Annotated in this window: 60 protein-coding genes and 1 tRNA gene (1 of these 61 running past the window's edge); 3 read left to right on the top strand and 58 right to left on the bottom strand. The window is 36.3% G+C overall.

Annotated features, from left to right (window positions below; translation table 11 throughout):
• The 4 genes from GKP30_RS10965 to mce all read right to left on the bottom strand — a co-directional run.
• On the bottom strand, positions 1-1,800 hold the 5' portion of the coding sequence (locus tag GKP30_RS10965; protein ID WP_216829487.1) for a hypothetical protein. Its footprint begins 999 nt before the window's first position; only the first 1,800 of its 2,799 coding nucleotides appear in the window; its start codon is at positions 1,798-1,800; its stop codon lies off the left edge, out of view.
• 212 nt (positions 1,801-2,012) lie between these two features.
• A complete protein-coding gene (locus tag GKP30_RS10960; protein WP_216829486.1) occupies positions 2,013-2,525 on the bottom strand; it encodes a MarR family winged helix-turn-helix transcriptional regulator in 513 nt (170 codons plus the stop codon).
• 125 nt (positions 2,526-2,650) lie between these two features.
• Positions 2,651-3,772 (bottom strand): tripeptidase T, encoded by a 1,122-nt coding sequence (locus GKP30_RS10955; RefSeq protein ID WP_216829485.1) that lies wholly within the window; start codon positions 3,770-3,772, stop codon positions 2,651-2,653.
• 93 nt (positions 3,773-3,865) lie between these two features.
• On the bottom strand, positions 3,866-4,291 hold the full coding sequence (mce, locus tag GKP30_RS10950; RefSeq protein WP_216829484.1) for a methylmalonyl-CoA epimerase: 426 nt from the start codon (positions 4,289-4,291) through the stop codon (positions 3,866-3,868).
• A gap of 215 nt (positions 4,292-4,506) precedes the next feature.
• Here mce and prli42 point away from each other — a divergent pair, with 215 nt between their 5' ends.
• Complete coding sequence (prli42, locus tag GKP30_RS10945; RefSeq protein WP_216829483.1) at positions 4,507-4,599, top strand: stressosome-associated protein Prli42; 93 nt, start codon at positions 4,507-4,509, stop codon at positions 4,597-4,599.
• Positions 4,600-4,658: 59 nt separating this feature from the next.
• On the opposite strand, the gene GKP30_RS10940 is transcribed toward prli42, so the two are convergent.
• The 25 genes from GKP30_RS10940 to GKP30_RS10820 form a co-directional block, all read right to left on the bottom strand.
• Complete coding sequence (locus GKP30_RS10940) at positions 4,659-5,168, bottom strand: L,D-transpeptidase (protein ID WP_216829482.1); 510 nt, start codon at positions 5,166-5,168, stop codon at positions 4,659-4,661.
• Between the two features lie 24 nt (positions 5,169-5,192).
• Positions 5,193-6,191 carry an aromatic acid exporter family protein gene (locus GKP30_RS10935; RefSeq protein WP_216829481.1) on the bottom strand — a complete coding sequence of 333 codons (999 nt, stop codon included), beginning with the start codon at positions 6,189-6,191 and terminating at the stop codon, positions 5,193-5,195.
• Between the two features lie 108 nt (positions 6,192-6,299).
• Positions 6,300-7,022, bottom strand: coding sequence for an amino acid ABC transporter ATP-binding protein (locus GKP30_RS10930; protein ID WP_216829480.1), 723 nt, complete (start codon positions 7,020-7,022; stop codon positions 6,300-6,302).
• Positions 7,015-7,674 carry an amino acid ABC transporter permease gene (locus tag GKP30_RS10925; RefSeq protein ID WP_216829479.1) on the bottom strand — a complete coding sequence of 220 codons (660 nt, stop codon included), beginning with the start codon at positions 7,672-7,674 and terminating at the stop codon, positions 7,015-7,017. The genes GKP30_RS10930 and GKP30_RS10925 overlap by 8 nt, the downstream gene beginning before the upstream one ends.
• 41 nt (positions 7,675-7,715) lie before the next feature.
• Complete coding sequence (locus GKP30_RS10920; protein ID WP_216829478.1) at positions 7,716-8,468, bottom strand: transporter substrate-binding domain-containing protein; 753 nt, start codon at positions 8,466-8,468, stop codon at positions 7,716-7,718.
• A gap of 356 nt (positions 8,469-8,824) precedes the next feature.
• Complete coding sequence (locus GKP30_RS10915; protein ID WP_216829477.1) at positions 8,825-10,471, bottom strand: SLC13 family permease; 1,647 nt, start codon at positions 10,469-10,471, stop codon at positions 8,825-8,827.
• 139 nt (positions 10,472-10,610) lie between these two features.
• The gene (locus GKP30_RS10910; protein WP_216829476.1) at positions 10,611-11,054 is read right to left on the bottom strand and encodes an acyl-CoA thioesterase; all 444 of its coding nucleotides are present in this window, start codon (positions 11,052-11,054) and stop codon (positions 10,611-10,613) included.
• A gap of 203 nt (positions 11,055-11,257) precedes the next feature.
• A complete protein-coding gene (locus tag GKP30_RS10905; RefSeq protein ID WP_216829475.1) occupies positions 11,258-13,225 on the bottom strand; it encodes a TRAP transporter permease in 1,968 nt (655 codons plus the stop codon).
• 196 nt (positions 13,226-13,421) lie between these two features.
• Entirely contained in the window at positions 13,422-14,480 is a 1,059-nt protein-coding gene (locus GKP30_RS10900; protein WP_216829474.1) for a TAXI family TRAP transporter solute-binding subunit, read from the bottom strand.
• A gap of 242 nt (positions 14,481-14,722) precedes the next feature.
• On the bottom strand, positions 14,723-15,778 hold the full coding sequence (locus GKP30_RS10895) for a DctP family TRAP transporter solute-binding subunit (protein ID WP_216829473.1): 1,056 nt from the start codon (positions 15,776-15,778) through the stop codon (positions 14,723-14,725).
• Between the two features lie 9 nt (positions 15,779-15,787).
• Positions 15,788-16,480, bottom strand: a complete 693-nt coding sequence (locus GKP30_RS10890; RefSeq protein WP_216829472.1) for a response regulator — start codon at positions 16,478-16,480, stop codon at positions 15,788-15,790.
• Positions 16,473-18,086 carry an ATP-binding protein gene (locus tag GKP30_RS10885; protein WP_216829471.1) on the bottom strand — a complete coding sequence of 538 codons (1,614 nt, stop codon included), beginning with the start codon at positions 18,084-18,086 and terminating at the stop codon, positions 16,473-16,475. The genes GKP30_RS10890 and GKP30_RS10885 overlap by 8 nt, the downstream gene beginning before the upstream one ends.
• A 164-nt stretch (positions 18,087-18,250) precedes the next feature.
• A tRNA-Arg gene (locus GKP30_RS10880) sits at positions 18,251-18,325 on the bottom strand.
• Positions 18,326-18,490: 165 nt separating this feature from the next.
• Positions 18,491-18,853 (bottom strand): hypothetical protein, encoded by a 363-nt coding sequence (locus GKP30_RS10875; RefSeq protein ID WP_216829470.1) that lies wholly within the window; start codon positions 18,851-18,853, stop codon positions 18,491-18,493.
• Positions 18,854-19,026: 173 nt separating this feature from the next.
• Positions 19,027-19,449, bottom strand: coding sequence for a BrxA/BrxB family bacilliredoxin (locus GKP30_RS10870; protein ID WP_236035029.1), 423 nt, complete (start codon positions 19,447-19,449; stop codon positions 19,027-19,029).
• A gap of 279 nt (positions 19,450-19,728) precedes the next feature.
• Positions 19,729-20,877 carry a metal ABC transporter solute-binding protein, Zn/Mn family gene (locus tag GKP30_RS10865; RefSeq protein ID WP_216829469.1) on the bottom strand — a complete coding sequence of 383 codons (1,149 nt, stop codon included), beginning with the start codon at positions 20,875-20,877 and terminating at the stop codon, positions 19,729-19,731.
• Positions 20,878-21,125: 248 nt separating this feature from the next.
• Positions 21,126-21,605 (bottom strand): hypothetical protein, encoded by a 480-nt coding sequence (locus tag GKP30_RS10860; protein ID WP_216829468.1) that lies wholly within the window; start codon positions 21,603-21,605, stop codon positions 21,126-21,128.
• A gap of 133 nt (positions 21,606-21,738) precedes the next feature.
• Entirely contained in the window at positions 21,739-23,028 is a 1,290-nt protein-coding gene (locus tag GKP30_RS10855) for a dihydrolipoamide acetyltransferase family protein (RefSeq protein WP_216829467.1), read from the bottom strand.
• 16 nt (positions 23,029-23,044) lie between these two features.
• A complete protein-coding gene (locus GKP30_RS10850) occupies positions 23,045-24,028 on the bottom strand; it encodes an alpha-ketoacid dehydrogenase subunit beta (RefSeq protein WP_216829466.1) in 984 nt (327 codons plus the stop codon).
• 12 nt (positions 24,029-24,040) lie between these two features.
• Complete coding sequence (locus GKP30_RS10845; RefSeq protein WP_216829465.1) at positions 24,041-25,033, bottom strand: thiamine pyrophosphate-dependent dehydrogenase E1 component subunit alpha; 993 nt, start codon at positions 25,031-25,033, stop codon at positions 24,041-24,043.
• Between the two features lie 15 nt (positions 25,034-25,048).
• Complete coding sequence (gene lpdA / locus GKP30_RS10840; protein WP_216829464.1) at positions 25,049-26,470, bottom strand: dihydrolipoyl dehydrogenase; 1,422 nt, start codon at positions 26,468-26,470, stop codon at positions 25,049-25,051.
• Positions 26,471-27,589 carry a butyrate kinase gene (gene buk, locus GKP30_RS10835; RefSeq protein ID WP_216829463.1) on the bottom strand — a complete coding sequence of 373 codons (1,119 nt, stop codon included), beginning with the start codon at positions 27,587-27,589 and terminating at the stop codon, positions 26,471-26,473. It lies immediately after the preceding gene.
• Positions 27,590-27,604: 15 nt separating this feature from the next.
• Complete coding sequence (bcd, locus tag GKP30_RS10830) at positions 27,605-28,699, bottom strand: branched-chain amino acid dehydrogenase (protein WP_216829462.1); 1,095 nt, start codon at positions 28,697-28,699, stop codon at positions 27,605-27,607.
• A 12-nt stretch (positions 28,700-28,711) separates the two neighbouring features.
• Complete coding sequence (yqiS, locus tag GKP30_RS10825; RefSeq protein WP_216829461.1) at positions 28,712-29,635, bottom strand: phosphate butyryltransferase; 924 nt, start codon at positions 29,633-29,635, stop codon at positions 28,712-28,714.
• Between the two features lie 133 nt (positions 29,636-29,768).
• Positions 29,769-31,835 (bottom strand): sigma-54 interaction domain-containing protein, encoded by a 2,067-nt coding sequence (locus tag GKP30_RS10820; RefSeq protein WP_216829460.1) that lies wholly within the window; start codon positions 31,833-31,835, stop codon positions 29,769-29,771.
• Between the two features lie 161 nt (positions 31,836-31,996).
• On the opposite strand from GKP30_RS10820, the gene GKP30_RS10815 reads away from it, so the two are divergent.
• Positions 31,997-32,248 (top strand): DUF2627 domain-containing protein, encoded by a 252-nt coding sequence (locus GKP30_RS10815; RefSeq protein WP_216829459.1) that lies wholly within the window; start codon positions 31,997-31,999, stop codon positions 32,246-32,248.
• 98 nt (positions 32,249-32,346) lie between these two features.
• Here the strand turns inward: GKP30_RS10815 and GKP30_RS10810 are convergent, their stop codons facing one another.
• Genes GKP30_RS10810 through steA form a run of 4 tightly spaced genes read right to left on the bottom strand, consistent with a single transcriptional unit; the run spans position 32,347 to position 35,402 of the window.
• Positions 32,347-33,144 (bottom strand): hypothetical protein, encoded by a 798-nt coding sequence (locus GKP30_RS10810; RefSeq protein WP_216829458.1) that lies wholly within the window; start codon positions 33,142-33,144, stop codon positions 32,347-32,349.
• A 1-nt stretch (position 33,145) separates the two neighbouring features.
• Positions 33,146-33,808 (bottom strand): glycosyltransferase family 2 protein, encoded by a 663-nt coding sequence (locus GKP30_RS10805; RefSeq protein WP_216829457.1) that lies wholly within the window; start codon positions 33,806-33,808, stop codon positions 33,146-33,148.
• Positions 33,792-34,265: a hypothetical protein gene (locus tag GKP30_RS10800; RefSeq protein ID WP_216829456.1), complete on the bottom strand. Its 474-nt coding sequence runs from the start codon at positions 34,263-34,265 to the stop codon at positions 33,792-33,794. Before GKP30_RS10800 ends, GKP30_RS10805 begins: the two co-directional genes overlap by 17 nt.
• A gap of 3 nt (positions 34,266-34,268) precedes the next feature.
• Entirely contained in the window at positions 34,269-35,402 is a 1,134-nt protein-coding gene (gene steA / locus GKP30_RS10795; protein WP_216829455.1) for a putative cytokinetic ring protein SteA, read from the bottom strand.
• A 126-nt stretch (positions 35,403-35,528) separates the two neighbouring features.
• Here steA and GKP30_RS10790 point away from each other — a divergent pair, with 126 nt between their 5' ends.
• On the top strand, positions 35,529-35,705 hold the full coding sequence (locus GKP30_RS10790; protein ID WP_216829454.1) for a hypothetical protein: 177 nt from the start codon (positions 35,529-35,531) through the stop codon (positions 35,703-35,705).
• A gap of 42 nt (positions 35,706-35,747) precedes the next feature.
• Here GKP30_RS10790 and spo0A read toward each other — a convergent pair whose 3' ends face one another.
• From spo0A to GKP30_RS10665, 25 genes are all read right to left on the bottom strand, one after another.
• Complete coding sequence (gene spo0A, locus GKP30_RS10785) at positions 35,748-36,542, bottom strand: sporulation transcription factor Spo0A (protein ID WP_216829453.1); 795 nt, start codon at positions 36,540-36,542, stop codon at positions 35,748-35,750.
• Between the two features lie 392 nt (positions 36,543-36,934).
• Entirely contained in the window at positions 36,935-38,254 is a 1,320-nt protein-coding gene (gene spoIVB / locus GKP30_RS10780; RefSeq protein WP_216829452.1) for a SpoIVB peptidase, read from the bottom strand.
• Positions 38,255-38,376: 122 nt separating this feature from the next.
• Complete coding sequence (recN, locus tag GKP30_RS10775) at positions 38,377-40,068, bottom strand: DNA repair protein RecN (protein WP_216829451.1); 1,692 nt, start codon at positions 40,066-40,068, stop codon at positions 38,377-38,379.
• A gap of 13 nt (positions 40,069-40,081) precedes the next feature.
• Positions 40,082-40,531, bottom strand: a complete 450-nt coding sequence (ahrC, locus tag GKP30_RS10770; RefSeq protein WP_216829450.1) for a transcriptional regulator AhrC/ArgR — start codon at positions 40,529-40,531, stop codon at positions 40,082-40,084.
• 291 nt (positions 40,532-40,822) lie between these two features.
• Complete coding sequence (locus tag GKP30_RS10765; RefSeq protein ID WP_216829449.1) at positions 40,823-41,641, bottom strand: TlyA family RNA methyltransferase; 819 nt, start codon at positions 41,639-41,641, stop codon at positions 40,823-40,825.
• A 4-nt stretch (positions 41,642-41,645) separates the two neighbouring features.
• The gene (dxs, locus tag GKP30_RS10760; protein WP_216829448.1) at positions 41,646-43,535 is read right to left on the bottom strand and encodes a 1-deoxy-D-xylulose-5-phosphate synthase; all 1,890 of its coding nucleotides are present in this window, start codon (positions 43,533-43,535) and stop codon (positions 41,646-41,648) included.
• Positions 43,536-43,560: 25 nt separating this feature from the next.
• Positions 43,561-44,166, bottom strand: a complete 606-nt coding sequence (locus tag GKP30_RS10755; protein WP_216829447.1) for a CNNM metal transporter family protein — start codon at positions 44,164-44,166, stop codon at positions 43,561-43,563.
• A 769-nt stretch (positions 44,167-44,935) separates the two neighbouring features.
• Complete coding sequence (locus GKP30_RS10750) at positions 44,936-45,820, bottom strand: polyprenyl synthetase family protein (protein WP_328703144.1); 885 nt, start codon at positions 45,818-45,820, stop codon at positions 44,936-44,938.
• A complete protein-coding gene (locus tag GKP30_RS10745) occupies positions 45,820-46,065 on the bottom strand; it encodes an exodeoxyribonuclease VII small subunit (protein ID WP_216829446.1) in 246 nt (81 codons plus the stop codon). Before GKP30_RS10745 ends, GKP30_RS10750 begins: the two co-directional genes overlap by 1 nt.
• A gap of 3 nt (positions 46,066-46,068) precedes the next feature.
• Positions 46,069-47,430 (bottom strand): exodeoxyribonuclease VII large subunit, encoded by a 1,362-nt coding sequence (gene xseA / locus GKP30_RS10740; protein ID WP_216829445.1) that lies wholly within the window; start codon positions 47,428-47,430, stop codon positions 46,069-46,071.
• 17 nt (positions 47,431-47,447) lie between these two features.
• On the bottom strand, positions 47,448-48,293 hold the full coding sequence (gene folD, locus GKP30_RS10735) for a bifunctional methylenetetrahydrofolate dehydrogenase/methenyltetrahydrofolate cyclohydrolase FolD (RefSeq protein ID WP_216829444.1): 846 nt from the start codon (positions 48,291-48,293) through the stop codon (positions 47,448-47,450).
• A 27-nt stretch (positions 48,294-48,320) separates the two neighbouring features.
• Entirely contained in the window at positions 48,321-48,725 is a 405-nt protein-coding gene (gene nusB, locus GKP30_RS10730) for a transcription antitermination factor NusB (RefSeq protein WP_216829443.1), read from the bottom strand.
• A 236-nt stretch (positions 48,726-48,961) separates the two neighbouring features.
• Positions 48,962-49,366: an Asp23/Gls24 family envelope stress response protein gene (locus tag GKP30_RS10725; protein ID WP_216829442.1), complete on the bottom strand. Its 405-nt coding sequence runs from the start codon at positions 49,364-49,366 to the stop codon at positions 48,962-48,964.
• Between the two features lie 44 nt (positions 49,367-49,410).
• Complete coding sequence (gene accC / locus GKP30_RS10720; protein ID WP_216829441.1) at positions 49,411-50,763, bottom strand: acetyl-CoA carboxylase biotin carboxylase subunit; 1,353 nt, start codon at positions 50,761-50,763, stop codon at positions 49,411-49,413.
• A 12-nt stretch (positions 50,764-50,775) separates the two neighbouring features.
• The gene (gene accB, locus GKP30_RS10715; protein WP_216829440.1) at positions 50,776-51,291 is read right to left on the bottom strand and encodes an acetyl-CoA carboxylase biotin carboxyl carrier protein; all 516 of its coding nucleotides are present in this window, start codon (positions 51,289-51,291) and stop codon (positions 50,776-50,778) included.
• 36 nt (positions 51,292-51,327) lie between these two features.
• Positions 51,328-51,678, bottom strand: a complete 351-nt coding sequence (locus GKP30_RS10710) for a hypothetical protein (protein ID WP_216829439.1) — start codon at positions 51,676-51,678, stop codon at positions 51,328-51,330.
• A 176-nt stretch (positions 51,679-51,854) separates the two neighbouring features.
• Positions 51,855-52,475, bottom strand: coding sequence for a SpoIIIAH-like family protein (locus GKP30_RS10705; protein ID WP_216829438.1), 621 nt, complete (start codon positions 52,473-52,475; stop codon positions 51,855-51,857).
• A gap of 3 nt (positions 52,476-52,478) precedes the next feature.
• Positions 52,479-53,141, bottom strand: coding sequence for a stage III sporulation protein AG (gene spoIIIAG / locus GKP30_RS10700; RefSeq protein WP_216829437.1), 663 nt, complete (start codon positions 53,139-53,141; stop codon positions 52,479-52,481).
• A 1-nt stretch (position 53,142) separates the two neighbouring features.
• Positions 53,143-53,775, bottom strand: a complete 633-nt coding sequence (spoIIIAF, locus tag GKP30_RS10695; RefSeq protein ID WP_216829436.1) for a stage III sporulation protein AF — start codon at positions 53,773-53,775, stop codon at positions 53,143-53,145.
• Positions 53,776-53,787: 12 nt separating this feature from the next.
• The gene (gene spoIIIAE / locus GKP30_RS10690) at positions 53,788-54,957 is read right to left on the bottom strand and encodes a stage III sporulation protein AE (RefSeq protein WP_216829435.1); all 1,170 of its coding nucleotides are present in this window, start codon (positions 54,955-54,957) and stop codon (positions 53,788-53,790) included.
• Between the two features lie 47 nt (positions 54,958-55,004).
• The gene (gene spoIIIAD, locus GKP30_RS10685; RefSeq protein ID WP_216829434.1) at positions 55,005-55,400 is read right to left on the bottom strand and encodes a stage III sporulation protein AD; all 396 of its coding nucleotides are present in this window, start codon (positions 55,398-55,400) and stop codon (positions 55,005-55,007) included.
• A gap of 6 nt (positions 55,401-55,406) precedes the next feature.
• Complete coding sequence (gene spoIIIAC / locus GKP30_RS10680) at positions 55,407-55,613, bottom strand: stage III sporulation protein AC (protein WP_216829433.1); 207 nt, start codon at positions 55,611-55,613, stop codon at positions 55,407-55,409.
• Between the two features lie 37 nt (positions 55,614-55,650).
• Entirely contained in the window at positions 55,651-56,163 is a 513-nt protein-coding gene (spoIIIAB, locus tag GKP30_RS10675; RefSeq protein WP_216829432.1) for a stage III sporulation protein SpoIIIAB, read from the bottom strand.
• Positions 56,160-57,089, bottom strand: a complete 930-nt coding sequence (gene spoIIIAA / locus GKP30_RS10670; protein ID WP_216829431.1) for a stage III sporulation protein AA — start codon at positions 57,087-57,089, stop codon at positions 56,160-56,162. The genes spoIIIAB and spoIIIAA overlap by 4 nt, the downstream gene beginning before the upstream one ends.
• A gap of 141 nt (positions 57,090-57,230) precedes the next feature.
• Positions 57,231-57,512, bottom strand: a complete 282-nt coding sequence (locus tag GKP30_RS10665) for a YqhV family protein (protein ID WP_216829430.1) — start codon at positions 57,510-57,512, stop codon at positions 57,231-57,233.
• Positions 57,513-57,671 lie beyond the last annotated feature (159 nt).

Below are 57,671 nucleotides of genomic sequence, written 5' to 3'. Positions count from 1 at the left end.
ATGCTGTGCTTGACTTTTAAATTGATTAATTAACCGATTAGTAACATCTAAATTTCTAGTTATTTCTCGTTGTAGGTTTTTAAAATCAGCAGCAGCTTTTGCCAATTTTTCCGTAATTGTAGTAACTGCTATATCTTTACTATTTAATTGAACACTCGTCTGAAATTGTTCATTATTTATATATTGATTTGAGTCAACTGGTTGCTTACTAGCATCAGATAGTTGTATTCCTTCTTTTGCTAGTGCTTGCTGTTCTAGTTGAGTTAAAGCTTGCATTAATTGTTGTCTCGCAGCCATTTCTCTTCCTTGGTTCAATAACAGCGTACTTTCATCCGTTGCTTTAATTAACTTATCAATAATTTGCTTATCACTATTTGAATTTTGATTAATTTGCAGCTTCACTTGTTCAACTGCTCTTTCAAAATTCGCTTCTTTTTGTATATATTCTTGCATTTGACGTAACGCTTCACTTAAACGGTGTGAACTAGCCTGCTCTTGAAGAGCTATATTATTTTGGGTTGGATTTAATTGGCTTGCTGCTGACGTATTAACGTTTACTGTAGCTCTTTCAATACTGATTAGGGCTTGTGAGAGACGCTCTTTAGAGACATTTTCTATTTGTTGTGATTGAATAATTATTTTTTCGATCTGCTGTTGTGTATTTCGATCAAACGTCTGATTTAAAAAACTAGTTCGAAGTTGCTCGACACCTCTTTGTATACTTTGATCACGGAGAAGTTGATTTTTTACTTCATGAATTGCCATACGAGCTCGCGAGTTTTCTTCTGATTTTGATTGATTACTTAACTGTCTTTCAACCGTCTGTAAAGATTGAACCATTCTGTCTTGACTAACTTGTAAAAGCTGTCCTGCTTCTCGACTAGCTCTTTCAACAGATAAAACTACATCTCTATCAATTAAAGGATTATTAACCACTTGCTGGCGTACCTGATCTATCACTCGTTGTACATTCGGTTCTCTTTGAATTTGTTCACGAACTTGCCGAATTTGATCACTAAGTTGAGATGGAGCTTGACGTTGATCTATAAATCTTACATTTTCTGTTTGTCGTCGATTATTACTCACTTCTATTCGAGGGTTATATACAGTCCGTCTCACTTCATTTCCTTGCTGATGTTCAAATTTGCGAATAGCTTCTTTTACAATTCTCTCTGTATTTTGATCGATTCGATCACTATCAGGTCCTATTCTAGTTTTAACGTTAACCTCTTGTACTATATTAGATACCACTTGGTTTAATGGACGGCCATGTAATACTTCATGAACAGCTCGAACTTGACTAGTGGTTATTTCTAATCGCTTATTTGCCATGGCTTGAATTGTTTGATGCCGTTGTTCGATTGTCCCTTGATTTGAGTTCATATACCTTTGCAGCTCTTGAACAGCTTCTCTCGTTAACGGAACACCTTTATCTAGTAAGGTTTGAGCCGCTTGACGTAACGCTCGTGTAGGAGATTGACTCGCCCCAAGATTAAGTAGGATGCGATTAATATCTTTTTGATCTGCTTGTTGGGCAGTCGCTCCACTTCGTTCTTCTCCTATAAATCGAACAACTGGCATGCCTTGTTTATTCTCACTAACTTGTATAGTTACTCGTTCCGTTGAAGGTAGATTGCTTTCAAATCTTGTATGAATGTCACGACCTCTTATTTGTAAAATAGCTTCATTGTTTGGTAATCTTTCCTTAATAATTGCCTTATAAACTTCACCTTCACGCAAGGTAAACGTACGATCTGATGTCTGTTGTGTTGTATTAGTAGATTGATTCGTTATTTGCATTACCTTCACTCCCGTACATGATCTCTCTACTGTTAATATCGGTATAACCTACAAAAAGGTTTATGAACAATTTTTGGAGAATTCTTTTGTATTAAAAAACAAAAAAGACCTAGTTTTTCCTAAGAAAATCTAAGTCTTACTCAATTAAAGTGTTCCTTATATAAGAGCTGGTTCCTCGCAGAGAGAAATTTTAAAATATCAACCCTCATTATTTACTTTTCTTTTGAATCTTCATTTATGCTACTTGTTCTATCAACCCATTGAATATAGTCTTGACCGTAAAAATGTTTACTCATATCTTGGACAAAATTTAAAGCGGCTTCTAACCTTTGTTTATGCTCTTCACTTTCATTTGCATATTCATTAATGAAATCACCAAAGCGATACATAATTTTAGATGTTGCCTCTCTTTTCTTTTCTCCTTCTGGTGTTAACATTACATACGATATCCGTAGGTCATTTTCATCTTTAATAGTTTGAACTAACCCTTTTGTTTTCAGACGCTTAATTACTTGCATAACTGTTGATAAATCCCATAATCCCACTTTTGCAATGTGTGACATGGAAACCTTTTTCTCAAAATAAATGATCCAAAGCATATGTTGTTCAGATTGTGTAATTCCAACTTCCTGAGCCGACTTTTGCCAGTCTTCTTCGATTACTTTATATGTTGCCCGAAAGTAGTTTAACATTTGATGAATAGAATGATAGTCCAAATTTCCCAACCCTTTCTCCTAGACCCTTAATAATAAGTATTTATCTATATTTTACTTTTATTCACTAACTTTACCAGTATAGTGTACCAAAAAACGAAAAAGAGCCCAAAATATTTGGACTCTTTTAGTAATTTTTACTTATTTGTAACCGTTTTTACGATCGATACAACAGCTTCTGCAAGCTTAATTAATTCAGAAATTGGCATTCGCTCATTTTTCGTATGTATTTCTTCGTAACCTACTGCAAGGTTAACTGTAGGAATACCGAAGCCAGCGATGATATTCGCATCACTACCTCCACCACTTTTTAGTAAGCGTGGTGTACGATCAATAGAAGTCATTGCTTTTTTAGCCACTTCAACGACTTCATCTCCATCACCAAGTTTGAAGCCTGGGTACATGACATCAACTTCAACATCAGCAGTCGTACCAAAATCCTTTGCGGTTTCCTCAAACGCTGCTTTCATTGTTGCCACTTGCTTTTCCATTTTCTCTGGTAATAGTGAACGCGCTTCAGCTAAAATCGCAACATAATCACAAACAATATTCGTTTGTGTGCCACCTTCAAAACGACCAATATTAGCTGTAGTCTCCTCATCAATACGTCCTAATGGCATTTTTGCAATGGCCTTAGCGGCAACAGTAATTGCTGAAATTCCTTTTTCAGGTGCTACACCAGCATGGGCTGTTTTTCCATGTACTACAACGTTCACCTTTGCTTGTGTTGGCGCCGCAACTATAATATCACCTACAGGACCATCACTGTCTAATGCAAAGCCAAACTTTGCTTTCACTAAAGAAGGATCAAGTGCTTTAGCCCCTACTAAACCCGATTCCTCACCAACTGTAATTATAAATTGGATTGTACCATGGTCTAGTTTTTGCTCTTTTAATACTTTAATTGCTTCAAGCATTACAGCAATTCCCGCTTTATCATCAGCACCTAAAATAGTAGTTCCATCAGTAACTACGTAACCGTCTTTAATAGAAGGTTTTACTCCAACACCAGGTACAACTGTATCCATGTGAGAAGTAAAGTAAATTGGGTCTACTCCATCTTTTGTACCAGGTAAAGTACAGATTAAATTGCCCGCTCCATGCCCTGTTTGTTCCGTCGTATCATCTTCAAATACTTCAACTCCAAGGTCTTCGAACTTTTTCTTTAGAACAGGTGCAATTAATTGTTCATGTTTGGTTTCAGAGTCAATTTGAACAAGCTCTAAGAACTCATCCACTAGACGTTGTTCATTAATCATATATCTGCCTCCATCTATCGAGTTTTTCACTTTAAATGGTACATGATTTCCCCCAATATTTCACCTATTGTAAAGTTCTAGAGAAGAGAAAGATTATTCTGATTTATTTTTTTCACAAAACTCGTAAAGAATACCACCTGAAGATTTTGGATGAATAAATGCAACTTGTGCACCACCAGCACCTTTTACAGGCTCATTGTTAATCATTTGAATACCTTTTTCTTTAATCTCATTTATTCGTTCTTGAATACCTACAACACCTAATGCGATATGGTGAATACCTTCCCCTTTTTTAGCAATAAATTTGGCAATTGGACTTTCTTCGTGTAAAGGCTCAAGTAATTCAATTTTAGATTCGCCAATCTTTAGAAAAGCTACTTTAACCCCTTGAGAAGCAACTTCTTCAATAGCTAGTAATTCGAGATTTAATTGTTCTGTGTAAAAGGGTAGTGCGTTTTCAATCGATTGAACAGCAATTCCAATATGATCAATTTTTTTAGGGGCATTTAAATTTTCCATATACATCCACTCCTAGTTCATGTTTGATATTCTATCTTTATAGTAATACCCAATGTAGAATATTCTCTAAATTTCTTTTTTTTCCTTCTTTTTTGTCATCTTCAAATTTAAAATTAGATGGAAGCTCAATGCGTTTGAGGTATAAAAAAGAACCTTGTTCAATCGCCTATAACAAGGTACAATATTAATAGCATGTCTTTGAGGAGGTCATTTATATGCCGCGTAAATTCCAAAAATTAGTCATTTATGTGATGATTGTAACATTAGTATTAGGTAGTTTACTAACAGGAGCTGCTTTGTGGCTCTAAAATAATATGAAGAGGCACACTCAACCTAAATGAGGTGCCTCTTCTTTTTATTTACATATTTATTCAATCGCACCTGCTTTTCTAGCGAGATCCTCGAAGCTTTCCGCAGTATTTACAATTAAGATTTTTGTTCCTAGTGGGATTTCCTCATATAATTTCTCTACACTTGTATTATCCATTCTTACACAACCTGCTGTTACGTAATTACCTATAGATTGCGGAGCATTTGTCCCGTGGACTCCGTAAATTCTTCCGTCCGTATCAAGTGCGTCAAAACCAATCCATCTCGTTCCCAATGGGTTATCTTTAGCACCACCTTGGATGTCTTTTTTTCGGTAATATGGATTAGGAGCCTTGACTACAATCATAAATTCCCCCTCTGGTGTTAACTCCGTTTCTTTCCCAGTTGCTACAGGGTATACGTTTTGAATAGCACCATCATGAATATAAGCGAGTTGATTATTTTGCTTATTGACAATTAGAAACGGATCTCCAATAAGCGGGTTATCTCCAAGTGGCCAAATAGGAGAAACAACTAACATAATAGATAGTAAAAGTGTTTTCAGCATACGTTCGCCTCCGTATATGCTCTTTTACTTATCTTTACTATCCTTTCTGTTTTTATTCTTTTTCTCTTTGTTTTTTGATTGTTTTCTTAAGGATTCTTTAATTTGTAAATATTTTTCTAATTCATGCATGACATAAAAAAGAGATGAGCGAATTTCGAATTCTTGTCGGGTTTTGGGTAGTTCCATTTGTTTAAACTCTTTTTTCATTTGAGTTAGTTCGTCCAAGAAATAACTAGCTGTATTTACAGGACCCACTGCCTGACTTAGCCGTTCTAGAAAACTCGATATTTTAATACCTTGAATAACGGTATCGTCTAAGGAAGAAATAAACGGCATCATTCTTTCAATGATTTCAAATTGTCGCTCTCGCATTTTAAAATAATGATAATATTGATCCTCGTACCTTAAAAGGTGGTTCTCGATATTTCTAATAGCAATTCCTTTTGCGTCTTGTATTAGATCGTAAGTTTGTGTAAGTTCCTTTCCATCCCAGATATTATTACTGTTACGTAAATAATTAGAAAACTCATTTAAAATAACTTTAAAATTCTCTTCAATTCTTCTTTGATACTTATGTAAATCCCTATCCACATTAGGCATATATAAGTTCATTACTAAAGCAACACCTATCCCAATGACGATAATATATAGTTCATTTAAAAATATTCCTACCGAAACTGTTCCAAGAGTATAAATATGTAAGATAATAACACAGCTCGTTACGATGCCCTCTTTAACGTTTAATTTCACTGAAAGAGGAATAAATATAAGTAATAAGACAATTAACGAAATGGGGTGATAGCCGATCCATTCAAAAATGATAAAGGCCAATACTAGTCCTAATAAACACCCGATAAACCGTTGCCATGAAACAGATACAGAGCTCCTTCTTGTTACGGAAATACATAGAATAGTAAGGATAGCAGCAGATGCATAAAAATCTAATGAAAGCCATTGGGCAAATGCAATAGCAATACCAGCGCCCACAGCCGTTTTTAATGTTCGATACCCTATTTTAAACATGCGGTTCTCCAATCTAATAAAATCGAAAAAAGAATGGTCATTATAGACCACCCTTTATTATACGGTAAAAAAATATGAATTATCAGCTTGGTTAAACAATTATACTTTTTATAACACCTTTTGTAGAAAATCTCGAGCACGCTCTGTTTTCGGTTGACTGAAAAATTCACTAGGAGGTGCATCTTCTAGCAGTTGTCCATGATCTAAGAAAATAACTCGATCAGCCACTTCTCTAGCAAAGCCCATTTCATGTGTAACAATAGCCATCGTCATCCCAGTTTGTGTTAGTGATTTCATAACTTCTAATACTTCCTTTACCATTTCTGGGTCAAGCGCAGATGTCGGTTCATCAAATAACATCACTTCAGGATCCATAGCTAATGCACGAGCAATCGCTACACGTTGTTTTTGTCCACCAGAAAGGCGGCTAGGGTATTCATTCTTCTTTTCAAATAAACCAACTTTTCTTAGAAGCTCTTCAGCCTTAGCAATAGCTTCTGATTTCTCCAGCTTTTTAACGGACATCGGTGCATAGGTTAAGTTCTCTAGAACCGTCATATGAGGGAATAAATGAAAATGTTGAAATACCATACCAATTTGTTGCCTAACTTTTAGTATATCAACTTTAGGGTTAGTTAATTCCGTATCATTAAACCAAACCTCTCCCGAAGTCGGCTGTTCTAGCATGTTTAAGCATCTAAGAAACGTAGACTTACCAGATCCAGAAGGCCCTATAATTGCAACGACTTCTCCTTTATTTATTGAAGTTGAGATATTCTTTAATACCTCAAGCGTCCCAAATGATTTTGATAAATTTTTTACATTAATCACTGCGTTTCAATCTCCTCTCTAGCAATTTCCCAAGAAGAGTTAATGCCATTACTAATAAATAATAGATAACTCCTGCAATTAATAACGGTTCGAAATAAGCGAACGTATTCGAAGCTACGACTTGTGATCTTCTTAGAATATCCATTACACCAATAACCGATACGATTGCAGACTCTTTTGTGAGAGTAATAAATTCGTTAAATAATGCAGGTAAAATATTTCGAAACGCCTGTGGTAATATAATTTTTAACATCATTTGATTGTAAGGGATACCTAATGCTTCCGCTGCCTCTTTTTGTCCCTTATCAACTGCTTGAATACCAGCACGAATGATTTCTGATATGTAGGCAGCTGAGTTTAAACCAAATGTTAAAACACCTGCTTCATAGGCAGAAATATTATAATCAATTAGCTGTGGTGTCGCAAAATAAATGATAGATAATTGCAAAATAAGTGGTGTACCACGGAAAATTGATGTATAAATATCAGATAAAATGATTAATACCTTTACTTTTCCAATCTTAAGTACTGCAAGAAATGTCCCTAAAATTAAGCCAATAATTAAAGAAACACTAACAAACTTTAACGTGACCCATATCCCTCCCATAATAAAAGGGATAGAGGGCACGATTTGGCTAAAATCCAAATTCATGCCCGTATCTCATTCCTCTCTCGTATATTTCTATTAACTATTTATTCGTCAAACCATTTTAAAATCAATTCTTCTAATTTACCATTCTCTTTCATTTTTTGAAGTTCTTCATTAAACGGATCTAATAATTCACTACCTTTAGGAAAAGCAATGGCAGAACCAGCTTCTTCTGTGTGTGGTAATAAAAATGAAGATAATTCTTCATTTCTTTCTAAATAACCTTTAGCTACCGTATCTTCGATAATCGCTGCATCAATACGACCAGCTAATAATTCTTGAACAAGTTCAGGAATACGATTACGTTTTTCAACCTGTAACCCATCTACTTCGGGAGCTAAAACATCTTCAGCTTCCTCTTCTTGTATAGAGCCAAGTTGAACGCCAAGAGTTTTCCCTTCTAAATCTTCTACCGTTTGGATTCCACTATCAGCTTTAGAAACGATTAAGTTATTTGCTTCATGATAAATATCCGAAAAATCTGCACGCTCTAAGCGATCAGGTCTAGGAGTCATACCCGCTAATACAAAATCAACTCGTCCACCTTCTAACGCTGGAATTAGACCATTAAAGTCCATATCTTGAACTTCAAACTCATAACCTAGTTGTTCAGTAATATAGCGAGCTAAATCTACATCAAATCCAACAATTTCACCTGTAGCTTCGTCAATCGATTCAAAAGGTGGGTAATCTGCTGAAGTCCCCATCACAAGTACTTCTTTGTCGTCTGATCCGCACCCCGCTAGTAAACCTAATGATAACAATGCTGTTGCGCCAAGTTTAAAAAACTTTTTCATTCTTATATCCCCCTATTTTCTTTAATATCGTATGTATATTTTTTGTATAAACAACTAATAAATATTCACCTTGGTGTATCTTAACACACCGAAAAAATTTTGAAAAGGTTTTTTTATAAATTATGTTGTACATTTATAAATGTTTGAAAGTTCGATAGATTAACAATTTTAATATAATACTAGTATGGAATGACATTTTTTACAATACTATTTTATTTAAATAACTTAAAATTTTATTATTCATTTTTTTAAAATATACACTATTAAAGCCTTAGTAAGGATAATAAAATTATAGAGCAAAAAAAAGATAACAACTAAGGTTTATAAACCTTGCTGTTATCCTTTATTTTTACCCCTTACCCTTTAAAAATTTCAGGGATCATCTGTAAATCCATACTCCACACGATTGGGAGATAGAAATATATAGCAATGACTATGACAATAATTGATATTATGTTAATCCAAAATCCTGCTCTAGCCATATCAACCATTTTTAGGTGACCTGATGCAAAAACTACTGCATTTGGTGGTGTTGCTACTGGTAACATAAATGCACATGATGCTGCGATAGCAGCTGGGATCATTAATGCATATGGATGTACACCAATTGCAAATGCAAGTGAGGCCATAATAGGTAAGATCATTGTCGCTGATGCTGTGTTAGATGTAATTTCAGTTAAAAACATGACAAGCGCTGTTACAATTGTTACTACTAATAAAAAGTGAACTCCTTCTACAACTGTTAATTGATTTCCTATCCAAGCTGCTAGCCCGGATTCTCTAAACCCTGCTGCAATCGCAAGTCCTCCACCAAATAACAAGAGGATACCCCAAGGAACCTTTTTTGCTGTTTCCCAATCTAAAAGGAATGTACCTCGCTTACTTAGAGACGGTATCATGAATAAAACAGCCGCTGCAGTAATTGCAATCATCGTATCATCAATTCCTGGAATTAAGCCGTCCAGTAAAAATGAACGTGTAATCCATGCAAATGCTGCTAATGAGAAGATGGTTAACACAGCTTTTTCCTCAAAGCTCGTTTTTCCTAACGCTTTCTTCTGCTCACGGATTAATTCGTTTCCACCAGGTAATGTTTTCATTTTTACAGGGAAAGCAAACTTAATTAAATAAACCCAGGCAAGACCAAGTAAAATAACAGATAGCGGTAGCCCAAACATCATCCAATCTGCAAAAGAAATATCAATTCCGTATAATTCATTCACCACACCTGCTAAAATCATGTTTGGTGGTGTACCTATTAATGTAGCTAGTCCCCCAATTGAAGCCGCATACGCAATCCCTAACATCATTGCACGCCCGAAATTTTTATCTTCATTAGCGATTCCTACATTTTTTTCTTTTAAACTACGTGATACTTGAAAAATGATTGCCGTTCCGATTGGAACCATCATCATTGCTGTTGCAGTATTAGAAATCCACATTGATAAAAATCCCGTTGCTATCATAAATCCGAGTACAATTCGTTGAGTACTAGTACCAATAATAGAAATAATCGTTAACGCAATACGTTTGTGTAAATCCCATCGCTCCATTGCTAGTGCTATCAAAAATCCACCTAAAAACAGGAAGATAATACTATTACCATAAGATGAAGTAACTGTCCCACTATCTAGCGCTCCCGTTATCGGGAAAAGTACGATTGGTAATAACGATGTTGCTGGAATTGGAATCGCTTCTGTAATCCACCAAGTTGCAATCCAAACCGTACTAGCAAGAACAGCTCTTGCTTCTAGAGTTAAACCTTCTGGTGAAAAGAACAACATAATAAATGTAAAAAGTGCTGGCCCTAATAATAAACCTAAGAGTTGTGTTTTTTTATACATTGGGTTGGAATTATTATTATTCTCTTCCTTTTTTACCTCTGCTTTTTCATTAACTTTTTGTGAGGCTTGTGTAGCAAATGAAAATGTTAATATATTTTTAACTTTTTTGTGAGAATCCCAAAGATTATTCCATAGATTACTAATAAATGTATTGTTCATAGGTTCTCCCCCTCAAGAATAGTTCTACTATTCTAAGTATAAAACGCTTACATCCTTATTTGTTTTTTTGTACATAAAGGTCTACTTTTGTTCTTTTTGGTCATAAAAAAAGAAAGGAAGACTTAAAATGTCTTCCTTTCTAACTCGCTTCTATATTATTACCTTCATACGCTTTTATTTTCTTTGCAATATCACTAGGGACTGGTTGAGATTTCTTCGTTTCACCGTTATATGAAACTTGAATCGATTCAGCCGTTACTAGTATTTCGTTCGTTCCTTCTCGCGTTATCACATAAGCACAAGTAATACTCGATCTCGCTAGCTTTTTAATACGACAATAAACATTGATAACATCATCTAATCTCGCAGGTTGATGGTATTCTAGTGTCATCTTAGCTACGACGAGATCAAAAATATTTGTTTCCGCTAATTCAATCCAATTTGGGCCAATCACTTCACGAAAATATTCAGTAGATGCCACATCAATATAAGTTGAATAGTGGGCATTAAACACTATTTTTTGACCATCTATTTCAGAATACCTAACTCTAATTGGAAAAGAAAAACGAAAATTTTCTAACATAAAAAGCCTCCTTCTTTTACTAATCATTTAGTTTTTTACTTTATAGTCAATAATAGTTATTATTTTCATAATTTTCAAGTAAATTATATACTATATTTTTATTAAAAGAAAAGAAGGTTATATAATTAACGTCTATCAACAAAATGTTTAAACATTAATAAATAAAAGAGGCTGTATAAGTTATTCAGCCTCTTTTGCTTCCGTTATCCAATTTTTTGACTCAATACGGGCTCGTCAGGTGCACGCATTTTTTGAACTAAAATTGCTGCGATAATTACACCTAATGCGACTATATCCATCATCCAGTTTGCATTAATAAGACACAATGAAGCTCCTATCAATAATACGCGTACAAAAACATTTGCACTTCTCTTCGCAAACCAACCTTGAACAGCTGCTGACAATAGGTAAATACCAACTGCTGCTGTAAGACATGCTACAGCAATACTTCCACCCGTACCTTCCATAAGAAGTTGCGGACTGTAAATAAACATAAATGGAACAATAAACGCTGCGATTCCTAATTTAAATGCCGTTACACCTGTTTTAAATGGATCAGTTCCTGCCACACCTGCTGCAGCATAAGCAGCTAATGCGACTGGTGGTGTTATGGCAGACATAACAGCATAATAGAATACAAACATATGGGCAAAGATCGGCTCAATCCCAATTTGAATTAAACCTGGTGCAACAACTGATGCTGCTACAGCATATGCTGCAGTTGTTGGCATACCCATTCCTAACAAAATAGAAATACCCATTGCGAAAAGTAAAGCTAAAAACATATTGTTATCTGCAATTCCTAATAACATTGAACTAAAACGTAGACCAACACCTGTTAATGCAATAACACCAACAATGATTCCTGCACATGCACAAACAGCTAGTAATTGAATAGTATTTTTCATACCAAGTTCAAGAGCCTGTAATACCTTCTTTAATCCCATGCGAGTTGAAGGATGAATCCAACTTACAATAAAGCAAGCAAAAATAGCAACCGTACCTGACCGAATGACAGAATATCCTGCTAACAAAGCCCCAATTAATAAGATGATTGGAATAAACAAATAGGCTTGCTTTAGTATTCCTTTCAATGAAGGTAACTCTTTACGAGATAATCCTTTCATTCCACTTTTTAAAGCTTGAAAATCAACCATAAAATAGACTGATAAGAAGTATAAAAGAGCTGGAATTGTTGCTGCAATTATAATTTCGGAATAAGGGATCCCAGTTACCTCAGCCATAATAAAAGCACCTGCACCCATTATTGGGATCATAATTTGTCCACCTGCTGATGCAGTAGCTTCAGTTGCAGCAGCAAATCGCCCCGAATATCCTACACGTCTCATTAATGGTATTGTTAATGAACCTGTTGCAACAGCATTTCCTGCCGAAGTTCCATTCATCATGCCCATTAAACCACTTGAAATTACTGACACTTTCGCAGGTCCTCCACGCATCCCACCTGCTAATGAGAAAGAGAAATCAATGAAATACTTTCCAACCCCAGACATTTGAAGAAAAGCACCAAAAATAATAAATAGTAAAATATACTTTGATGAAACATCAAGAGTAACACCGAATACTCCATCCATACCAAAAATATACGTCACAAAACGCCCAAAGCTATAACCATTATGATTTAAAATTCCTGGTAACCATGGTCCAGCAAATACATATAAAATAAAAACACCTGCTAATATAGGAAGGGTCCAACCACTTGTACGTCTAGTTAACTCTAAAACAATGATTAAACCTAATACAGCTACAATTGTATCCTGCGTTTGGGGCATTACACCAAAACGAAATAGTAATGCTGAAACATTCGTATAAATATAGAAAGTTACATAAATCGTTGCTGCAATTAATAACCAATCGAAAATATTAACTTTTTTACTAGTTCTCCAACTTTTAAATAAAATAAATCCTAGTATTGCTCCTAATGCTAAGTGAATACTTCTGAAAACCCAAGGTTCAATCGGGTGTAAATTTAGTACATAAAGATGAAAGATTGCACCAGCGATAGCTATTGTCATAAACGTATACTTAAGCCAACCCGATAATTCTCTATGATGTAACGCACCTTCTACAGCTTCTTCAAGCTCTTTTGCTTTTTCATCGCTGACTACTGCTTGTGCTTTTTGGTTTAAGTCTTTGAGTTCCTTACTCATACTTTAGCCCTCCTAATTTATTTTTCTACCTAAATAAGAGCATCCTTATTGGGGATATTTTCGTATAAACGGTATTCAAAAGATTACCTCACAAAATGAGATCTCCTTTTGAATATCTATTATTTATATATTGAGGCTGACGTCACAGTGTCAGCCTCACTTCTAAAATACGATTTACTATTAGCCTTCTATCTCTCTATTTATATTCTGGAGGATATACTCCTTCTGGAAGATCAATTCCAATCTCTTCATAGTAACGAATTGCACCAGGGTGTAATGGAAGTGAATCGTTGAAAAGGATTGCTTCAGCTACAGCTTCTTCTGCAGAAGAGTGTGTAGTTTTTAATAGATCTTGGTTCTCATGATATGCTTTTACAAACTCATAAACGAATTCTGGATCCATTTCTTTATGAACGATTCCAAAATTAAATTGAGCAATTGTCTCTAGGTCCTCGTCCAATTGGTTGTATGTTCCTGCAGGAATTGTAAATGGATAAAAGAACGGGTATTTTTCAATAACTAAGTCACGCTGCTCCCCACCAATTCCAAAGAAGTTTAAATCACGTTGTGCTTCAACTTCTGATACTGCAGAAATTGGAATACCCGCTGCAAAACCGATAACATCTAATTGACCATCCATTTGCTGACTTGTCATATCACTTGCTCCAGCTTGAACAGATGTTACTTCAAGTCCAAGAGCTTCGTGAATTAATGGTAGATATGTTCCTGAAGTACCACCTGAAGGACCAACGCCTACTCGTTTACCATTCATATCCTCTAAAGTCTCTACACCACTACTCTTAAGAGACCACCAGTGAAAAGGTGTAGTATACATAGGAAATGCTACACGTATATCTGTTAATTGCTTTCCATCTGTCCAATCTCCTGTACCGTAGTAACCCTCATAGCCTGGACCAAGAGTAATCATCCCAATATCCTGCTGTTTTCCATCGACTAATTGCATATTATGAACTGGTCCACCAGTAACTTCTACATTAGCTGTAATTCCAAACTCACGCTCTAATAGTGTTGCTAAACCTCCACCATAGATGAAGTAAGTTCCACCTTGAGATGCTGTTCCAATTACAACTGTTGATGGACGCTCTGCATAATTTACTTCTGTTTCTTCTGGTGTATCTCCTTGACCTCCATCATTTACCGGCGCACTACTTGAGTCACTTCCACAAGCTGCTGCAAACACTAGACTAAAGCTTGCTACTGCAGTTAACATAGAACGCTTTAAAAATTTTCTCATATCTTCTCCCCCTATTTTCATATCTTATTTTCTAACTATTCAAAGTATAAAACGCTTTCAAAAGTATGTCATAATTAAAACATAATGATCATTTTGTTCTTTTTGGTCTTTACATTTTCTTGAAAAACGCTTACTTTAAAGCTAGAAAATGTGACATACTAATAAAAAATCTGTTGCAAATTAACATTCTTTACTAAAGAGCTTAAGAAAAAAAGAGGCTGATATAAATATCAGCCTCTGTCTTAGGGGGTAGCTTCTTGTAATTTTATTACTTCTTTCATTAATTCCTCGCCAATAATTCGGCCATACTTTTCATATATTGGCTTAAAAGATTGCTTCCATAAACTTCTCTCGGCCTCTGTTTGGTAGTGTATTTCTACTTGGCCACTGTTTTTAATTCGATTTAGCATTTCTTCATTAATTACTTTTGAGTGGTCACGTAACCATAAAGTAACCTCATCCATCGCCTCAATAATGCTATTTTGATAATCAACTGGAATACTATCCCAGTAATCTCTATTCATAAATACCGCGTACCCTAAGTAATTATGATTACTTAACGTCATGTATTTTTGCTGTCGATAAAACCCTTTTGAATAAATATTAGACAACGTATTTTCGGTTCCATCAATTATTCCAGTGCTAAGCACATCGTAAACCTCATTAAACGGAAAAAGACGTGTCCAAGCACCAAGAGCTCGGTATGTATCAATCAATGCATCACTTGGCATAACACGAACGGTAAGTCCTTCAATATCTTCTGGGACGACCACAGGTCTAACATTATTGGTAAATTGTTTAAAGCTATTATCCCAGTACGCTATACCGTGTAAGCCATATTCTTCAATACTTTCAAATAGAAGCTCACCAATTTTTCCATTGAAAGCTGTCTCTACCATTTGCTCATCTTGAAACACATATGGTAAATCCATTACGAGCCATCTTGGGTCTAGAACAGTTACTTCTGAAAGTGCAGGTGCAATAATGTGAATATCATTACTCATTAGTGCATCGAATTCGTCTTGTGCCTCATATAGGATTGCATTAGGGAATACTTGCACTTCGACCCAACCATCCGTTTTTTCTCTTACTAATTGAGCAAACATTGAAGCCGCTATTCCTTTAGGTGTATTTTCAGCAACTACGTGGCTAAACCGCAATAAATACTTTTCATTTAAACCTTCTAATTCCATATCAATTGCTCGTGGTTCACGCGACTCTTGAAGTCCAAACCCAATATAAAAAGCAGTCAATACTCCTATTAATAGGAAAGAAAAGATCGTTATTAAACCTCTCATAATTTCCTCCTATTGTTTTAGACGATATAACTGAATAGGTCGACCAATTGTGCCATAAGTTAATTCCATTTCAACTTGGCCAATGGATTCTAAATAATTTAAATAGCGTCGTACCGTTACACGAGCTAGTCCAACATCGCTACCTATTTCTTCAGCCGATTTAGCAGTTTTCATGCCCTTAAGGTAATCGTTGATTTGACTTAAGGTATGTGCGTGTAAACCTTTAGGTAATGTAACGTCTGGTTTCTCATAATCCTGTTGAATAATAATACGGTCTAACTTTTCCTGGGAAACTTTTTCAATATGATTTAATCGTCTATACGTGTTCTTATATTGGTTAAGTGCTTTTTCCAATCTTTCAAAGGTAAAAGGTTTCACTACATAATCTACAACCCCATATCGTAATAGTGTCTTAACTGTTGTTGTATCATTTGCTGCTGTAACTGCAATTATATCAACATCAACTAGTTCCTCACGAAGTTGTTTAATCAATTCTACACCATCTATTCCTGGCATATAAACATCTAATAAGACTAAATCTGGTTTAAGTTTTTCAACTTGTTGCTTACCGAGTTCTCCAGATGAAGCCACACCAACAACAGAAAAGCCATCGACTTTCTCAATAAACATTCGATTGACTTCTTGAACCATCGGGTCATCTTCAACTAACAATACTTGTATATCCCTTTTTCTGTCACGCATTGCCATCCCCCCTTCTTAAAGGTAGTGTAATTGAGATCGTCGTCCCCTCATTTTCTTCACTATCAATATCAATCGTTCCATTTATACGTTCTACGATCGATTGAATAAGAAATAATCCAATTCCTCTGCCTTCTTTCCGTTTTGTAGAAAAACCACGAGTAAAGATCTTTTCTATTATTTTCTTAGGTATTCCCTTGCCATTATCTGAAACTTGAATAAAGAGCTCGTCATCTAGCTCCTTAATTAGCGTATATACTGTTTTATCTTCTATGTCTGAACCAGCATCAATTAATGCATCATAACTATTATCAATTAAGTTCCCGATTATGACGACGAGATCATGGTTAGTAATCCCTTCAGGATAATGGACAAAAGAGCTATTTTTATTTATTTTTAAAGTAATCCCTAACTCTTTTCCTCTACTTACTTTCCCTAACAATAACCCTGCGACACTATCATCATGTATTTGTTGCATAAGTATTCTCGATAAGGAATCTTGTTCTTCTTTCAGGTCAAAGATATAGTCGAGTGCTTTATTTCCTTGATTAAGCTGTATTAAACCAGCTATCGTATGAAGTTTATTTGAATACTCATGATTTTGAACTCGTAATGCATCCACAAAGGCCTGAACTCCTGTCAATTCTTTCGCCAGTCGGTTCACTTCTGTTTTGTCTTGAAATACAGCAACTGCACCTATTACTTTCCCCTTATCCTTAATAGGGATACGGTTACTAAAAATAGGACGATTTTGTATGTAGAACTCTCGTTGATAAACAGGTGCACCTAATGTTAATATTTCAGGCAATCTTGTATCTGGAATAACATCTGAAATTTGTTTTCCTATGGCATTTTCTTTTACATTGAGCATAAACTTGGCAGCTTCATTAATCACAGTAATTCTTTCTTTCTCATCAATGGCAATTACCCCGTCATGAATAGCATTAAATGTAGCTGTACGTTCCTCTAAAACTCGAGCTAATTCATTTGGTTCCATTTCAAAAGTTTGCCTTTTAATGTGGTTCGCTAACAACCAAGCACCCCAAAAACCAAATAACGTCGTTATTAAGGTGATAAGGATCGCGGTATGACCAAACTCATAAATAATATCCACTAGTTTAGGAAGTACACTTCCAACAACGACAACCCCTATTTGTTGACGATCTCTATCCATAATTGGAACAAATGCTCTTATTGTTTCAGTTCCATCTTCAGCACTTGCTTTTGAAGTGTATATATGTTCAGAAAAAGCAGCATTTTCGTCTCCGCCAGAAAACACCGTTCCTAACCGTTCTTGGATTGGATGCGTTAGTCGTATACGTTCCATATTTAGGATAACAATATAATCATGCTCATTTATTATCCGCATTCGTTCAATAAGTAGTTGTAGGACCTCTGAGGCATTTTCCTTTTCAATACTATTTTGTACGGTTTGGTTTTGAGCCACTAATTGAGCAGTAATCATTGCTCGTTGAGAGAGCTCCTCCTCTTTAATATCCAGACTATATCCTAAAAGAATAATTCCAATAATAATTAGAGAGAAAGTAACGATACCAAAAGCTAAGCCTGTAATCTTCCAACGAATCGGCAATTGTAATAATGCTTTCATGTAATCTCCATTCGACTAGTTTCAACATATTTTACTATAACTATATCATATTCCCTCGGTGCCAGGCACCTTTACCACAGTATTAGAGTAAAGGTGCCTGGCACCTGAAACAACGCACAAAAAAAACCTGAAGATATTCTCTTCAGGTTAATTATGTATGTTTATGGCGCGCCCACCAGGATTCGAACCCAGAACGCGAGAGCCGAAATCTCGTGTGATATCCATTTCACCATAGGCGCATTTTTATGGCGACAGGACTATTATATAACAAGAAAATTCCAAAGTCAACATTTCATTATTGCAATATGGTAAAGTGCGGGCATCTCAATCATTAAAAATAGACTAAACACATCTATGATAATATTTTGAGATACCTGTACACACTTAACAAATAGCATTTATTATTAGTTAGCCTCAACAGGGCCTTCTTCAAACATCTTTTCAAAACGCTCATTAATTTGATCGTCATTATAGCCAAACTTATGTAATCTTACGACAAAGTTCTTTGCCCATAGCTCAGTACGTTTAGTCATTTTTTTATACTTTTTAACTAAAGAGCCTTTAGTTTCTTTAGATCGAGCATCAGCATTTGACATTAGGTTTTCAACAATGAACAAAGATCTCCATACATCAGTTTCATCAAATTGTTCATTTTTCTCACTAAAATGATCTAATACTTTTTTATAGTATTGATCAAATTCTTCAAAAGAAATTTCCTCTTCCATATTTAAATACCCTTGAATTTGGTTATAAAGTTCTTCTACCATGTTGACACCCTTCCTAAACATATTCGGCTATTATTATATCACATTTCTTTATTATAGAAACACGGTTTAGACAGAATGATTTAACTCAAACTCTTGTCTTATATTTTGTGTAATTTTTACTAAAGCATTCTTATTATAAAAAAATAAGGCTGAGGTTATCAGCCTTATTTCGCTTAGCTACAATATTGATCGAAAGCAGCCTCTAATTTTTGCACAACCTCAATTGGTTCATGACCTTCAATTTCATGACGTTCAACCATCATTTTAATTTCTCCATCCTTTAATAATGCGAAGGATGGGGAAGATGGCGGGTAACCAGTAAAAAATTCTCTTGCTCTAGCAGTAGCTTCCTTATCTTGACCTGCAAAAACAGTTACAAATTGATCTGGTTTTTTTTCATAATTAGCCATATAAGCTGCTGCCGGACGCGCAATTCCGCCTGCACATCCACATACAGAATTAATCATAACTAACACAGTACCTTTTTGTGTTAATGCATGATCTACTTCTTCTGTTGTCGTTAATTGCTTATAACCCGCATTGTCCATATCTTGCCTTGCCATTTGAACAACATCGTTCAAAAAATTAAATTGCATGTTTATCACTCCTTGATGTTGTTAAGTCTGTAATTATTGTACCCGTTTTCATTCGAACAACCAACTAAAATGTTTTGAAATTTGTATTTAAATTCTTCTTTAGTTTTTTAGACGCTGTTAAAGTTTGTTGTTGAATTTGGACTCATTTTTCAACCTTTCAGTTCCTTGCGTTGAGATTAACATTTCACACATTGGAGCCCAACATCAACGTATATCAACAATCTCTTAGAAAAAGGAACTAAAAAGAACGGAAAGTACTACTCCCCGCTCTTTTTTCTCTTATTGTAACGCAGTTCTTAATGCTTCAATATTTTTTCTCATTAAGCTAAAGTAATCTTCGTTGTTATCAATGTCTTCCTGAACTAATACTTCTAAGTTATGAATATAAACAGGTTCTGCTCCAACTTCTTCTTTAACAACTTCAGCCACTTGAGAAGTGAAGTTCTGTTCGAAAGCTACATGTTGAATATTGTGCTTTTCAGCATACTCAATAATTTGCTCTAATTGCTTACGAGTTGGCTCATTTGTTGGTGAAAGACCTGTAATTCCGATTTGGTGAATACCGTAACGGTTTTCCCAGTAACCAAACCCAGCATGCGACACGATAAATGTATCTTTTTCTACTTCTTCAACCATCGCAAAAAACTCTGCATCAATTGTTTCTAATTCAGTTTTAACGTCATTAAAGTTAGCTTCAAATACTTCTTGTTGTTCTGGTAACAATTGAACTAAACCGTTCTTAATATTCTCAGCCATTTGAATCGCAAGAGTTGGATCTAACCAAACGTGCGGATCTTCATCCCCATGATGGTGATCATCATGTCCGTGTTCTTCGTGCTCGTGATCATGATCGTGGTCATGTCCATGCTCGTCGTGCTCATGTCCGTGATCGTGGTCATGTCCATGCTCGTCATGCTCATGTCCGTGATCGTGGTCATGTCCATGCTCGTCATGCTCATGTCCGTGATCGTGGTCATGTCCATGCTCTTCATGCTCATGTCCGTGGTCGTGTGCATGATCATGATCGTAGTCAATTAAATCAATTCCTTCGATCGCTTTTACAACTAATACATTTTCATCCGTAACCGTATCAATAATTGCATCGGCGAAGCCTTCCATTCCAGCTCCGTTATAAATAAACATATCCCCTTCAGCAACACTTATCATCTCGCGAGCAGTTGGTTCATATGTATGTGCATCAGCACCAACAGGAATAATGTTTGTAACATTAACAAACTCTCCACCAATTTTATTTGCAAAGTCTTCGAGTGGGAACAGGGTTGTAAACACTTCTAAAGCTTCTACCTCTTCTTCTTCCACTACTTCTTCTTGTACGTTCTCCTCTGGCTCTTCTTGTCCTCCACAGGCTGCTAAGAATGACGATGTTACTAGCATACCTGCAAACAAGCTCGCTTTTAATTTTTTCATTATTATCCCCTTCCGTAATCATTACGTTTTCGATTATAAATTATAACGTAACAATTACGATTTGTAAATAACATGTTATACTTTTAATAAGGCTGTTTTTTAAGAAGTGTTGTCCTTTCTTTTGTATACTAAAAAAACTGACCAAATAGCACTGATTACCATTTCTAGATATATGCTGTAACATCCTATTTATTACCATATATCCTTTGAAAGTTTAATTCACCACTTGGTCAGCTCGTTCCATTCATTTAATTAATCATAGCCAATCTTTCTTTATACATTTTATTTAAGTCTTTTTGTTGCTGAAAAACTTTCGGTAATACTTTTTTTATCGCCTTTTCATTTCGCTGTTCAACAGCCTGAACAAATAAAGTTTGAAGTTCTTCATGCTTTTTGTACCATTCCTGGTCAATCACTTCTCCGTGCATCAATTGTCCATTTTTCATCGCTTCGGAAATTTTCTTTTTAAGCACCGCTTGCTCTCTACTAATTTCTCTCCATGTATCTACATATTGTGGGGTATACTTTTCAGCCAACAACTCATAATACATATTTAAATGCGCGGTAAATCCGTTATTAATTAATAAACAAGTCTGGGGACAGCATTCACCTTCTTTTCTCTGTTCACTCTCAACGCCAAATGCATATATAACCTGCTGACTACTGAACAGAGTCATCACTGAGAACATACACGCTAAAAATAGCGCAACTACCCTTTTTCTGGTCACCTTAAGCACTACTCCTTTTTTCTTTAGTATCACAAGTAGAGTGCCCCTTCTATACCCTTTTATGCATAAATACTAAAAAAATTTCAACATTAAAACACACCAAAATAAAAAAAGGTGCAAAGCACCCTTTTTCTTAATAAATGGAAGTATTATCTTTTCCAATTTTCTCTAACTTTTCTTTTACACTCGCTAGGAAACGTCCACATACTAGACCGTCTAATACTCTATGGTCTAATGATAAGCAGAGGTTGACCATGCTGCGTACCGCAATCATATCATTTTCCATAACGACTGGTCGTTTTACAATTGACTCAACTGATAGAATGGCCGCTTGAGGATAATTGATAATCGGAGTTGATAAAACAGAACCGAATGAACCTGTATTATTAACTGTAAATGTACCGCCTTGCATATCTGCACCTGATAGTTTTCCTGTACGTACTTTTGCAGCTAAATCGTTTACTTCACGGGCAATACCTTTAATATTCTTTTCATCTGCACTCTTAATAACAGGAACGTATAGAGCGTCATCTGTTGCTACAGCGATTGAAATATTAATGTCTTTCTTTTGGATAATTTTATCCCCAGCCCACATTGAGTTAAGCTGTGGAAATTCTTTTAACGATTCGACAACCGCTTTAATAAAGAATGGTAGAAACGTAATATTAAATCCTTCTTTTTGCTTGAAGTCATTTTTAACCGAGTTACGGAAGTTGACTAAATTAGTCACATCAACTTCAACCATCGTCCAAGCGTGAGGAGCCTCATGCTTGCTTCGAACCATATTAGCTGCAATTGCTTTACGGACACCTGATACAGGAATTTCAATATCACCTGCAGCTACAGGAATATCAATAGACGGCGCTTCCTTTACAGGCTGTGGTGCTGATGTTGGTGTAGGAGCTGCTTTTGTCGCCGCAGTTGGTGTTGGCTCCGCAGTCGGTGCTGCTACCGCTGCTTTAGGTTGTGGAATAGTTCCACTCTCAATTACAGCTAAAATATCTTTTCGTGTAATTCGTCCACCTTTACCTGTTCCACTTACTTGCTCAAGATCAATATCATTTTCTTGCGCTAAACGTAGAACCGCTGGAGAATAACGCTTTTTCTGTGACTGATCTGTTTCTACTGAAGTTGATACCGTTTCTGCTGGTTTATTTACTTTCTCTTCCGCTGCTGGTGTTGCACCTTCAACCTCGACTGTACAAATAACTGCACCTACTGCTACCGTTTCATCTTCATCTGCAACTAACTCTTGAATAACACCTGTATATGATGACGGTACTTCTGCATTTACTTTATCTGTCATTACTTCAGCAATTGGATCGTACTTGTTAACCTTATCACCTGGTTTTACTAGCCATTTACTTATTGTTCCCTCTGTAACACTTTCACCTAATTGGGGCATTGTAATTTCTGTAGCCATGATAGAACCTCCTTCTTTAAAACTCCGCTAAGTCTCTCATTGCTTTTTCGACTTTATCTGGATTAATCATAAAATACTTCTCCATTGTTGGTGCATATGGCATAGGAGGAACATCAGGACCTGCTAGACGTTGGATTGGTGCATCTAAATCAAACAAGCACTCCTCAGCGATTATTGCTGAAACCTCACTCATAATACTGCCTTCTTTATTGTCTTCTGTTACTAGAAGAACTTTTCCTGTTTTCTTGGCTGCTTCAACAATGGCTTCCTTGTCTAATGGATAAACTGTTCTTAAATCAAGAATGTGAGCAGAGATACCATCCTTCGCTAATTTTTCAGCTGCTTGAAGAGCAAAATGAACTGAAAGTCCATAAGTAATTACTGTGATATCCTCACCTTCACGTTTTACATCAGCTTTTCCAATTGGTAGCGTGTAATCCTCTTCAGGCACTTCACCTTTAATTAAACGATACGCACGCTTATGTTCAAAGAATAATACTGGATCATTATCACGAATAGCAGCCTTTAACAACCCTTTTACATCATACGGAGTAGAAGGCATTACAATTTTTAAACCTGGTACAGAAGCAAACATCGCTTCTACTGACTGTGAATGATATAACGCTCCATGAACTCCACCACCATAAGGAGCACGAATAACCATTGGACAATCCCAGTCATTATTAGAACGGTAACGAATTTTTGCTGCTTCACTTACAATTTGGTTAACTGCTGGCATAATAAAGTCAGCAAACTGAATTTCTGCAACAGGTCGCATCCCGTACATTGCCGCGCCAACACCTACACCTACAATTGCCGACTCTGCTAGAGGAGTGTCAATGACTCGTTGTTCACCAAACTGATCATATAAACCTTTAGTTGCACGGAAAACACCCCCGCGCGCTCCAACGTCTTCACCTAGTACAAAAACCTTCGAATCGCGTTCCATTTCTTCTTTTAACGCTAACGTAACTGCATCAATATATGAAATAACTGCCATAGTTCTCCCCCCTTATTCTCCGTAAACGTATTTCATCGCATGTTCTGGCTCAGCATACGGTGCTTGTTCTGCATATTCTGTTGCCTCATTGACGATCACCATAATACGGTCGTTTAATTCTTTTTCCTTTTCCTCTGTAAGAAGGCCTACTCCTCTTAAATACTCAGCAAATGTGAAGATCGCATCTTTTTTCTTGGCTTCTTCTACTTCCTCTTGTGAACGATAAGTTCTATCATCGTCATCACTTGAGTGAGGTGTAAGGCGATACGAAACCGTTTCTATAAGTGATGGACCTTCTCCTCTTCTGCCGCGATCAGCTGCTTCTTTTACAGCTTCGTATACTGCAAGTGGGTCATTTCCATCTACTGTAATGCCTGGCATTCCGTAACCAATTGCACGATCAGAAACTTTTTCACAGGCTAATTGTTTCTCAATTGGAACGGAGATTGCATACTTATTATTCTCACACATAAAAATAACTGGGAGCTTATGAACCCCTGCAAAGTTAGCACCTTCGTGAAAATCCCCTTGGTTAGAAGAACCTTCCCCAAATGTTGTAAACGTTACAAAATCCTTGCCTTCCATTTGACCAGCAAGAGCAATCCCAACAGCATGCGGAACTTGCGTTGTAACAGGAGAAGAACCAGTAACGATTCTATTCTTCTTTTGTCCAAAGTGGCCAGGCATTTGACGACCACCAGAATTCGGGTCTTCTGCTTTAGCAAAACCAGACAACATTAATTCTTTTGCTGTCATCCCGAATGTTAATACAACACCCATGTCACGATAATATGGTAAGATATAGTCTTTTTCACGGTCTAATGCAAACGCTGCACCTACTTGTGCTGCTTCTTGCCCTTGGCAAGATATAACAAATGGTATTTTACCAGAACGATTTAATAGCCACATACGCTCATCAATTCTTCTAGCAAGTAACATCGTTTCATACATTTCTAATACTTTATCATCGGATAAACCTAATGCTTGATGACGGTTTTCTGTCATGGATATCCCTCCTATTTATGAATGAATCGCTTTCCCTTCGACTGCTAACGCAGCTTCACCGATAATCTCTGATAATGTTGGGTGCGGGTGGATCGTATGAGAAACTTCCCAATTTGATGCGTCTAATACTTTGGCAATCGCCGCTTCAGAAATCATATCTGTTACATGAGGTCCAATCATATGAACTCCAAGTAAATCATCTGTTTTTTCATCAACAACAAATTTAACAAAGCCATCACTTTCTCCAAACACTAACGCCTTACCAATTGCTTTGAATAAAAATTTCCCTGTTTTTACAGTGTGACCTTTTTCTTTTGCTTCTGTCTCTGTCAATCCAACTGAAGCTACTTCAGGATGACTGTAAATACATTTAGAAACCGTTTCATAGTTAATTGGGTCAGGGGCAAGGCCAGCAATATGTTCGACAGCAACAATACCTTCATGGGATGCAACATGAGCTAATTGCAACCCACCAATAACATCTCCTATTGCATAGATGTGAGATTCTTTCGTTTGATAAAATTCATTTGTTAGGATAATCCCTTTTTCTACTTGGATATCAGTATTTTCAAGTCCAATACCTTCTACATTTGCTGCACGACCAACTGACACTAGGAGCTTATCTGCAGTGAATGTTTTTTCTTCACCTTTGTGTTCTGCTTTAATCGTAACACCCGTTGACTTTTCAAGAGTTTCTGGAAGTACCTTCGCACCAGTCACAATCTTAATACCTTTTTTCTTCATCAACCGTTGTGCTTCTTTTGAGATTTCTTCATCTTCTGTCGGTAAAATACGATTACTGTATTCAATTACTGTAACTTCTACACCGAAGTCAGCTAACATTGAAGCCCATTCAATTCCGATAACCCCGCCACCAACGATGATGATAGAAGAAGGAAGTTCATCGAGTTGTAATGCCTCATCTGAAGTTAAAACATGCGTTCCGTCTGCCTTCATACCAGACAACATCCTTGGCCTAGATCCAGTTGCAACAATAACATTTTTAGGAATTAGCATCTCATTTTCCTCACCATTATTCATTTCAACAGAAATTGTTCCTGGCGTTGGTGAAAAAATCGATGGTCCTAAAATTCGTCCCGTACCTTCATATATATCAATTTTGCCTTTTTTCATCAGATGTTGTACTCCATTGTGGAGTTGATCTATAATAGCCTGTTTACGTTCTTGAACTTTTAAAAAGTTTAAAGAAACATCGCTCGTTTCTACACCAAAATCACTAGCTCGCTTCGTTGTTGCAAAAACTTCAGCACTTCGTAATAAAGCTTTTGAAGGAATACATCCTTTATGTAGACAAGTTCCACCAAGTTTTTCTTTTTCTACTACTGCTGTTTTTAGTCCTAGTTGAGCAGCACGAATAGCAGCCACATAACCGCCCGTACCTGCCCCAAGTATGACTAGATCATATTCTTGAGCCATTTACTTACCTCCCGTTATTTCTAATTCACCTACTAGCTTTCCACTAGGATAATGCTTTGGTGTTTCTTTTCCGTTAATAACACGTATTGCACCCTTTGCAAGCGCTAACATCTCATCTTCTCCTGGGTAAACCAATATATCGCTAATCCATTCCAACCTTGTTGTAAGTAGGGAAATCAAATGTTGACTATAGGCTAATCCACCAGTTAGTACAATCCCATCGACTTGACCACATAAAACCGCACTAGCTGCACCAACTTCTTTAGCAATTTGATACGCCATAGATTTATAGTAAAATGCCGCTTCTTCATTTCCCATTTCTATCTTACGCTCTATTACATGGCCGTCCTGTGTTCCTAAATAGCTTACTAAACCACCAGAGCCCGCCATCAAGCTTAATGCTTTTTCTCTAGTCATTCCTTCGGAAAAACAAAGATCAATAACGGCTCCTGTCGGTAATGTTCCTGCTCTTTCGGGTGAGAAAGGGCCTTCACCATATAAACCATCATTGACGTCAATGACACGGCCCTCTTTATGAACACCTACTGTTATTCCTCCACCCATATGAACAATAATAAGGTTTAACTTTTCGTATGCCCTTCCAAGAGCTTTAGCAGCTAACCGAGCAGTAGCTTTTTGATTTAAAGCATGGAAAATACTTTTTCGTTCAATTCCTTGAAGACCTGAAACTCTAGCAATCGCATCCATCTCATCTACAACAACTGGATCAACGATGAAAGAAGGTATATTTAACTGATAGGCTATTTCATAGGCGATAATTCCACCGTAGTTTGAAGCATGCCATCCAGAGTATCCATTTTTTAAATCCTCTAGTAACATTTCATTTATTGTATAAGTACCACTCGGAATCGGTCTAACTAGGCCACCACGTCCAACGACAGCATTAAGCTTCGAAAGATTGATACCTTCCTCATCTAATGTTTTTAATACTACTTGTTTACGAAAATCATATTGATCTTCGACTGTTAATAAAGATTGCAATTCAGTTAAACTATGTTCAATCTTCGTCGTAAATAACGGTGTATAACTTTCATAAATGGCAACCTTAGTTGAAGTTGAACCAGGATTAATGACTAAGACTCTTTGACGACTCTCCATCTTAATTCCCCTAACTTATCTACGACTTAAAATATGTTGACCGTTTTGTAAGAATTGCTTTCTTGAATTTTTCATTCTTCTAATACGCTCTTCTGCCATACGATCGGCTGCAAGATACGTTGGAATTTCATCACGCTTTGAAATTTCAATAACTTTTTCAATGTTTTCATAAATTCCTTCTACCTTTTTCATCGCACGGTCTCTATTGTAGCCATATAATTCATCAGCTACATTAATTACACCACCAGCATTAATTACGTAGTCAGGAGCATAAACGATGCCCATTTCGTGAATAAGGTCACCATGTCTTGTTTCTTTCAATTGATTGTTCGCAGCTCCAGCAATTACTTTTGCCTTTAGCTTTGGAATCGTTTGATCATTAATAATTGCTCCTAGTGCACACGGTGCAAAGATATCACAATCTACTTCATAAATATCGTTAATATCCACAGCTTTTGCCCCAAATTCATCTACTACACGTTGAACAGCTTCCTTATTAATATCTGTAACAACTAGATTAGCTCCTTCTTCATGAAGGTGTCGGCAAAGATTATAAGCAACGTTTCCAACACCTTGAACTGCTACAGTTTTACCTTCTAAAGAGTCGGTTCCAAACCCAGCTTTTGCAGCTGCCTTCATACCAACGTATACACCATATGCTGTTACAGGCGATGGGTTTCCTGAAGAACCAAATGCCGGTGAAATTCCTGTAACATAATTTGTTTCTTCATGAATTAGGTCCATATCAGCAACTGTTGTTCCTACATCTTCTGCAGTGATATACCGTCCGTTTAACCCTTGGATAAAGCGGCCAAATGCACGAAACATTTCCTCATTTTTATCCTTACGAGGGTCTCCGATAATGACAGTCTTACCACCACCTAAGTTTAAGCCTGCAGCAGCATTTTTATATGTCATACCACGTGCTAAACGTAAAGCATCTTCAAAAGCTGCTTCTTCACTTTCATACATCCACATTCTTGTTCCACCTAATGCTGGACCTAATGTTGTATCGTGGATCGCAATAATTGCCTTTAAACCTGAATCCTTATCTTGACAAACGACGACTTGCTCATAATTATAAAGCTCCATATACTTGAAAAGTTCCATTTTTGTTTCCTCCTAGTTTGCTTGATGTTCTAATACTTCTTTACTGCTAATTGCAGTTAGGGCAAATGCAATTGAATATAATTTGTTTATTGTTGAGTCAGACCTCGACGTTAAAACGATTGGGGCCTTGGCTCCAGTTATAAATCCACCAACATTTGCTTTGGCAAAATAAACTAAAGATTTATAAAGGATGTTGCCTATTTCTAAAGTGGGTACTAATAAAATATCTGCTTCACCAGCAACTTCCCCTTGAATCCCTTTGTATTGGGCTGCATCTTTGGAGATGGCATTATCTAAGGCAAGTGGACCATCTATGATACAGTCCTTTATTTGACCTCTTCGGTTCATTTGGGATAATACTGCTGCATCAACTGTGGCTACCATTTCAGGATTTACTACCTCAATAGCCGCAATCGGTGCAATTTTTGGACACTCCACGCCGACCTTTTTTGCGACTTCAACAGAGTTAGTAATTATTTGTACTTTCTGTTCAAGAGTCGGTGTAACATTCATTGCGGAATCAGTAATGAAAAGCAACTTATCATAACTTGGAATATCAAAAGCAGCTACATGAGAAAATAATTTACCTACTCGTAAACCGTAGTCTTTATTTAACACTGCCTTTAAGAGAATTGAAGTAGGTACCATTCCTTTCATTAATACATCCGCTTTTCCATTATGGACTGCTTTTACCGCTTCCTGTGCTGACTGCTCTAAACTTTCCGTCGGTACGATGTCAACGTTTTTCCATTCAATATTCTTTTGTTTCATTAGGTGACGAATTTTCTCTTCATTACCAAACAACAAGAAAGATGAAAGATTTAAACGAACTGCTTCCTGTACAACAGTCATCATTCGTTCATCATCTGCAGCAGCTATAGCAACTATTTTTTTAGGGAAATCTGTAACCCTTGATAGCATGTTTTGTAATAACATAACCTCTTTCCCTTCTTTTTCTCTTACTCAATTACACATTGCAAGAACCATGCCAAAACCTTTCCTGGTGAAAGCGCTTTATTTTACAGAATGATTAAAATAAAAGTATGCAATAATTTTCATACCGTGAAAATTATTGCATGAAATTCTTTTCAATTTGATATTTCTCTATTTTATAGTATAAATTCCTTACTGATAATCCTAATAATTTGGCAGCCGCTGTCTTATTCCAGTTACAGTTCTCTAGTGTATTTTTTATTATTTCTCGTTCATAGTTCTCCACTCTTTCAGACAAAGTACCAGTTTCGAGATCTTCGGGTTTTGATTTTATACTTACCGTCCTTTTTTCAATTGCAGGTAAATGCTGGAAATGTTCCGTTTCTATAACATGTTCGTTTAGTGTCATATAGATCATTGCACGACCCAACACATTCTCAAGCTCTCTCACATTACCAGGCCAATCGTATTTTTTTAGAAGGTCTTCCGCTTCATCAGATATTTGATCAACCACTCTACCATAATCTTGGTTTAATTTATGTAAAAGGTGCATACAAAGTTGAGGTAAATCTTCCTTTCGTTCTCGAAGTGGCGGAATAAAAATTGGCATTTTATTTAGCCTATAATATAAATCCTCTCTAAAAGTATGGTCATTCATACCTTTTTCTAAATTTACATTTGTAGCAGCAATTACTCGAACATCAATTTGAATAGGTTTAGTTCCACCGACTCTTACAATTTCTTTTTCTTGTAAGACTCTTAAAAGTTTTGCTTGCATATTTCCTGACAACTCTCCAATTTCATCTAAAAAGATACTACCTTTATTAGCCTCTTCGAAGAGTCCTCGTTTACCACCACGTTTCGCTCCGGAAAAAGCCCCTTCCTCATATCCAAATAACTCACTCTCTAACAATGTTTCAGAAATAGCAGCACAATTAACACGAATAAATTTATTGTACTTTCGTTCACTTTCGTTATGTATTGCGTGAGCAAATAATTCCTTCCCAGTCCCTGACTCACCTCGTAACAAAATAGTTGCAGGAGTAGTAGCTGCTAGCTTAGCTTGCTCTATAGCTACCTTCATTTCATCAGAACTACCGATAATATCATCAAACGTATATTTCGCTTCTAAGGTTCTAATGATTTGCCTTGCTCGTTGTAACTGATTTGTCAATGTCTTAATTTCGGAAGTATCATGAATGACACCAACACTACCCTTTAACTTACCATCCACAATTACTGGTGCTACGTTCACCAAAACATCCTTTCGCTTCGGCCCTACTTTCATATGAACGCCTCTAACTGCCTTTCTCGTTTTGAGTACGTGCATATGCATACTCTCACCTTCATAGATGTCAGCAGTCGCTGGCTTTCCAATCACATCCTCGGGTTGAAGGCCTGTTAACCTTGAATATGCAGGATTAATCATAATCCCTAACCCTTCTTCATCAACAACCGAAATTGCATCATCTGAAGAATGAATAATCGCTTCTAACATTGTTTGAATACTTTTTAAATTGGTCACTTCTTCTGCCATTTGGACAATTTCAGTTATATCTCTAAAGACAGCTAAAGCTCCAATCATTTCTTCACCACAAATTAACGGAACACGAGTTGTAATTATTTTGCGGCCATTATCTAATAGCTGTTCTTGATTTGTTTCCTCCTTTCTCGTACGAATAATTCTCGGTAAATGGCTAGTTGGCATTATTTGCTCAATTTTTTGTCCTATCGCAAGCTTTGCATCAATATCTGCCATTTTTCCAGCAGCATCATTAAATAATGTAACTTCAGAATTCATATTTATGGCTATCATTCCATCATGGGTCGAATTGAGAATTGTTTCTTGAACAGTTCCATGCTCTTTCATATATGAAATCAGCGACTCTTTTTCATCTATTAACTGAAAGATAAAATTGGCAATTGTACCAGGAATCACTGTAGTCTCTGTAGAACATATTTTTTTTATTTCGTTAATTAAGTCTTTCACCCCAGTAGCTTCTATAACAATATCTATTTTATGGTCAATTAAATTTCTCCAATTTGTATCTGTTTTTATATTATTTTTTTGTGCTATTAGAATACCTGGTGCATTTCGATTTAAATCAGACACTCCGATAACTTCCATTTTTTTTGTTTCCATTAATAACTTTAATAAAGCTGTGCCACCTCTCCCAGCACCAATTATGACGACTGTTTTCATATTACTTCCCCCTTTAAAGCCTTGCTCCATACACAACTATTACTGAAACTTATAAAACTTGCAACTGATTACTCGGACAACATGGTATAATTAATTAGTGTGAATTATCAACAACATGCTTTAACAGCCATTAAAACAGTATTATGAAAGGGTTTTTACTTATGCAACGATTTATTGCATTAATGATTTTAGTGATTCCAGCTATTATTGCGGGATATGGGATAAAGTTAATGAGAGATACCATTTTCCAAATTCTTCATACTCCATTTTTCTCATTATGGTTTCAATTTATAGCAGGTCTCACCTTATGTATTTTGGGTATTGCTTTTATTGGTGGATTTATCTTCCACCGTGATCGTAAAAATAACAAAGTTGCCCCCCGTTTTCAAAAAAAACCAAAAAAAGTTGAATAAGCAATTCCCCTCTTTTATACACGATATATGGTGTCAACATTACTTGTTGCGCTATATATCGTTTCTAATTGGAGTAAAGATACTTATACCAACCTCTTTTATTTTATCGATAACCCCCATTGATCTAAAATTTTCATAAATGGGTGTTTTTCTATCCACTTTGTAAATGAGACACGCTCTGCAACAACGGTTAATAATATTAATAAAATAATGACGATATATTGTTGTTGAATAGGGGCATGCATTACTGTAACAACTGCTAGTATACCACCCATTAATGTTGCCCCATTATCTCCTAACATCGCTACTGCATGACCATCTAATACATAAAAAAGAAAAAAGAAAGACAACAAGAATAAATAATATGCAAATGGTACATCAACAGCAACATACGGCAAGAATATTGCTACATGTAAAAGTGATACTTTCCATACTCGGAGTGGTCTTGTATCAAATAAATTCATTACATGCGGCGTTAATATTAAGATAATCGAATAGCGAACCCACTGTTCTAAAGTTACAGGTTCAACTAAACTTATCCATATATAAGCTAACATTAAAGTGCCCGTTAATTTTAATAATGCTGTACTGAAGGAACCTTCTCGGATAAACTTTCCAATATGTCCTTTTAATCCTTTTATATTTTTTTCTCCAAAAATATCGTCAATCAACCCGATTAACCATAAACCGAGTAAATAAACGATACTTATACCACTAAATAAATGAATTTCCCATGGAGAAAAGATGGCAAAAATAAGATAACTATACAATACAAAGAATCCGATACTATAAGGAACTGGGTTCTTTAGGAAGTTAATACTTGTCCAGTTCATACGTGTAAAAAAAATCATACTAGCAATAGCTACTAAAGGTAAAGTAAACGTTATTATAACCACTTTAACCACCTCTCACTGCAGCTTCGATATCTAACCATTGCTTACCCCGATGCACAAAGCCCCGCCAATTCTTCCCGGTATGTCTATGAGTTATATTTGTATCAACCTCTACAAGGTTTGCCCCAGCGTCAATTAAGTCGATCGTCATAGCTAATTCAATACCGAACCCTTTGTAATCTTTACTTAGTAATGTCTTTAACCATTCCCTATGAAATGCTCGCTGTCCTGATAAAGGTGCAGTTATCCACTTTCCAGTTCTTTTATAAATTACATTTTGTGCTTTTCGTTTAACTAAACCAAAGCCTCTCTTTTTTGATGGAGGAAGAGTACCTATTACTACATCAATGAAGGAATACTCTAATGGCGCTAATAACTTAACCCCTTCACTTGCTGTCACACCAATATCGGCATCAAGATTTACAATATAATTGCCACTTGCTTTTTCCCATCCTTTTTTTAAAGCAGTTCCTTTCCCTTGATTTGTGGCTAGATGAATCGAAACATCACTATACTTATCACTGATCTCCCCTGTTTCATCATTGCTTCCATCATTAACAGTAATAATCTCCTTTACCCATGACTGTTCCTTTAAAGTTAGTAATGTTTTTTCCAACCTTTCTTGCTCGTTAAAAGCGGGAATGATAACACTAGCTTGAATGTTCATGAGTATAATTTTCTCCTTTGAGTCGTAATAACGACAAATAAAAATTCTGTATGTCAATTTCATGGCTTGGAATAGCTTCTAATGCCATATGAGGCCCTTCATAATCCATATAAATTTCACTTCCTAAAGAAATGAGGATACCATCAGCTTCTAGAATGGGTACTACACCTTTTTCAATCATCTTTACTTCAGCACCAATCTCTTCAAGCAAAAAGGCAAGACTGTTAGAAGTCTCATCCTCTGATGCAATATAGAATGGTGTAGATCCCATCTCTTCAGCAACGAACGATAGCCAACCTTCTCTTTCTGATTTTAATAAAGTATTCTCAGATTGAAGTTGATTAAAATATAGGACTTGTTGTTCACTTAACCAATCTTTATCCATCACAACTCCAACAACAACACCAAATACAAAAGTCATTAATAAAATAAGATTAGTCCGCATACTCATTCGCAATATTTACCCTCCTACCTTCATCCAATTCCATAGGATACCAAAAAGTAATTGTACTTTTGTGCTTGAGCCAACGAGAAATAGTGCTATTATGCTCCCTGCTAGTGGATACAATGGTAGTGTCACCTTTTGTTGCTTATTTAACTTCAATCGGTGGATACCCTTTAGATCAACGATTCGATGTCCTGCCTGCATCCTAGTAAGGAGCGTTGCCCCCATTCCATTTCTTCCTTTTTCTAAAAAGTCATTCATTGAATTATGTCCTCCAATTAAATAAATGACTTTTGCATTTGCCCAATACGAAAAGATAACAGCGACATCCTCACTAGTACCGATAAAAGGTAATCTTTTACAGTTTAATCCTAAGTGACAAACTCTTTCATATCCAGGTGATTTGCCATTTGGATAACAATGGGCAATTAATTTTGCCCCTGACCTTAGTAACTTTTCACTTACAGAATCCATATCACCAATAATGTAATTTGGGATTACACCAAATTCAGCCAATCCATCAGCAGCACCATCTACTGCGACTATTAATAAATTCCTTTTCTTAATTTGCGGCAGCAGCATCATAAAATCTTTTTTATATTTTGCTCCTCTAACTACAATAACAACTTCTTTTCCATCAAAACCTTCAAAAGGTTGGTCTTTAATGGGTTCAGTTAAAAAATCATCAAGTTCTTTCTTCGCATACGATAATGAATTATTTACGAACCCTTCAAATTTTTCAGTCGAACGGAAATAGGCAATTTTCTTCAGTTCATTAACCCACTTAATAGTATATCGATATAATTTTGCTACAGCTTTCCATTTATCTTCGTCCAATACAAAAAGAGTGTCATTTATTATTTTTACTTTGGATAAATGCAAAGAAAAACTGAAATAGCTTAGTTGTACAATGTCATAAACAGGTATTTGTGCTTCAAGTAATTCTAAAACTCCATTATGATCATATTGACCTGTCATAGATCGTTTGATATTAATGACTGCCCTTACTTTTTTTTCAACCAATGCATCTGCAGCCGTACTATCTATATCTTCATGATGAAGTACAGCAATACTTTTTTGCGGAATTGTCTTTACTAAATCTTTTGTCACTTGTCCTTCATAACATACTCCACGCAGGAACCGTTTCATAAAAAATAACCCCTCGTGTCTTTTTTGATAGTATGTTCCAATTAGGCAAATTTCAACCATCTATTAGGTCTGTATAAGGAAAAAACTACACGGGGAAAATAGAATAGATCATATGGAGGTGAGCAGATGTTTGAGTTTTTACATGAGCATAATGATCGAAAAGTTTATCAAGCAGAATATTGTGAGGAACGTTTCTTAATTACCTACAATTCAGAAACAGATGAAATTGAACATATTACCCCAATGTTAGGGACAGATGCGATTGTTCATTTATTTAAAAATTATATACACGAACGAAAATAAGAGGCTAACTCTAGAGTCAGCCTCTTCCTATTCTCGATCCTTTCAGCTTACTTTATGTTCAATTCTTAATTTATCAGCGACCATTGCGATAAATTCACTATTCGTCGGTTTTGCTTTAGAATGACTTACCGTATAACCAAATAAGGAAGAAATGGAATCGATGTTCCCACGACTCCAAGCGACTTCAATCGCATGACGAATCGCACGTTCTACACGACTAGCTGTCGTATTAAATTTCTTTGCAATATCTGGATATAATACTTTAGTAATTGAACCTAATAGTTCAATGTCATTGTAAACCATTGTAATTGCTTCTCTTAAATACATATATCCTTTAATATGAGCTGGCACTCCAATTTCATGGATAATATTTGTGATACTTGCATCTAAATTAAATTCTTTCGGTGTCGATTTAATTTGGGGCTGCTGATAAGAAATTGTTTTTTGAATAAACGTTTGCTTTTGCCCACTGATTTCACGAATATTTGAAATAAGCGTATCCATATCAAACGGTTTTAAAATGTAATACGATGCACCTAAATCAACCGCTTTTTTTGTTACATCTTCTTGACCGAACGCAGTTAACATGATGATATTTGTTTTTTTCTTTAAGCCCATTTGGTTCATCTTCTCTAATACAGCTAAACCATCTAAATGAGGCATTATAATATCAAGAATAAGTACATCAGGTTGTTTTTCCTCAACAATCTTCAAGCACTCCTGCCCATTATAAGCAAACCCGACAACCTCCATATCATCTTGCGCCGAAATATACTCATTTAATAAACCAACCAACTCTCGGTTATCATCCGCTATACATACCTTCACCTTTTGCACGCGACGTCCTCCTCAACTTCTATAGTAATAAAATAATGTCTAAAGTTTATATTCCAAACAACAATTTCGACACCTTTATTAAAACTCCTTTAAAATTTCTAAATTTCTCTAAAAAAATATTGTTTTTTATTAAACATATACGTTATAATATAAAATTCGATATATTTCGATACCACATTTTATATTACTACTCATTTTGTCGAATAATCTTTATTTGTTGTTTTTTTGCAATACAATTCAAATATATGTCTAAATACTTTTATTATTAATCGTATCATAAATAAATTGTAAGATATAGACGTTTTTTGTGGTTTTGTTAAAGTCATACATTAAACAAAAGCGCATTATCTAAATAATCGACCTCTAACAAACAAACATAAAAAAAGACGAGCTTAGCTCGCCTTCGCACCTTTATCTTCTTTTCCATAAATATCAATACCAGCCTCTTGTAGCATCCATTCGATATGGCATCCATAACCTGATGTTGGATCATTTACAAAAACATGTGTTACAGCACCTACAACTTTACCATCTTGAATAATTGGGCTACCACTCATTCCCTGAACTATACCACCTGTGGCTTCGAGTAACTCTTTATCGGTTACCTTTAGAACAAGTCCCTTTGTAGCAGGGTACTTTTGAGGAGTTGAGCTAATAATTTCTATTTCATATTCTTGTACTTTTTCTCCTTCAACAACCGTTAGTATTTTGGCTGGTCCTTCCTTAACCTGTGAGGATACTGCAATTGGCATTGCTTTATCAAGCAAATCGTTTTTGACTTCCTCTGGTGAAATCAGTTCGCCAAAGATACCAAATGAACTATTCTTCGTAATAGTTCCTAAAACATGCCTTTGATCTGAAAAGCTGGCTAGCTTTTCTCCTGGGTCACCATTACTTCCTTTTTCAATAGACGTAACGGAGGAACGAATAATTTGTCCATCGTGTACAACAATTGGCTTTTTAGTGTCTACGTCTGAAATGACATGACCTAACGCCCCATATTTCTTTGATTTTGGATCAAAGAAAGTTAATGTTCCTACTCCAGCAGCCGAGTCTCGAATATATAGACCTAGCCGATACGAACTTTCTCCCTTAGCTTTTAAAGGTAATAAGCTCTTCTGCAACGTTTTCTTTTCTCGCTTGACTTCAATATCTAATTCCTTATTATTTTTACCAGCTTCTTGTACAAACGCTGCTACTTGACTCATTCTCGTAATTTTTTCACCATTTATTGCTGTGATCATATCTCCAACTTCTATACCTGCAATTTCTCCAGGTGATTCCTCTCCATCATCTGTTTGAATGAGATGATGTCCAACTACTAGAACTCCATCCGTATTTAATTTAACTCCTATTGATTGGCCGCCAGGTACTACTTTAATTTCTGGCAAAACTTTAACGTCCATTTTCTTAACAGGCAGTGATCCTGACTGAATTGTCACCTCACCATCCCCTTGCCCTTGGGCTAAAACAGTTATAGCCTGTTCTTCTTCATGTTCATTAGTCTGTAACATGAGATGATCTTGTCCAGTGTGAGCTGTGAGGCGCTCTAATTCAGGTGATTGCTTAACTAGCTGCTGCTCCACTCCTTCAAATACTACAACTTGTGAAGGAATGTTTATCCACTCGTGTACAGGCTTATAAAAGCCAATACCGATGACAAATACAAGGAGAATTGTTCCTATAATTTTTCTGATTTGTTCTGAATACAATTAATTCACTCTCCTCGCTCCTTACACACACCTCCATGTTTGCTGTATTACTAATGTTGCCTTGTTTCGTATCATTTATAACCGTGTTCGAAATAAAAAGCCAGCCTTATTTGGCCGACTTTTCATGTATTGGTTTTTATTTGTTCTGCTAGCGTTATTAACTCGTTTGCATGCTCTCTAGTTAGTTCTGTTACTTCAACGCCTGAAATCATCCTAGCAATTTCTGTAACTTTTTCATCATTGGTAAGTTGCCTTACATTCGTTTTCGTTCTTTCCTCTAATTGTTGTTTAGAAATATATAAATGCTGATCTGCCATAGCAGCTACTTGTGGGAGGTGAGTGATACACAACACTTGTGATTGCGTAGCAATTTGATGGATCTTTTCAGCAATTGCTTGTGCCACCCTTCCGCTTACACCTGTATCTACCTCATCAAAGATCAGCGAGGTAACACCTTGTCCAGAAGAAAAAATCGTTTTCATAGCTAGCATTATTCTCGATATTTCTCCTCCAGAAGCAACTTTTGACAATGGTTTTAGTGGTTCCCCTGGATTTGGAGATAGATAAAATTCTGCTGTATCAATCCCATCTTCAGTGTATCTTCCCTTTGGTAACTGATTTATTTCCACTGCGAATTTCGTTTTCTCCATATAGAGAGCTTGTAACTGGTCATGGACAGCATCACTTAATTGTTGTGCTGTTTCTTTTCGTATCGTAGACAAAGCATTTGCTTCAACTTCAAGATCTAAAATAACTGCATCTAACTCTTTCTGTAAACTTTGGATTCGATCTTCTTTATTAACAAGAGTATCTAGCTCATCTTCGACTTTAGCAGCATACACTAAAATCTCATCTACCGTTACCCCATATTTCTTTTTAAGAAAACTGATTTCGTTTAGACGAGTTTCAATCATCTCAAGACGATTTGGATCAAATTCTAAATGCTCAAAATGATGACTTAATTTAAATGACGCTTCTTCGAGTATGTAGTAACAATTAGAAACTGACTCAACAAGTGATTGTAGATCTGGATCAATCGCAGCTGCTTCTTCTACATGAGTTAAAGCATTATGTACCCAATCGAGGCCCTTACCTTCACCATAAAGACTATTGTAACCATCGTGAAGAGCTTTATAAAGCTTTTCATTATTAGCTAATTTTAATTTTTCTGCTAATAGTTCTTCATCTTCGTTAGGGCTTAACTTTGCTTTTTCAATTTCGTTTAATTGATATTGAATCAAATCAAAGCGATGGGCAAGCTCCTGCTCATTTTTGTTCATTTGTTCGAGTTGTTGCTTAAGCTTTGTAAATTTTTTATATAAAGACAAATATTCGTTTTTTGTCATTTTTAATGCATTTTTTGCAAAACTATCCAAATATGAAATATGGCGCTCTTGTTGGAGCAATGCCTGATGTTCATGTTGACCATGTATATCTACTAGTGTCTGTCCAATTTCACGAATAATTCCAAGTGTCACTAATTTACCGTTCAACCTACATATACTTTTCCCATTAGTAGTTAAATCTCTACGAACAATGATCATGCCTTCTTCAACTTCAATCCCAAGTGACTTTGCTTTCTCAACAACAGGATGGTCGTGATCAATAGAAAATAAGCCTTCAATCTCTGCTCGATTTGCTCCAAAGCGAATAAATTCGGTTGAACCCCTTCCTCCAACTAATAAACCAATTGCATCAATGATGATTGATTTCCCCGCACCTGTTTCTCCTGTTAATACAGTCAATCCTTTATTTAACGATACTGTTAGTTCATCAATAATAGCAAAATTTTTAATGGACAGTTCTACAAGCATAATACTTCACCCTTTATAGCATTTCTAAGAAACGTTCAGTAATACTCGGGCTATCCTCTTTATGTTTACAAATGATTAATATGGTATCATCACCACAAATGGTCCCCATAATTTCATTCCAATCTAAGTTATCTATTAGTGCTCCAACCGCGTTTGCATTACCAGGTAACGTCTTCATAACAATCATATTTTCCGAACGATCTATACTGACAAAGCTATCCATTAAAGATCTCTTTAATTTTTGTAATGGATTAAAGCGTTGATCAGCAGGCAAGCTATATTTATAGCGTCCATCAATCATTGGTACTTTAACTAAATGTAGCTCTTTAATATCACGTGATACTGTAGCCTGCGTAACATTATAACCTGAGCTTTTTAATTGTTCGACTAAATCATCTTGTGTTTCTATTTCTTGATTTGTTATGATCTCTCTAATTTTTATATGCCTTTGTCCTTTATTCATTTCATTCACCTACTCATATTTTTTATATAGCAATATAGTTTGTGAAAATCAGCTTTTGAAATAAAAGCCTCTCTTATATTCACTAATTGTATATTCATTATTTTACATGTATCCGTACTGAATTCAAGGTCTTTACAAATAATTATAATAATAAATGTATAAATAATATATTCTAAAGTTTATGCGTTTTTGTAAATACTTTATACGTTTTTCACGCTCTAGGTGTATTTAATACTTACATTCACCACGATAAGCATAAAAAATAGAGGGGAATAAAAGTCCCCCCTCATCTTAGTCTTTTTTTAGTTGTGCATGCGCCTCGCTAACTACTTCTTCCACTGATAGTAATGGAGGAATTATATCTTCATTTGAATTCCATCTTAAATATAATAAAAATTCAATATTACCCTCTCCACCTTTAATCGGCGAGTAGTCTATACCAGCAATCTTATACCCTTCCCTTAACGAGAAGTCTACAATATCTTGTACAACTTTAATGTGAGTCTTCGGATCTCTAACGATTCCTTTTTTTCCTACTTCTTCTCTTCCTGCCTCAAACTGTGGCTTAACTAAAGCGATTACGTGACCTTTTTCCAACAGTAATGATTTTAATACGGGAAGTATAAGCTTTAACGAAATAAAGGAAACATCTATTGTAGCAAAATTAGGGAGTCCATGTATGAGATCCTCTGCCTTAACATAGCGAAAATTCGTTCGTTCCATTACACAAACTCGCTCATCCGTCCTTAGCTTCCAAGCTAATTGATTGTAGCCTACATCTAATGCATAAACTCTCTTAGCACCATTTTGTAAGGCACAGTCTGTAAACCCACCAGTTGAAGCCCCAATATCTAATACTGTTGCTCCCTCTAACTGAAGATCAAATACCTTCATCGCTTTTTCAAGCTTTAGTCCACCACGACTAACGTATGGCAGAACATCACCTTTGATCGTTAACGGCGCATCAATATTTATTTTCATACCAGGCTTGTCAATACGTTCACTCTCAACATATACTAAGCCCGCCATAACTGCTCGTTTTGCTTTTTCTCGAGTTTCAATTAAACCTTTATCAACTAGCAATACATCAATTCGTTCTTTTTTGCTCATTTATTTATGCCCTTTGTCTTTTTCGAGGAACCATCGTAGTAATTTTTTCTGCAACTTTAGCTGAAGTTAAACCAATTTCCTCCAGTAGTTGCGAAACACTACCATGTTCAATAAATTTATCAGGGATACCCATACGTTCAACGACAACATTGTGGAAATCATTATCGTGGAAAAATTCTAATACAGCACTTCCAAAGCTGCCTTGAATAGCAGTTTCCTCTAAAGTTAATATCGGTAAGTTCGATTCAGCAAGTTCAGTAAGCATTTCCTCATCCAAAGGTTTTACTGAACGAGCATTAACTATTCTTACTGATACTCCTTGTAATGCAAGTTGACGTGCTGCTTCTTCAGCCACAGGAATCATCGTTCCGAACGTTAATATACAGGCATCATTTCCATCTTGTAGTACTTCCCATTTTCCAATTGGGATTTGTTTTAACTGTTCATCCATTTTAATTCCGTAACCATTGCCACGAGGATAGCGAACCGCAATTGGACCATCATCATACTGAACAGCAGTATAAATCATATGCTGAAGTTCATTTTCATCCTTTGGCATAAGGATAACCATGTTAGGTAGGTGGCGAAGATAAGCAATATCAAATACACCTTGGTGTGTTTCTCCATCAGCCCCTACAAGACCAGCTCGATCAATAGCAAATACGACATTTAAATTTTGACGACAGATATCATGGACGACTTGATCATATCCTCTTTGCAAGAATGTCGAGTAGACAGCGAAAACAGGTTTTATGCCTTGTGTAGCTAATCCCCCAGCCATCGTCGTTGCATGTTGTTCGGCGATCCCGACATCAAACATCCGCTCTGGAAATTCTGCAGCGAATTTATCCAATTTGGTCCCACCAGGCATCGCAGCAGTAATCGCAACTAAACGTTTGTCTTCTCTAGCGATTTTTTTAAGTGTTTCACTGAAAACACCACTATAGCTTGGTGGTCCTGGCTTTTTAACTACTTCACCAGATTCAATTTTATACGGGCCTAATCCATGCCATGTTCCTTCAGCATCATTTTCAGCAGGGGCATAGCCTTTTCCTTTTTTTGTAAGAACATGGATTAATACAGGACCTTTTGTTTTTTTGGCATACTTCATATTTTCCAGTAAATCATCAAAATCATGACCATCAACTGGACCTAAATAAGTAAATCCCATTTCCTCAAAAAAGATGCCAGAAACCAGTAAATATTTCAGACTATCTTTTACACGTTCTGCAGTAGCTGCTAATTTACCACCAAATGCTGGGATTTTTCGAATTAACATTTCTAATTCTTCTTTAGCTTTATGATATTTTCCAGCAGTTCTTAAACGCCCTAAAACATTATGAAGTGCCCCAACGTTTGGCGCAATAGACATTTCATTATCGTTTAAGATCACAATAATGTCCTTTTGCTCATGACCTATATGGTTCAATGCTTCTAGTGCCATTCCACCAGTAAGCGCTCCATCTCCAATAACAGCAACAACAGTTTCATCAGTACCTTTTAAATCACGAGCCGTTGCCATACCCATTGCAGCAGATAAGGATGTAGAGCTATGTCCTGTTTCCCAAACATCATGTTCACTCTCGTTTCTTTTTGGAAAACCACATAACCCTTTATACTGACGTAAGCTGTCAAATTGGCCTGCTCTTCCTGTTAGAATTTTATGAACGTACGCTTGGTGGCCGACATCCCAGATAATTTTATCCTTAGGACTTTCTAAACAGTAATGTAAGACCATTGTTAACTCAACGACTCCCAAATTAGGACCTAGATGACCACCTGTAACTGATAACTTTTCTATTAGAAAGTGACGAATTTCAGATGCTAATTTTTCTAATTCTGCTTTGGATAGCTGCTTTAACATACTAGGGTCTTTTATATTTTCAAGTTCCATTAAGAACCCTCACTTTCAATTATTCTTATCTCTTTTTCTTACGCTTTCCGTTCTTACCATTATTAACAAAAAGTGTTATTTTTAATTTTACCTCTAAAATATATAATATTCTACCAACCTGATAAATGATAGGAGTAGAGTATTGAATAGCTAGCGTTTTTCCAATAGATTTTCCACCAACAGTCAAAGCAGCCACTACACTTGTAAACAAAACAGAAATAAAAAATTGGTCCAACGATCCTTCTCCGTGGCCAAGCTGTATAGACAGTTGGAGAACAACATAAGCAGATGCAGTACCACTTACGATCCCTGCGATATCACCAATTACATCATTACAGAAGTTTGCAAAACGATCCGCATTTCTTGTTATTTTAACAGCATGTTTCGCCCCTATGAGCTTTCGTGAGGCCATAGCATGAAAAGGACCTTCATTGGCAGCTGTTGCGGCTACACCAATTGTATCAAAAAAGATTCCAATTAACACAATAATAAATACGATAACCATACCTAGAGCCCATGTTACACCACTCAATAAGAGCGTAGAAATAACTGAAAAAATAGCCGCTAACACAAGTGTGATAACGGCAATTGCTAAACTCCAATTTATGGATTTAATAAATGAGTGTTTCATTTATATTTTTTGTCACCTATCTTTTTAATTTAACAAAGTTCAAAAGACGACTCAACTTACACGCCATTAGTATATATGTATAGCTGAGTGGTCATTTAAAGAGTAAATGCTGTGGCTTAGGTCCAGTAGGATTTCCCAGATACGTACCGAAGCGTCGCCGCTTTGGTGGTTTCCCTTTCAACATATCTTAGCGCAGTCACCTAACGCTAGACTAGATTACCACTTAGTCCACACTTCAATCCTCTTTAAATGTCTTTCGAACAGTCTAGGAGTTTTCCTCGGCAGCTCCTCGCTATTCTTTTATCCTCTTTTGCAGAGCAGATTTCATATGGACAAGGAATAAACGTTGTTGGCCGACAACCTTTAGACCCACTCCCATAATCCCCTCTAACTCCACTCAAGGCAGGCTACGCTGCCGGCATACTACCCAAGCATGCCTTAGCAGGTTCATACCCCATATTACACCATTTGTATGCACCGCATACAGTGTAAATACAAGGCCTCCGCGGAGTGAGGGTCAACGCCCACATGCCTTTGTGGATCGCCCCCACACCTTAACACCCAGCGCCGACCCAAAGCTGGGCGCCTCAAGCCGACACAAGGAGCTTCATCGATGTGCCCTTTGGCGGATTTTTAGCCCCGCCTTCAAGAATAGAGAGCCGACTAGAATACTGCACCACTCTCTTTGTAGAGTTATTATATCACTAGATAGAAAATCGCTCAATGAAAATGTCTGTCAGCCATATAACAAGCTTCCGCCACTAACAAATTAATGATCTCTTTCCACAATATAGTCCGTTATTGCCATTAATAATGAGTTTTCAAGCTTTACATTATATAAATATTCCTTTGCTCTATTTGTATGCTCGAATAATTTTTCTTTTGCTCCATCCATCGTCAATAATGAAGGATATGTACTTTTATCCTTACCAGAATCACTACCGACTGGCTTACCAATCATATTCGCATCTCCTTCTATATCAAGGATGTCATCCTTGATTTGAAAGACAAGGCCTAGCTCTTTCCCAAACAGACGTAATTGTTCAATTTCTTCCTCTTGTGCCCCTGCAAGGATAGCCCCCGCCAAGACAGAATATGTTAGTAAATCACCCGTTTTATGATAGTGAATATACTCCAGCTCCTCTAGAGTTAAATTTTTTCCTTCCCCTTCCATATCGGCAACTTGCCCACCTACCATTCCTTCAGGACCCGCTGCTTTTGCCAGTTCTTGAATTAATTTAACTTTCATACTATCTGTTGCAAACTCGTTTGGTATTTCAGAAATTAACTGAAACGAGTAAGTTAGAAGAGCATCCCCAGCGAGTATAGCCATCGCTTCACCAAAAACCTTATGATTAGTTGGCTTGCCCCTACGCAAGTCATCGTCATCCATCGCTGGTAAATCATCGTGGATTAACGAATACGTATGTAACATTTCAATTGCACATGCAATATTATTTCCAATTTTTTCATCGCGATTAAAAGCATGAAGAGTTGCTAATAATAAAACAGGACGCACTCGTTTTCCACCAGCAGACAATGAATAAGCCATCGCTTCTTTTAAAGTTGCTGGGGCTTTTAATCCGCTGATGCAGTTTGGTAATTGTTGTTCTAATTCTAATTTACTTTTTTGTAGAAATTGTTTTAGATCAATCACTCTGCTTGATCCTCCTGAAAAGATACTTCTTCTAATTGGCCATCTTCTGTAAGAATTTGTTCTAATTGTTTTTCAACAACAGTTAATTTGTCATGGCATAATTTAGATAAGTTCATTCCTTGTTGAAACATCGAAATTGCTTCTTCTAATGGCACATCACCTTGTTCAAGCTTTTCGACAACACTTTCTAATTCGTTTATTGCATCTTCAAAAGATAATTCCTCTCGCTTTTGCTCGCTCATAACTCATCCACCTTTTAATAAAGTTTCCTCTTTAGTATCTAATACTTGACACTTAACGGTACCATCCATAACTCGAATCTTAACTTCGTCATTCTTGGTTACATCAGTTATGGATTTAACTAACTGGTCACGATCATTAAAAGCTAAACTATACCCTCGTTCCATCATTCGCAAGGGACTGAGTACTTCAAGTGTCTGTACCTGATTTTGAAACTTATTTTGTTTCTCCTTAAGTAACCATTTCATATTTCGCAGAAGTTGTTCTCTTAAAAAAATAGACTGTTGTCTAGCTTCTACAACCTTTGCTTCTGGATGGTTCCTCATTATGTCTTTTGTTAACTGATTTACCTGTTCTGTGCGTTTATCTAATAATCTCCGCATCTCTCGTTCTAAACGGTCATATAATCGGTCAAGTTCTTGCTCTTTTTGATGAACTAGTTGTTGTGGGTAGCGGAACGCATATGATTTTTGTAACCTATTTAGTCGTTGTTTTTCACGGTCTATCTTTTCCATTAAGGCTCGACGCAATCTAAGTTTTTGCAAATCAATTGCTTTTACCAGTTCTTTTAGTTCTGGAACTGCTAGTTCAGCTGCAGCTGTAGGTGTCGCCGCTCGTATATCTGCAACAAAGTCAGCAATTGTAAAGTCAGTTTCATGGCCTACTGCAGAAATGATTGGTATAGCTGAGTGGTAAATTGCACGAGCTACCGCTTCTTCATTAAATGCCCACAACTCCTCAATCGAACCGCCACCACGCCCAATAATTAAGACGTCAAACATATCTACTTCGTTCGCCTGTCGGATCGCCTTTACTATGGAAGGTGCAGCTCCTTCCCCTTGAACTAATACTGGTAGTAACGTAATATTAGCTATTGGAAAACGCCTTTTTATCGTAGTGATAATATCACGGATAGCCGCCCCTGTTGGTGAGGTTGCAATACCGATCCTCATTGCATAATTAGGAAGCGGCTTTTTTAAATGTGGAGCAAAAAGTCCTTCAATTTCTAACTTTTCCTTTAATTGTTCGTAAGCCATATAGAGGCTTCCAACACCATCAGGCTGCATTTCTCTAGCATACATTTGATATTGCCCATATGCTTCATAAACAGTTATCTCACCACGTATAAGAACTTTCATGCCATCTTCAGGTTTAAATTTTAAGAAACGATTATTTCCAGCGAACATGACCGCTTGCATTCGTGCTTGTTCATCTTTTATTGTGAAGTACATATGTCCACGATTATGATGTTTAAAGTTAGAAAGCTCTCCTCTAATCCAGACATTCTGTAAAACATCATCATTTTCGAACTGCCTTTTTATGTAACGAGTTACTTCAGTTACAGATAAAATATTTTCATTAGACATAAGAACGGCTCCTTACCTTAACCTCGCTTTGCCGAAATAATTGTATTATGTAAAAGCATCGTTATTGTCATTGGCCCTACTCCACCAGGTACAGGTGTTAAATAAGATGCAACTTCTTTTACTTCATCGAACACGACGTCACCGCATAACTTTCCTGTATCTAAACGATTTACTCCGACGTCAATAACTGCCGCGCCCTCTTTCACATAACTTGCATCAACAAAATTTGCTTTTCCAACCGCAACGATGAGGATATCAGCTTGTTTTGTTAGCTCCTTCATGTTTTCCGTACGAGAATGACAGTAAGTTACAGTTGCATTTTCATTTAGTAAGAGCTGTCCTACAGGTTTCCCAACAATATTACTTCTTCCAATAACAACAACATGCTTTCCTTCTAATTTAATTTCTTTGGACTTCAACATTTCTACGATACCAAAAGGGGTACACGGAAGGAAAGTTTCTTCACCGATCATCATTTTTCCAATGCTAATTGGATGAAAACCATCAACATCTTTTTCTGGACTAATTTTTTCGATAACTGCTCTTTCAGAAATATGTTTCGGTAATGGCAGCTGTACGAGGATTCCATGAATTTCACTGTCATTATTCAAGCTTTCAATCAGGTTTAATAGTTCTTCTTCAGTAATGTCTTCTGATTTTTCAATAAGAACTGAACGAATTCCAACTTCTTCACAAGCTTTAACTTTTCCTGAAACGTAAGACTTTGAAGCTGGGTGCTCCCCAATTAATATAACTGCTAGCCCAGGAACAATACCTTTTTTACTAAGCTGTTCAACTTCTAATTTCATCGCTTGTCTCTTATTTGCTGCTAATTCTTTTCCACTAATAATCGTTGCTGACATGGTAACACTCCTATTCCCATAACCTTTTTAATTTTCTTCTTTACTTATAGCTTGGACAACATTAGATAAGACCCCATTAACAAAGCGGCCTGACTCTTCCCCACCAAAAGCTTTTGCAAGTTCAATCGCTTCATTGAATGTGACATTCATCGGAATGTCATCAATAAATTTCATTTCATGTACAGCCATACGGAGGACGGCTCGATCGACGTTCCCTACTCTATCTAATGACCAATTCGATAGATTTTTTGATAAAATAGCATCGATTTCTTCTTTGTGTGTTAAAGTTCCTGAAACGATTTTTTCTAAAAATGGAGTGATTTCTTCATTATCTTCGAGTGAGTTTGATAATGCTTCTTTCCATTCTACTGCTGTTAAATCAATTTGAAAAAGAGCTTGAACTGCTCTTAAACGTGCTAGACGTCTATTCATACGTGTTTTCTCCTTCTGTTGCCTAATTATATGTATGATAATAGCATATTCTACTAGCCGATAACAGAGATTGCCGATATTTATTGAATTTACGACTTTTTTGTCGGTTTTTCTTCTCTGTTTAACTATTTATTGCTCATTATCAATTAGAAAACAGCCAAAGGTATAATCCTTTGGCTGTTTGTTTAGAAATAGTATTCCCACCGTCAATTCAGTTAATAACTATTTTCTTCAATTTATTCTTCAATTACTTCTTGTGGCTCTGTTTGAGATTCAAATTGCACACCAACCACATGAACATTTACTGCTTCAAGATCAATACCTGTCATCGTCTGTAGTGCTTGCTTCACATTTGATTGAATTTTCTTAGCTACATCGGGAATTGAAACACCGTAGATAATAACTACTGATACATCCACAACAATGCCATCTTCCTTCAGCTCAACTTTTACACCTTTACCATGATTTTTTCTTCCTAATCGCTCAGCGACACCTGTTGCAAAGTTACCTCTCATTGTTGCAACACCGTCAACTTCTGATGCTGCGATACCAGCAATTACTTCAATTACTTCTGGAGAAATCTCAACTTTACCTAGGTCATTTTTTTGTTCCTCTAGGTCTATGATATGGTTTTCTGCCATCGTAGCGCACCTCCAACATTCAGCCTTATTTTCATTTTACCATATTACTTCAAGGTTAAATCATGTTCTTCCAAAAATTTAGTGTTAAAATCACCTGAAATAAATTTTTCATGACTAAGTAACTGCAGATGAAATGGAATCGTAGTGTCAATTCCTTCGATTTCAAACTCTGATAAAGCTCTTTTCATCCTTGCGATTGCTTCTTCCCGTGTAGCACCGTAGGTTATAACCTTTGCTATCATGGAGTCATAAAAAGGGGAAATCATGTACCCTGGATACGCTGCAGAGTCCACACGGACACCTAGACCACCAGGTGGGAGATATTTTGTAATTTTACCAGGTGAAGGCATAAAGTTTTTACTTGGGTTTTCAGCATTAATACGACATTCAATCGACCAACCACTCATAGTCACTTCTTCTTGTGTTACTGAAAGTTGTTTACCTGATGCAACAAGAAGTTGTTCCTTAATTAGATCTATTCCAGTGACCATTTCTGTTACTGGATGCTCAACTTGTATCCTCGTATTCATCTCCATAAAGTAGAACTGCTGATTACGGTAGTCATAGATAAATTCAACAGTTCCTGCGCCAGAGTAATTAACGGCCTTTGCAGCTGCTACTGCTGCTTCTCCCATTTCCTCTCTCATTTCTTGGTCAAGAGCTGGAGAAGGTGTTTCCTCTAAAAGCTTCTGCAATCTTCTTTGAATACTACAATCTCTCTCTCCTAAATGAATAACATTCCCATAATTATCTGCAAGTACTTGAATTTCAACATGGCGGAAGTCTTCTATGTATTTTTCTAGGTAAACACCAGGATTACCGAAAGCTGTACTTGCTTCCTGCTGTGTTATTTGTACACCTTTTTTTAACTCTGTTTCATTGCGAGCAACGCGGATACCTTTTCCACCACCGCCAGCTGTTGCTTTAATAATGACTGGGTATCCAATTTCACTAGCTACTTTTAAGCCTGCTTCAACATCTTCAATAATTCCTTTTGATCCAGGAACAATTGGTACATTTGCTTTTGCCATTGTTTCTCTTGCTACATCTTTAGTTCCCATTCTATTAATAGCTTCTGGACTTGGTCCAACAAATGTCACATTACAAGCGGAACAAATCTCAGCAAAGTCAGCATTTTCAGCTAAAAATCCATAACCAGGATGAATGGCATCAACCTCCGTTAAGGTAGCTACACTCATGATGTTTGTGAAGTTTAGGTAGCTTTTTGCCGAAGGAGTTGGCCCAATGCAAAATGCTTGGTCTGCAAGTCGAACGTGAAGTGCGTCTTTATCGGCTTCTGAATAAACAGCAACCGTTTCAATTCCTAACTCTTTACAAGCTCGAATAATTCGAACGGCTATCTCTCCTCGGTTTGCAATTAGAACCTTTTTTATCATTATAAACTCTCCCTAATCTGGTTGAACAACAAATAGCGGTTGTCCATATTCTACTAATTCCCCATTTTGAACGAGTATTTCAACAACTTTCCCTTTAACTTCAGCTTCGAGTTCATTCATTAATTTCATCGCTTCGACAATACAAACAATCGTACTCTCATTTACATGATCACCTGTTTTGATGTACGGCTCTGCATCTGGTGCTGGTGCCGCATAAAAAGTCCCAACCATTGGAGACTTAATTGTCATGTAGTTATCCTCAACTTTTGCTTCAGGTTGAACGGTTGTTTCTATTGTTTTTTCGGTAACCACTGTTTTTTCGGTATCAACTGGCTTTGCCACTTCTGGTTGAATTTTTTGCACGTTTTCTTGAAGTGCTGGAGTCGATACAGTTGTTGATGTACTTATTGCTTGGTTTGTGTTTCTTTTAATCGTTAATTTCGTACCATCCTGTTCAACTTTTACGTAATCAATGGTCGACTTATCAATAACTCTTATTAATTCTTTAATGTCTTGAATTTTTAACATAATCAGATTATCCCTTCACGATCTCTGCTAACTGTTTTATTCATTTGTTTCTACTTCTTTAACAATTGCATCATTCTTATATTGGCGGAATACAGGAAACTCAGATAAGTTATCTGGTATCTTACCGTTCTCTAAAAGAATGAGCTTTACAATATTCTTATTTCTTGCCATATGATACTTTTCACCATATTCATTCTCTTGGGTATATCTTTTAATACTAGCGTAGTCCTCTTCTTGGATGGATACTGTATATGTATTTCCGCCTTCAGTTTCAAAATCCTGCACAAATCCAACTTCAAATTCAACAATTTGAATATTATCATTCTTTAAGTTACGAGTTTGTTCGAATACTGCTTTTGCACCTTCTGTTAAATCATTCCATTCCACAATTATCACCTCATAAAATCATACTTACAAGCTTTTAGTACTCCGATATTGACGTATTATACCATTTCATCGTTTCCTTCGCATTATAGTATAGCATGTTCCAATTGAATAAGGATATAAACATTGAATAACAAAAAGAGGCTAACTGAATATAGTAGCCCCCTTTTACCTTAAATTTATTTAGTCGGTTGATGCCCTACCACAACTAACCTCTCTCCTAATTGTTCATTAGCCATTAGAAGAATTTCATTAGCTTGTTCTTTTGTTAGTTCATCTGCTTTTACAATAATTTTTACTTGCTCTTCCTCAGATAAAACGAGTACATCTTTATAACCTTTTGAGCGAATTAATGTTTCTAGTAAATTTTCTTTCTGTTCTAATGCAAGTAAATTATTTTGTTTTTCTAATGCTTCTACTTTTACTTGAGCTGGAACATCAGCTTCAGCGATGATGTTTGTATATTCCTGTAACATCTTGCTACGAGACACTTCACGATCTAGGCGAATTTCCGTAAAGAATTCATCACTATTAATTGCTGAGATCATTCCCTCTTCAACTTCACCTTCATCTTCATTGTTACCCTCTGTCATCATCTCTTCCATTTCATCTTCTTCAATATTTACAGAAACTTGGCCAGCATCTTCTTCACCCATCAATTCTTCAATACCTTCCATTTCTTCATCCATATACGCTAAATCTGTTGTGTTTTGAGGCTGGGATGTCATGTAATAAACTGATAAAACTACGATTAAGCTTAGCATTGTTAATAACCATACTGTTTGTTTCTTTAATACCATTTTTTATTCCTCCTTTAATTTCTTAGGCATTACTGATACTCGGTGAGCTGGAACATCCAGAACTCGACTAACAGCTTCAACTATCCTTGCTTTTACTTGCATATTGTCAGCCCCTGAAGCGACGACAAGGACGCCGCGAATTTCAGGTTTTTGTTTCTTTACTAAAAGCGGTTCCTCACTGTCTCCTTTACGGACAATGACAACTTGTTCATCTCTCGTTAAGTCATCTACTTGTCTTGTTCCACCTTCACGGTCAGTCTCATCCGTTTTTTGGTGTTTTGTATGAACATTTCGTTCATACACCTTTCTTTCAGTTTCCGCTAGATTGATCATAATGGAAACTTCAGAAACGCCTATCATTTGTTCTAAAACTTCCTTCAGCTGATTTTCATAACGAATTTCATAGTCTTCCATCGTCATAGGACCTGAAGAGCTATTTCTCCCTAAAGCTGGTTCTACCTCTTCATTTTCTTTTTGATTAAAGACGGGTTCACTTGGTGGAGCACTTTGATCATCTCCAATGAAATTTCCTAATATCATCAGTCCAACACCTACACAAAGGACCATGATCACGTATTGGATCGTATTTTTTTTCTTTGGACTGCCAGCTTTTTGGTCAAACAGCTTTTTTAACCATTGCTTATCCCCTTTGTCACCTTTTTCCATATCACTGCTCCCCTCCTTCCCAGGCTAAAGAAATTTTATCTTTAGGAATTTGCCATTCATCAGCTAAGAATGATTGGATTGGTACTACATCCACTTTTGTATTTTCTTTTGTAGGTATTTCTTTACTAGTATCGATATTTACCACAGATACTGCTTGAACAAGATCTCCTTCACTTTCCTCTTCTGCTACTGTTTTAAGATACACAGTCACCTGAACAACTGCACCTTCATCTGTTGCATCAAAGGCAAATTCATCGAGGGTAATAAGAACACTATCAATTTCTACATCAAACCTTGCCACCAACTCCTCTTCTACTTGTCTCTTCATTGGGACAGCCATCTGTTCTGAAATATATGCACGTTGTCCTCTTTCTATTTCTATTTTCTTTCTTTCTATTGAATTTTCTAAAGATTTTTCTGAAATATGCTCATTATTGGAAAATCCAGGAATTATATCGTTAATATCTTTAGAAAAAATGGAAAGCAAAGGATTAAGAATAATAACCAATAACAATAGACCAACAACCATTTTGACATAGCGTTGCATACTAGAATTCGGTAATAGGAGCTCTAGGATCGTAGCTAGTAAAATAAATATAATAATATTTGTTAGCCAGTCTGTTAAAAAGCTCATTTTTCACACCCCTTACCGCATCATTAATGAAACATTTCCAGCTGCAATAATAATCGTTAATGCTAAAAAGAACATTAGGCATACTGTTGCAAGTGCTGCAAATATGAAAATAACTGATTTACCAATGATAGATAAGCAATCAATGATTGGACCACCACCTAATGGTTGTAGAACTGCAGCTGCAACTGTATAAATGATTGCAAGTGACAATACCTTTATTGCTGGAAACGCACATAGTAAAAGAAGTATGGATAGACCAGCTAGTCCAACTGTATTTTTCAATAAGACACTAGCACCCATTACAGTATCCGCTGCATCGGTAAACATCCTACCAACAACTGGAACAAAGTTACCTGCTATAAACTTTGCTGTCCTTACTGTAATACCATCAGCAACAGCTGAAGTTGCACCTTGAACTGATATAACACCGAGAAAAACGGTTAAAAACACTCCTAATATTCCAATACTAAAATTGCGTAGGAAGTTTGCTAGCTTGGTAACCTTATAATGATCACTAAGTGTACTCACGATACTTAACAAAGCAGATAAGAACAGTAAAGGCATTACAATATGCTGTATTAAAAGACCACTTGTATTAACAAGAAAGACGATCAATGGGTGAAATAACGCTACGGATGTAACACTTCCTACAGCCGCCATTAATGCTAACAGTAAGGGCAGTAATGCAATCATGAAATGGATCATATTACTAATTGCATCAGAAGCGTAGGATATCGCAACATGAAAACTGTTTAATGCAATTACGATCAATACCATGTAGGTAATCGCATAAGCCACCTTACTAATCGTATGCTGCTCAAAAGCATTTTGTAAGGATTGTAAAACCATTGCAAAAATAGTTAATAGAATAAGTGAACCAAGGAGCTTTCCATTTACTAATAATTCATGAAGAAAAAATTTAATAAGTCCACCAAACCATTCTTTAATGGAAAACTCTTTTTCACCTTTCACAAATTCCATAAATGTGCCTTTTTGACTTTCTGGTAGAAACCCTCCATATTCTGTTGCAATCTTATCCCAATATTCTCTAACCTCATCTACTCCTAATTTCTCCAATTGTTCTTCTACGAAAGTTTGTTCATCAATGGTTGCAGTCTCGGCAGATACGTGAAATGGTATAAATAGCATAAAAGCGAAAAAACATACTGTAAAAAGGCGCATCTCTTCACCCCCTCTATTTTTAATGGGAGAATGCTTGTACAACTTAATTAACCTGGAATTAACGAGATGATCATTTCGATGATGGAAGTTAATATCGGAATGGCCATTACTAGAATTAATATTTTTCCTGCCAGCTCAATTTTTGAAGCAATTGCTGCTTGTCCAGCATCTTTTGCAATTTGTGCTCCAAATTCAGCTATATAGGCAATGCCAATAATCTTTAAGATTGTTTGAACGTAGACCATATTAATATTGGCATTTTTCGCTATATTCTCAAGCATAGTAATCACTTTGACTATCTCATCTATAATAAATAAGAAAATTAGAATACCAACGAATACAGTTAATAGAAAAGCAAAGATCGGCTTTTGCTCTTTTACAACGAGAGCTAGAAAGGTGGTGATTAGCCCTAATCCGACAATTTGAATAATTTCAATGGTCACCACCCCCTAACCTTGAAATAAGAATACACCTTTTATTTTTTGGAATAAGTCGTCAACGATTGATGCCACCATATAAAGAACTACGACAAATCCAATGAGTGTTACCCATTGTGCCCAATCGTCTTTCCCCATTTGTTTTAGAACGGTATGAATCATGGCAACAACGATTCCTATTCCTGCGATTTGAAAGATGGTATTTACATCATATGCCACCGTTAAACCCTCCCTTATTCCTGAAGATGCAAAAGTCTCACAACATTAATATAATAATGAGTAAACCCGTTAAAAACCCTAGACTTTTTATCATTTTTTCATAGCGATTTTGGCGATCCCTTGCTTCACTTTCTTCACGTTCAAGATGATTAATTGTGAGCAATATTTGTTTCTGCTGGTTTGTGCGGTCATGTTGACCGAGTGTTGTACCAAATTGTTGCATAATTTCATATTCAGCATCACATAAGGCTGTAAACTTCCACGTTTCTTTCAAACTCTCTTCCCAGGCAATTGGTACACTTTCCTCCTGATTTTTGAGTCTATGAGCAAATCGAGAAAAGAAATAAGACACTGGTTTAGGCATTTGCTTTGCTAAGTTTTGACAGGCTTCAGCCAATGGTGTCATTCCATACATGATTTCAGCCTCTAAAGATTGAAGCGCAATTTTTAATTGTCTAAGTTGGCGGGGACGTTCACTTAGCCTTCTAGCAATTTCAAAACCGACCCAAGTCGTAGCAATTAAAATGATGATTGCACCTATTAGCTTCAAATAACGCTCACCACATCTTTCCGAAGCTGATTACGAATTCTCCTAATCGCCCCTGCAGAATTCCTTCTCGTTAATTCTATGCACCGATTAAAGACATTGGCCTTCATTAATTGTGAAATTGTTGGGCGATGTTCTAACTCCTCCATATCAAAACCGTGAACAGTAGTAATAATTTTTACTCCAGCATGTATCGCTTCCATTATCGCTATTGCATCTTCTTGTCTACCGATCTCATCTACGATTAACACATCAGGGCTCATAGAGCGGATCATCATCATCATTCCCTCTGCTTTCGGACAACCATCAAGGACATCTATTCGATGACCTAAGTTGTGTTGAGGAACTCCTCGGACACTCGCTGCTATTTCAGAACGTTCATCAACAATTCCAACTTTACAAGGAGGAATACTTAATTCCGGTACTCCACTACTAACAATTCGTGCTATATCCCTTAACAAGGTGGTCTTTCCTGTCTGCGGTGCTCCGATAATTAAAGTGTTTTGCCAACCTTTTTGGTAAATGTGTGGAACTACCTTATTTGCAACCCCTATTTTTTGCCTCGCAATTCTAATGTTATAGGAGCTAATATCTCTCAATGCTTTTACTTGCCCCTGGTCAATAATGACCTTGCCTGCTAAACCAACTCGATGCCCTCCACGAATAGTTATAAACCCTCGTTTCAATTCTTCTTCAAAAGCATATAGAGAATATTGACTTAGTTGGTTTAGTAAATGTTGACCATCTTCTGGACGGATTTTATAAACTTGATTTTTGATTTCAGGATAGTAAGGTTTTCCGTTTGCGATTATTTCTAACGGTCGATTTACACGAATGCGAATCTCTTCAATTTCTTTCTTTAATGAGTCTGGACATTGAGTAATAAGGTGAACTATCGGCTCTGGTAAAACATCAAGAACTTCTTTCATATTTCTCTCTCCTTCATCCTCATTAAAAGTTAGTTAAACAGTTTAATTTAAATACCGTTAAGGCTAAAGTTACAAAGATGGTCAAGAGTACTAAAAAAGCTAGTCTCAACCAAATGTATGCACAAAAAGCTTGTTTATTCCTTATCTTTTAATTCCAATAAGGATTAATGTTACACCTAATCCAATGAGAATAAGTTTACTGGCTGAAAGTTTGTCTGCTAATCCAATAAGTCCTATTGTCATCGTTGTAATTAACACGAGCGGACCAACAATTGCTAAAATAGCATTGATTGCAACAGCCTTTTCAATACTATTAAACTTAAGCATAAGACCAGCTGCAGAAAGTTCAATTAATCCTGAAATAACACGTAATAACACCATTCCAAGTAAAGCTGTTTCAATTCCTGTAAAGAAGCCTTTCATCACATTCACCTCTAAGCGAAACTCTCTTTGTACAACCTATGTTACAACTGTTCAGTTCAGAACAGCTTGTTTTTATGAATCAAAAAAGAAGTTGATCCATATCAACTTCTTTTTTGGGGCTATAAAATTTACTCACTTTACCTACTGCGCTATAACAAA

Source organism: Alkalihalobacterium elongatum (genome assembly GCF_019024285.1).
Classification (GTDB): domain Bacteria; phylum Bacillota; class Bacilli; order Bacillales; family Bacillaceae_F; genus Alkalihalobacterium; species Alkalihalobacterium elongatum.
Note: the sequence above shows the minus strand (reverse complement) of the source record. Positions and strands in the feature narration are given on the sequence as shown.

Bases quoted from the DNA above. Each gene is read 5' to 3' on its own strand.
- GKP30_RS10910 (WP_216829476.1), bottom strand. From the start codon at position 11,054: ATGTTAGAAAATTTTCGTTTTTCTTTTCCAATTAGAGTTAGGTATTCT.
- buk (WP_216829463.1), bottom strand. From the start codon at position 27,589: ATGGAGAGTCGTCAAAGAGTCTTAGTCATTAATCCTGGTTCAACTTCA.
- GKP30_RS10925 (WP_216829479.1), bottom strand. From the start codon at position 7,674: ATGAATTTGGATTTTAGCCAAATCGTGCCCTCTATCCCTTTTATTATG.
- spoIIIAF (WP_216829436.1), bottom strand. From the start codon at position 53,775: ATGAGCTTTTTAACAGACTGGCTAACAAATATTATTATATTTATTTTA.
- steA (WP_216829455.1), bottom strand. From the start codon at position 35,402: ATGAAACGGTTCCTGCGTGGAGTATGTTATGAAGGACAAGTGACAAAA.
- GKP30_RS10885 (WP_216829471.1), bottom strand. From the start codon at position 18,086: ATGAAAGCATTATTACAATTGCCGATTCGTTGGAAGATTACAGGCTTA.
- GKP30_RS10805 (WP_216829457.1), bottom strand. From the start codon at position 33,808: ATGAACATTCAAGCTAGTGTTATCATTCCCGCTTTTAACGAGCAAGAA.
- GKP30_RS10705 (WP_216829438.1), bottom strand. From the start codon at position 52,475: ATGGTATTAAAGAAACAAACAGTATGGTTATTAACAATGCTAAGCTTA.
- GKP30_RS10745 (WP_216829446.1), bottom strand. From the start codon at position 46,065: ATGAGCGAGCAAAAGCGAGAGGAATTATCTTTTGAAGATGCAATAAAC.
- GKP30_RS10815 (WP_216829459.1), top strand. From the start codon at position 31,997: ATGCAACGATTTATTGCATTAATGATTTTAGTGATTCCAGCTATTATT.
- GKP30_RS10755 (WP_216829447.1), bottom strand. From the start codon at position 44,166: ATGAAACACTCATTTATTAAATCCATAAATTGGAGTTTAGCAATTGCC.
- GKP30_RS10865 (WP_216829469.1), bottom strand. From the start codon at position 20,877: ATGAAAAAATTAAAAGCGAGCTTGTTTGCAGGTATGCTAGTAACATCG.
- accC (WP_216829441.1), bottom strand. From the start codon at position 50,763: ATGATAAAAAAGGTTCTAATTGCAAACCGAGGAGAGATAGCCGTTCGA.
- bcd (WP_216829462.1), bottom strand. From the start codon at position 28,699: ATGGAACTTTTCAAGTATATGGAGCTTTATAATTATGAGCAAGTCGTC.
- GKP30_RS10850 (WP_216829466.1), bottom strand. From the start codon at position 24,028: ATGGCAGTTATTTCATATATTGATGCAGTTACGTTAGCGTTAAAAGAA.
- nusB (WP_216829443.1), bottom strand. From the start codon at position 48,725: ATGAATAGACGTCTAGCACGTTTAAGAGCAGTTCAAGCTCTTTTTCAA.
- ahrC (WP_216829450.1), bottom strand. From the start codon at position 40,531: ATGAATAAAGGACAAAGGCATATAAAAATTAGAGAGATCATAACAAAT.
- GKP30_RS10855 (WP_216829467.1), bottom strand. From the start codon at position 23,028: ATGGCTACAGAAATTACAATGCCCCAATTAGGTGAAAGTGTTACAGAG.
- dxs (WP_216829448.1), bottom strand. From the start codon at position 43,535: ATGGAACTTGAAAATATAAAAGACCCTAGTATGTTAAAGCAGCTATCC.
- GKP30_RS10905 (WP_216829475.1), bottom strand. From the start codon at position 13,225: ATGAGTAAGGAACTCAAAGACTTAAACCAAAAAGCACAAGCAGTAGTC.
- mce (WP_216829484.1), bottom strand. From the start codon at position 4,291: ATGGAAAATTTAAATGCCCCTAAAAAAATTGATCATATTGGAATTGCT.
- GKP30_RS10665 (WP_216829430.1), bottom strand. From the start codon at position 57,512: ATGAAAGGCTTCTTTACAGGAATTGAAACAGCTTTACTTGGAATGGTG.
- spoIIIAG (WP_216829437.1), bottom strand. From the start codon at position 53,141: ATGGAAAAAGGTGACAAAGGGGATAAGCAATGGTTAAAAAAGCTGTTT.
- GKP30_RS10890 (WP_216829472.1), bottom strand. From the start codon at position 16,480: ATGCGTGACAGAAAAAGGGATATACAAGTATTGTTAGTTGAAGATGAC.
- GKP30_RS10875 (WP_216829470.1), bottom strand. From the start codon at position 18,853: ATGGTAGAAGAACTTTATAACCAAATTCAAGGGTATTTAAATATGGAA.
- GKP30_RS10955 (WP_216829485.1), bottom strand. From the start codon at position 3,772: ATGATTAATGAACAACGTCTAGTGGATGAGTTCTTAGAGCTTGTTCAA.
- GKP30_RS10895 (WP_216829473.1), bottom strand. From the start codon at position 15,778: ATGAGAGGTTTAATAACGATCTTTTCTTTCCTATTAATAGGAGTATTG.
- xseA (WP_216829445.1), bottom strand. From the start codon at position 47,430: ATGTCTAATGAAAATATTTTATCTGTAACTGAAGTAACTCGTTACATA.
- spoIIIAE (WP_216829435.1), bottom strand. From the start codon at position 54,957: ATGCGCCTTTTTACAGTATGTTTTTTCGCTTTTATGCTATTTATACCA.
- spoIIIAA (WP_216829431.1), bottom strand. From the start codon at position 57,089: ATGAAAGAAGTTCTTGATGTTTTACCAGAGCCGATAGTTCACCTTATT.
- lpdA (WP_216829464.1), bottom strand. From the start codon at position 26,470: ATGGCTCAAGAATATGATCTAGTCATACTTGGGGCAGGTACGGGCGGT.
- GKP30_RS10765 (WP_216829449.1), bottom strand. From the start codon at position 41,641: ATGAGCAAAAAAGAACGAATTGATGTATTGCTAGTTGATAAAGGTTTA.
- GKP30_RS10790 (WP_216829454.1), top strand. From the start codon at position 35,529: ATGTTTGAGTTTTTACATGAGCATAATGATCGAAAAGTTTATCAAGCA.
- GKP30_RS10940 (WP_216829482.1), bottom strand. From the start codon at position 5,168: ATGCTGAAAACACTTTTACTATCTATTATGTTAGTTGTTTCTCCTATT.
- GKP30_RS10915 (WP_216829477.1), bottom strand. From the start codon at position 10,471: ATGAACAATACATTTATTAGTAATCTATGGAATAATCTTTGGGATTCT.
- GKP30_RS10820 (WP_216829460.1), bottom strand. From the start codon at position 31,835: ATGAAAACAGTCGTCATAATTGGTGCTGGGAGAGGTGGCACAGCTTTA.
- GKP30_RS10725 (WP_216829442.1), bottom strand. From the start codon at position 49,366: ATGGCAGAAAACCATATCATAGACCTAGAGGAACAAAAAAATGACCTA.
- recN (WP_216829451.1), bottom strand. From the start codon at position 40,068: ATGCTTGTAGAACTGTCCATTAAAAATTTTGCTATTATTGATGAACTA.
- yqiS (WP_216829461.1), bottom strand. From the start codon at position 29,635: ATGTTATTACAAAACATGCTATCAAGGGTTACAGATTTCCCTAAAAAA.
- GKP30_RS10900 (WP_216829474.1), bottom strand. From the start codon at position 14,480: ATGAGAAAATTTTTAAAGCGTTCTATGTTAACTGCAGTAGCAAGCTTT.
- GKP30_RS10845 (WP_216829465.1), bottom strand. From the start codon at position 25,033: ATGACAGAAAACCGTCATCAAGCATTAGGTTTATCCGATGATAAAGTA.
- accB (WP_216829440.1), bottom strand. From the start codon at position 51,291: ATGTTAAAAATTCAAGACATTAAAGAATTAATAAGAGTTATTGATAAG.
- prli42 (WP_216829483.1), top strand. From the start codon at position 4,507: ATGCCGCGTAAATTCCAAAAATTAGTCATTTATGTGATGATTGTAACA.
- GKP30_RS10935 (WP_216829481.1), bottom strand. From the start codon at position 6,191: ATGTTTAAAATAGGGTATCGAACATTAAAAACGGCTGTGGGCGCTGGT.
- GKP30_RS10920 (WP_216829478.1), bottom strand. From the start codon at position 8,468: ATGAAAAAGTTTTTTAAACTTGGCGCAACAGCATTGTTATCATTAGGT.
- folD (WP_216829444.1), bottom strand. From the start codon at position 48,293: ATGTCAGCAACGATTATTAGTGGAAAAGAATTAGCAGCAAATAAGAGA.
- GKP30_RS10870 (WP_236035029.1), bottom strand. From the start codon at position 19,449: ATGCAATTTAATTTTTTGAACGATGTTGTTCAAATGGCAAGGCAAGAT.